We start from the raw sequence: 55964 nt of genomic DNA, 5'->3' as shown, positions 1-55964 counted from the left end.
TTAATTCATTTTCTAAAAACTGCAACAATTTGGATCCGTACCCTTTCCCTTGCATTTTATGACTAATGCAAATTTCAGCTATATAAAAAGTGAGCCCGGTATATGTATGCTTACTATTCCCTGCAATGAAACCAAGCGGCAGCTTGTTCTCTATTACTATGAAACCAAGAAAATTGGGCGTATGCATTAAATCAGTAAGCCTTTCTCTCGTAATTTGTTCAGTCCAACTTTCATTCCAAGGCTCACTATTAAAAACTTCCATATAAAGTACGATACATATCTCTAAATGATCCAGCGTCATGGGAATAATACTCTCAGACATACATACTATCCTCCCTTTTTATATTTTAGTGCATTATTAAATTATTATTAAAGAATTATATAAATTTATTATTTTTTTGTAATAATTATAATTAAATATTGATTTTTTATTAATATCTGATATCATTAAATCTATCAAAAAATATTCTATAGAGGTGATTTGATGAGTAATCATAATAAGCTCACTACTAGCTGGGGTGCACCAGTTGGAGACAACCAAAATTCAATTACAGCTGGTTCACGCGGGCCAACATTAATTCAAGATGTCCACCTTTTAGAAAAATTAGCTCATTTTAATAGAGAGCGTGTACCCGAACGCGTTGTTCATGCAAAAGGTGCTGGAGCTCATGGTTACTTTGAAGTAACAAATGATTTAACGAAATATACGAAAGCAAACTTCCTTTCTGAGATTGGCAAAAGAACGCCATTGTTCATTCGTTTCTCCACAGTAGCAGGTGAAAATGGATCTGCAGATACTGTACGTGATCCACGTGGGTTTGCGGTTAAGTTTTATACAGAAGAAGGAAATTATGATTTGGTTGGGAATAATACACCCGTATTCTTCATTCGTGATGCCATTAAATTCCCTGATTTTATTCATACACAAAAACGTCATCCAGTGACTCATTTGAAAAACCCTGATGCCGTATGGGATTTCTGGTCCTTATCTCCTGAATCGCTGCATCAAGTGACGATACTTATGTCAGATCGCGGTATTCCTGCGACATATCGCCACATGCATGGCTTCGGAAGTCATACGTTTAAATGGGTGAATACTGAAGGTGAAGCTGTTTGGGTAAAATATCATTTTAAAACAGAGCAAGGTGTGAAAAACTTAGCTGTGGATGTGGCGACTCAGCTTGCTGGAGAGAACCCTGATTATCATACAGAAGATCTATTTAATGCTATTGATCAAGGGGACTTCCCAAAATGGAAGCTATATGTCCAAATTATGCCTTTAGAAGATGCAAATACGTATCGTTTTGATCCATTCGACGTTACAAAAGTATGGTCTCAAAAAGATTATCCATTAATTGAAGTGGGCCAAATGGTATTAAATCGAAACCCTGAAAACTATTTTGCAGAGGTTGAGCAAGCAACCTTCTCTCCAGGTACACTCGTACCAGGAATTGATGTGTCACCAGATAAAATGCTGCAAGGACGCCTTTTTGCATACGCAGATGCGCATCGTTATCGTGTCGGAGCGAATCATCAAGCATTGCCAATTAACCGTCCACACAATAAGGTGAACAACTATCAGCGCGATGGTCAAATGCGTTTTGATCAAAATGGTGGGGGTTCTGTATACTACGAACCAAATAGCTATGGAGGACCAACTGAGTCTCCTGAAAATAAACAAGCAGCCTACCCAGTATCCGGTATAGCAGAAAGCGTTGCTTATGATCACAATGATCACTACACGCAAGCTGGTGACCTTTATCGTCTTTTAAGTGACGAAGAACGTATACGACTTGTACAAAACATTGTAGGTACGATGAAGCCTGTTACAAAAGAAGAAATAAAGCTTCGACAAATTGAACATTTCTACAAAGCTGATCCTGAGTATGGAACAAGAGTAGCAGATGGCCTCGGATTAACTGTACCACAAGAAGCGAAATAAGCGAATTGGCTTCTGAAAAAGTAAAATCGTCCTAATGAAATCATTTTCAACTAGGTATCCGTTTATCATACGGATGCCTTTTTCTATGAAGTAAAAGAAGCGTATTCTCTTAATCTCTGTACCAAGCGATCGCGTTTCGTTCAATATCCAGAACAAGCTGCTCCTTCCCAATAATATATGATTCTATATCGTTAGGAAATTTTTGAGCCAATTCTTCTTTTAAATTACTATATATTTTTCTCCATACTGAATATTCTCGTAAATAATCTCGAAATGCCAGGTGTCGTTCAATATTTGGATCACCCTCTTGATATATATGTACATGATGAGTCCGATTGTCTCCCCCTTTTTGAAAGTATCGGCGGTTCGGAATCCCGTTTTCTCCCTTTGGTTCATAGCCTAGAGACTTCATGTCCATATTGAATGTATCTATTTTGTTAATATCCTTTACAACTGGCATGATATCAATAATCGGCTTTGCTTTTAGTCCATTAACAGCTGTGCTTCCAATATGATAAATGTCAATAATCTCATCCCCGAATAGGTGATGCAAATGATTAGCTTCTTCTTCAAACATGAAAGACCATTGTTCTTGATATGGTATTACTTCAACTTTTCTCATTGAAATTCCTCCATTTCATAGCCCCTAGTAAAAGGGCTTCATCATTTAAACAACTACTTATTATAATAACATCAACCTAAAATTTGTAAATTATTTCACATGTTTTTTTACATGAATGTCCATTTCTTCATACAGGCTTAATAATTTAACAGCTGTAAAGGAAAAATACGTTTGAATTTCTTAGTTTACAAATTTGTGATTAGGGGTAGGAAGATGAGGAAGCTAAATGGTTTCTTCAAATTTTTTAAAAATTGATTACATTAACCAAATAAAATAGTCGATATTTCTTCGTACATAGACTAAGAGTTATCGACTATTTTATAGAAAAATCAGTCTTCATTTTTTTGTTTAGAAGCGTTCGCTAGCTTTATAAATACATCGTTCATATGATTTATACGCTTCTCAACTTTTTTAGCTGCAGCGTCAAGTGTGAATCCTTCTTCTATTAACTCCTGGATAAGAAGAATTTTCTTGATATTTAAATAATTATATCTCCGAGTTGTTCCTTCACCTTCATTTTCAGACTCAATTATTCCTTTTTCTTCCCAATAGCGTATTTTTCTTGTAGGAACGCCTGACATTTCAGATACTTCTCCAATGCCGACTACTAGTTTTTTTAACAACTCAAAATCAAGCAATGCATCTATTTCTTGTTTATCACTCACGTTATTCCCTCCAGTACGTAACGTAATTATTTTACAACAAAAGTAGTATACTTACAAATATCCAAAGTAATGTATTGACTTTATTTGTAATTTAGTTACAATAATTGTAGACATAAAACAATTTACTATATTCTTTAAAAGGAGAGGGTTTAAAGATGCCAATTATTAACGTAGATTGCTGGGAAGGTTTTAATGATGAACAAAAACAGGCATGGATTAAGGAACTAACAGATGCAACAGTGAATTTGTTTAATCTTCCCCCTGACAAAGTATTAGTGGTATTAAGAGAGGTACCTTTATCAAATTGGGGGCAAGCCGGTACTGTAGCAACCGACTCTGATTTTCTGGCCAAAAGCCGTATAACAGAACCAGTCAAACAAGCCGATTAATAACCACAGGTGGTTTCCCAAAGGCGCTAAGCTCCTTTGGGAAATATTCTTATATCCTTATTTTGGAGGTGCCTTATGGCAATAAATCCAGATTATGAGCTATTCAAAAAAGAGTTTCCAGAACCGGCGAAAGTATTTGGAGAATTATTTCAAGCTGTAAGTTCATATGCTTTAGATGAAAAAACAAAGCAATTGGTGTATCTAGGCATATTAACAGCAAATCGTTACTCACCAGCTGTACCAGTGCATATAGCAATGGCTTTAAAAGCTGGAGCAACACCTGAGGAAATTAAAGAGGCAATGATGTTAGCGATCCCAGCTGGAGGACTTTGCAATTTTCTTGCGGTTCTACCAAAAATACTGGATGAGCTAAACAAGCAATAGGGGGTTTTACTGTTGACCGACACTGCAAGTATTGAGCATACTGCAAGGGAAGAAAATTACTCGTTAATGACAGCTATTTTGTTTTGGTGCGGCCTTGTTGTCGTTTCAAGCCTTTACCTAACGATTCCCTTGATATCTATTTTTTCAAATGAATTTAACGTTTCAGTTGCTACAGCGGCATGGACCAGCAGCGCTTTCTCCTTATTTTATGGCGTCAGTTCCTTGATTTACGGACCCTTGTCTGATCGCTATGGCCGTAAACAAATTATCTTATTGGGACTTATCATGTTAACAGTTGTTTCTCCTATTCTAGGATTCTTCGATAACTTATCTGCATTAATTATTCTTCGAAGCATACAAGGAATTGCTGCGGCAACCTTTGCACCTGCTGCTATAGCTTACGTTGTCGAAAAGTTTCCTGTTAACAAAAGAGTGACAGCCATTGGATTCATAAGTTCGGGTTTCTTAATGGCTGGTATAGTTGGCCAGGTATTTAGCAGCTTGGTTACACAGCTATTTAGTTGGCAAAGTGTTTTTTATTGGATTGGTGCCATTTATTTAGTAACGGCAGTCCTTGTTTCTTTTTTCATCCCAAAAGGAGACATTCAAAACAAAAGCGGGAATTTGCTTAGCTCATTTAAACAAATAGGTTCTATCATCGAGAAAAGAACATTAAGCCTTTGTTACCTCATTACAGTCACTCTGTTGCTTGTTTTCGTTGGGATGTATACGGCATTAGGAAGTTTTTTAGGAGATCAATTTGGATTGAGCAGTCAACAAATTCTCTCTATTCGTTCGGTCGGCATTTTCGGTATGTTATTGTCTCCATTTGTTGGAAAGCTGGTTGTCAAATTCGGGATTTATTATGTCCTTCGTGGAGGATTAATACTCGCTGTTCTTGGTCTCTCTTTGCTTGGTATTAGCTCAAGCCTTCCAATACTAATCATCATGAGCATTGTTTTCGTTAGTGGTATATCGATTACAGTACCTTCTCTTATTTCATTAGTGGGACAGATTGGGGGAAAAGCCGCAGGTATTAGTGTTTCACTATATACATTTATTTTGTTTATAGGCGCTACTTTAGGTCCGATTGTTGCCATTACCCTTTTAAAAAGCAGCAGCTACCTTTTAACATTTGAAATCCTGGCACTTCTTTTAGGTATTGGTTTAATTATTTCATTTGTTATTAAGCCTCGGCGTGTTTAAAGTAACAGAAGTCTCTTTTCAATTTTTCATAACAAACATATGCTTAGGTGATTGTCGGGCTAAATCTAAAAAAACAAGGACTTAGATGAAAGAATAATCAAATGAATGTAGAATCTTTAACTTAATCCAGCAATCATTCTAAAAGTAAACACCATTCTCATCTTGCCAGTCAATATGACATGAGAATGGTGGTTATCATTTTTTATATCTCAAAGGCTAAACTAGAATTTCACAAAATGTTCCTTGTTAGCCTATTTATGTATTAGACGCTTGAAATTCGGTACCAAGCCACTGCTTTTCGTTCAATTAAGAATAAATATCCAGAAAAGTATAGCGAGTACAAATCGATATATAGCAAAAGGAACTAATTTAATTTTATTTATTAATGCCAAGAAAAACTTTATAGCGATCAAGGCAACGATAAAGGCGGTTAAAAAACCAGAAATAAACAATGGCAGATCACTTACACTAAGATAGCTCCAGCTTTCTAATAAGTCCTTGCCAGAAGCAGCTGCCATAATAGGAACAGCCATAATGAAGCTAAATTCCGAAGCCGTTTTGTGATTCATGCCTATTAATAATCCACCTGATAAGGTTGCTCCCATTCTTGAGAAACCTGGAAAAAGTGCTAAGCATTGAAACAATCCCATCCCAAGCGCTTGTTTATAGGAAACTTGATCCAATGTACTGGCAGTAGGACTAGGTTTTCGGATAAACTCAGCAGCCATCATCAAAATCCCGCCAGCAATAAGTGAAATGACAACCGTTTGCGGGGTAAATAATGTTTTAATAAAGTCATAAAAAACGGCACCAAAAAGAAAGAATGGAAGAATGCCGATTAAGATGTGAATATAACTTAGCTTTCCTATATTTTGATCATCTGTTTCCTTTTTACTTAATCCAAGAATATTTAAAATACGCTTCCAAAAAACCACAACAACTGCGAGAATAGAGCCTAACTGAACAACAATTTCAAACGTAGTTACTCTCGTTGTTCCTTCAAAGCCTAATAAATGACCTACTAGAATCATATGTCCAGTTGAGGATACTGGAGCAAATTCTGTTAATCCTTCTACAATACCCATGATTATTCCAATTATAATATCCATGCATTTCTCCTATCAAACTTATTACTGTACTAATAAACAGCATGATTTTATTTAAATATTAAAAAAGGAAAAAGCCAAAATGAAAATTAGATTACTCTATTGGATAATCTACCTCTTCCACAATAGATTCACCTTCACTGTGCTCTTGGTCTAACCACTGCCATTTTTCGAATAACCTGATTCTTCCATCCGGTAAAATTTCAGGTGTAGATTTGCATTTACCCCCTCTAATTTCATGCTCTATATTTACGTGATTATAGCGGAATTCAAGACTGCCATCATCGTTTACAATTCCGATCATTGTACCACTTAAAATTTCTCCACCTGAATAAGTAGCAGTTAATATTTTATCTTCTTGCTTGTAATGGAAATAAGTTTTAGAGGAAACCTCCCCATTCTTTGTGTTTTCTACAGATACAAATTTGCGGTTATGATAATTAATCAATTTCAAATTCCCCTATTCATCAAGTCGTTTTTTATCTAATATGGTTTTAATGCCTATTTTATTTGCTTCTGATACAACTTTAATAGTACATCATTACTTTGATAGTTTTATTTTAGAAGGTTCTAATGTTACTTTCCCTCGATTTTCCGAACAAACAATATATGTATATGACATTTTTGTCACATGCCTATGATATTGGAAAACTCATTTTCTACTTTTGAAAGGTGTCACATTCAAATTTAGTGTGCAATACTGTTTTTATATAGGTTCAGATTACAATTTATAAAAATAATATCGGAATTCTTTATCTAACTGAAACCCTTGATTCTCATAAAATTTCCAAGCCGCTTCGTTTGAATGTTCTACTGAAAGTTCAATTCCCTTTGCCTTCGTTAAAGCTCCGAATTCTTTTACTGCAGCAAGCAGCTGCTTTCCAATCCCATTTTGACGGAACTTTTCGATGATGAAAAAGTCATTAAGAATCCACACACGCTGAAGGGTTAAAGAAGAAAACGTTGGATAAAGGTGAGCATAGCCAATAATTTCGTTTTGCTGCTCAGCTATGAAAATAATAGACTCTTGATGCTCGAATCTTTCAAACAAAAACTTTTCAACTGCATCGGGGTTTCTTTGCTGCTTGAAATATTCTCGAAAAGAATCAAATATTGGAATAAGACGATTTAAATCGTGAATAGTTGCTTGTCTAATTGTTACATCTAAGTTCATACTTTAAAACCTCTCTATTTTTGGGATCAGGAATTCTCTGTTACTATAACATTATTTCCCAATAATTTCTAAAGCTTTTTTCAATCTATTAACGCCTTCACTAATTTCCTCTTCCGTTAAATGCCCATATCCGATAATCACTTGATTAAGATGGTTTCCTTTTTGAATAGAATGACTTTCAACCGGATGAACTTTTACACCAGAAAATTGTATTAACTCAAGTACTTCTTTTGAAAATTCAACATCATTAAACTCAACCACTAAATGTAAACCAGTTGAATATCCAAAAAGTGTAATTTTATTTGGGAATGCTCTTTTTAAGCACTGAATAAGGCAGTCTCTTCGATTATTATAAACTTTCTTCATCTTAAAAATGTGTCTCTCTAAATGACCTTCTCCAATAAACCGCGCAAGCACAAGCTGTTCAAAAGACGGGTTATGTAAATCCGAGATCCATTTTATCCTCCTGCTTTTTTCAACAAGTTGAGTAGGAAGAACCAAATATCCTAATCTTAGCGATGGAAGCAAGATTTTACTAAAAGATCCAACATAGATAACATGATCAGGATCTAAACCTTGCAATGAGCTGATTGGAGGTCCTTCATAGCGAAACTCACTGTCATAATCATCCTCAACTAGATAACAATTCATTTTTCTTGCAAAATGGATCAGTTGAATTCTTCTTTGGATAGGAAGAGACCCACCTAATGGAAATTGGTGCGAAGGAGTTAGAAAAACGAACTTGGGATTAATATTTAGTGGTAATAACGATGTTTTCATACCATCTCTATCTACTGGTATTGGATAAAGACTTGAACCAGTTTCTTTAAAAATTTCTCCAATATCCTTCGTAATTGGGTCTTCAATAATCACTTTATCTCCCTGTGATAAAAGTAACCGTGAAATAATAGTAAAGGCTTGAACGGAACCAGAGGTTATAATAATCTGCTCAGGGTGACAATGTACTCCCCTTGTTTTTCGCAGATAGCTAGCTAATGACGTTCTTAATTCTGGGCGTCCTTCTGGAATATCGTATCCTAGCAAAGAAGGGGAAACTTCATTCCATAAAGCTTGAGATAGTCTTGACCATGTTTTACGTGGAAATAGCTCCAATGCAGGAATTCCCGAACGAAAATGAATCAAATTCTTGTTTTTTTCAGTGACATCACTAATAGAACGGTTGTCAAAAAGAGTGCTAATATTTTGTTCAAGATAGGTTCCTTCAGCAACATATGTACCTGAACCTTTTTTTGCTTCCAAAAATCCCTCCGCCAATAATTGCTCATACACTTCTACGATCACGTTTCTAGACACTGATAAGTCCGAGGATAATTCTCTAGTGGATGGAAGCTTTTCTCCTGCTTGTAAAACCCCATGTAGAATCTGTTCCCTAATTTGTTGATAAACTTGTTTAATTAAAGGTACCTCTAAAGATCGATCAATTGTTATCCCGTACATATGTAAATTCCCCTTTTGCTCAAAGTGGTACCATTTCAGATGATTGGAAATGGATCTACTTAAAACCAATTTACCATGTTATGTTTGGTTTACCAATTATAAGGAGGAACAATTCTTGAATCAAACCATACTCGCTTATTTAAAAATTGCTGCGGCGATGTCGATCGTCGGCAGTTCTGTTGTGATTGGAAAACTGATTACATCAAGCTTCCCTGTTTTTTTAGCATCTGAATTAAGATTCTTAATTGCTTCTATTATTTTAATTCCACTATTTCTGCGCCAAAATAAAAGATTGCCAGCAATCAAGGGGAAAGAATGGGTGACTCTTTTTCTCCAAGCACTGACCGGTGTGTTTTTGTTTAATATTTTTATGCTCTATGGTCTTAGAAAGACTTCAGCCATAGATGCTGGAGTAATTACTAGTACACTCCCAGCCGTTGTAGGCATGATATCATTCTTATTTTTAAAAGAAAAAATTTCCGTTAAAAAAGGCTTTGGAATTCTTTTTGCGATATTAGGTGTTGGATTCATCAATGTTATGGGAGCCGAATCAAGCGCAGAACACTCCTTAACGGGAAACCTTTTCATTTTTGGAGCGGTTATCGGAGAGGCCTTGTTTATCACATTAGGAAAATCTGTATCTCAAAAGATTTCTCCTCTTACCATTTCAACGACTATGAGCCTGTTTGGACTACTATTATTTTTACCGTTCTCCATTTATGAAGCTAAAAAGTTTCATTTTTCAAGTCTGAACATATTGGATTGGCTAAATATTTTATACTTCGGAGTCGTTGTTACTGTACTAGCGTTTCTTTTGATGTATCAAGGATTACAGAAGGTTCCAGCCAGCTCAGCGGGAGTGATGACAAGCATACTTCCTTTAAGCTCCATTCTACTTTCATTTATTATTTTAAAAGAGGAGATCTTCCTCTCTCATACCATTGGCTTAATATTGATCATGCTTGCAATCTTTATTATTTCGAAGGATTCCACTCCCACCAAATCAAAGTACCAATCATTTACAATTAGAAGAAATTAATATATAATCTGTTTTATCTAAATTTTCTGAATGGTGTGGTGGGATGAATAAAATAATGGAAGTAAAAGAATTAACAAGGACGTATAAATTAAAAAAAGGGACAAAAACTGCACTAAATCAAGTTTCTTTTGATGTATATGAAGGAGAGGTTTTTGGTTTACTAGGTCCGAATGGGGCAGGTAAAACGACAACGATCAAAATCTTAACAACGATGCTTCTCCCTACGTCGGGAACGGTAAAAATATTAGGTCATGATGTCGTCAATGAAAGCCAAAAAATAAGAGATCAAATTAATTTTGTCTATGGCGGAGAAAGAGGAGTTTATGGGAAGCTGACTGCAAAAGAATATATGTATTATTTTTGCACACTATATAAAATCCCTCGTAAAAAACAAAAGGAATTACTGCTTCGCCTCCTTTCCTTGGTTGGTTTAAAGGAAGCTATGGACCAGCAGATTTTTACGTTTTCTAAAGGGATGATTCAAAGATTACATATTGCAAGAAGCCTTATTAATGATCCAAAGCTTATTTTCTTAGATGAACCAACCATTGGCTTAGATCCAGTTGGAGCAAAGCTATTGCGAAAAATCGTGAAGGAGCTGGCCGAAAAAGGAATAAGCATACTTTTAACAACCCATTATATGCAGGAAGCAGACGAGCTTTGTGATCGAATCGCCTTTATAAAAGACGGGCAGATTCGGTTAATCGGAAAGCCTGAGCAAATCAAAAAATCGTGCAATCATTTGAATTTGTTTGAAGCCACGATCCAAATCTATGACATCACGTCTCTTCAACAAGACCGCTATTTTCTGCATATGGACGTAGAAGAAATTAATTCTCCTTATTATGTAATCAAATTTGAAATTAGTAATAATATAAGCATGGATCAACTTTCCTCGTATTTAAACCATTATGGTGAAGTTCTTAAATTAAAGAGAAAAGAGATTTCTCTAGAGGATGCATATCTATTCCATATGAAGGATGTGGGATAACTTTGCACTTTTTTGCATTAGTCATTAAAGAAATCAGGTATTTTACAAATTTAAATAATCGAATGTACCAATTCCTTCTTTTCTTTCAGCCACTTTTGTTTTTATCTATTACCTATTTTTTAATAGAAATAAAAGGAAGTACGGATTCAGGAAGGTTTGTTGTTGCTTCATCCTTGATTAGTATGTGGAGCTACGTGCTTTACTCCTCTGGTTCCGCTCTTATTTCTCAGAAATGGTCGGATACGTTAAAGCTATTATTAGCATCACCAACCTCGCTTTTTCAAATATTATTAACAAAGGCTATTAGCAACTCTATTGTTGCTCTTATCTCCATGATTCTTAACTTTATATATGCGAGGTTAATTTTTCATATTCCGATTGGGATACATGATTACGGATTGTATTTCATAGCTGTTATTGTTTTACTAATATCTCTAAGTGTAGTCGGTACCATTTTAGCCATTGTTTTTACTGCGTTTCAAAATGTTTACGACTATCAAAATGTAATTGTTCTTCCGATTCTATTAATTTGCGGAGTATACTTGCCGGTTGAAAGCATGCCAACCATCCTTCAGTATATTGCGTATTCCATTCCAATGACATGGGGAATAAAAGTATTATATGATGCTATTGCTTTATCACCTTCAGTTTTTACTTCAATCGAAATTTCACTTTTGATCAGCTTTATTTATTTCCTTATTTCCTTCTTCATTGTTAAAAAGATGGAAAAGGTGCTTAGAGAAAATGGACAAGTGGGGGAAATCTAATGGAAGCTTTAAACAAATTCGGGGTGCCTTTTTTATCCTATAAAGCCATTTATCCTATTCAATCAATCCGTTCATTCATTTTATTTCGATTATTAGACCCCCTTATACACTATCTTTTCTTTGCGGCTTTAGTAAGTGCGATCGCTGGAACAGAATACTTAAAATATATTGTACTTGGCAATATTGTGTATTACACAGGAAGGACAATGTTGTTCCATTTCATGTATTTGCTTCAAATGGAAAGAAGATTTGGAACACTTGAGCTAAATATTGCCGCTCCATTATCAACATTTAGAATCATTTTTCAAAAAGGTTTTATTCCATTAGTTGATGGATTGTTTGTATTTATTTATGGTCTTTTGATTGGGCAGGTGCTTTTTCACCTTACTTTTCCTGTGGATCAAGCATTCTCTATTCTGCTTTTATTAATCGTTACCTTATTTTCAATGATCAGCTTTTCTATGATGATTGCATGCACAAGCTTACTTTTTTCAAATGTAAATTTATTTTCAAATATAATGATGGCACTGCTGCAGGTCTTTTGCGGGGTTAATTTTTCGGTTCAACTTTTTCCAGCTTGGATCCAAAAATTCGTAAGCTTTTTGCCTTTAACTCATAGCATAGAAGCCATAAGATCTATATTTCATCTGGAATCAAGTTCAATTTATCCATTGTTGCTAAAAGAATTTTTAATTGGCATTCTTTATTTATGTATAGCCGCTATCCTTATCAATGTAATGGAAAAACTGGCAAGGAAATATGCTTCATTTTTTAAAGTTTAACAGCACTATAAAGAGGATCGATTACCGTTTCCTTTATAGGGAAACGGCTTTCTTTTTTATGATCGAATAAACATTCGTATCATGTGGCATTCCATTTTGATACATATAATCTTTTAATACACCTTCTTTTTGAAACCCCATCTTCGTTAGCAATTGATTAGAAGCTTTATTTTCTATAAAAACAACCGCACCAATTCGATTTAAACCAAGCTCTTCAAAACCATAATTTAAAATTTTCGAAATAGCTTCTTGCGCGTACCCCTTTCTCCAATGGTCTGGGTGAATTTCATAACCGATTTCTGCTCGCTTATGTTTTGGCAGCCAAGCATTAAATCCTACCGTTCCAATTATTCCTTTAGTTCCTTTTCGCTCAATTCCCCACCGAATGCCTCTCTTTCCATTGTAATTTTTTGTGAAAAACTCTACAAATTGTTTTGCTTGGTCAATGGTTTTTAACGTTTCTTGCCCATAATATCTTGTTACCTTCTCATTAGAAAAGCAGGCAAAAACCCCTTCAGCATCCTCTTTTATTATTTCTCTTAATATCAGCCGTTCTGTTTCTAGTCTTGGGAACATGTGATTTTCTCCTATTAAAATAAATGTTTTCTTTTTTTCAAATTTTATTCAGTATATCATTCATTTATTGGAAAAATAAAACAAAAACACCTCTTTCGACTTCATTTGACTGATGTCGGAGAGGTGTTTTGCAATTTTTAAAACGTTTCATTCTTTCCCATGATTCAACCGTTAAATAGGCAGTTTGTGCATCCATGCCCTTACCTAGTAAATAGGTCATTGCTGCAACCTCTTGTAATGCATGCTCAAAAGAAGTTGCTTTCGCCTCTTTTAAGCCGTATTTGACAAAAGGGGCAATGCTATTGAATACTTGTGGTTTCAATTGAGGGTATAAAGGTTGTTTGATTTGTTGCGCTGCCCATATCTCAGACTGTGGATATTCTGGAAACGGCCTGAAATATTGCGGTTGATAATAAGACAGATGATTAGAGTATAAATAATTCATCTTTCTCCCCTTTCTTATCGTTAATTATTTCGTAATATACTATGTTCCACGAATGTCCTATGAACTAGGCATATGCCTAGTTTAAAAAAGAAATGGATATTTATGACAAACAATTAATTTTTACGTAACTCTTATTCGAAATTGTACATACTGTTATTGAGTATGAACTTTGAGGAGAGGACATTTTGGAAATTAAGGTAATGACTTTTAACATTCATCATGGAAAGGGAATGGATAAACAAGCTGACTTATATAGAATTGCTGAAGTTATTCATAAGAGTGATGCTGATATTATTGGCCTTAACGAGGTTGATAAACATTTTTCAAAGCGAAGTCTTTATGAAGATCAAGCAAGCTGGATTGCCAATCAATTAAAAATGGATCTTGTTTTCAGCCCATCTATCTCGATAAAATCGAAACGTTCAACTGAAATGCGGCAATATGGAAATGCCCTATTGTCGCGATTTCCAATTATAGAAAAGAAAATTCATGTTTTTAAAAATAGATCTGGACTACTCGAAGGAAGGTCTTTACTCGAAGGTACCATTCAAATAAACAAACAGCTATTTCGGATACATGTCACCCATCTAAGTCTTAATCCCTTTCTTCATAAAAAACAATCAGATTTTATTATAAGTCAGTCTCAAAAGGATTCTCATCCGATCATCATTATGGGAGATTGGAATATGAAACCAGGATCAAAAGGATGGAGAAAATTAACCCATGAGTTTCAAGATGTTTGGAACATTTTAGGAAAAGATGCAGGTTACACTTATCCTTCGCTTCATCCAAGAACAAGATTAGACTATATATTCGTCAGTCGTAATCTAAAGGTAATTGAAGCAGAAGTTGTAACAACAATGCCAAAAGCCTCTGATCATTTACCATTAATAGCGACACTACGTTACTAAAAAAGCTTTTTCATTTAAAGATATAAGATATCACCTCAGTTCTATAAATTGAAGTAGAGTACTCAATAATGTTATAATTGTTATAACAGTCATAACAAGGATGTGAAAGTTTTGGAACAATTTGAAAGAAAAGTTACTAAGATAGGGAACAGTATTGGAATCACACTACCTCCAGAGGTTTTGAAGCAAGTAGGATTATCCCAAGGAGATGATGTACAAGTAGAAGTAAAAGATGGAAAGATCATATTACGAAAGAAAGAGCAGCTACAGCTTCCAGATGGAGTAGATGCTGGATTTATGGATATTCTAAACGAAGTAATAAAAGAGCATGACAAAGCATTTAAAGGGCTAGTAGACAGATGAATGACGAAATAATATATTTAACCAAAAATCAAGTGATTGCTATAAATACAGTGCAGATTCGTCTATATTCACCACAAGAACCAGTAGGAGTAAAAGATCCAAGCCTACTTGATTCTGCAATTCACCGACCTATGCAATCAGTATTTGGAAATGATGCTTATCCTTCTATTTATGAAAAAGCAGCTGCTCTGTTTGAATCAATAGCTAAAAATCATGCTTTCCACAATGCAAACAAACGAACAGCCCTAGCTTCACTCATTGTGTTTTTAAAAATAAACCATTATAGATGGTCAATGGGAATTGAGGAAGAACAAGACTTTACAGTCGATGTAGTGAACCATAAATACACATTTGAAGAAATGGTCGCAATTATTAAAGAAAATACAGAAGAGCTATAAAACCATACTTAAAGTATGGTTTTATAGCTCTTCTGTATTGTTAAAGATGCGATTCTAGATTAAGCAATCATCTTATATTAATTGATGAATAGAATTCTATTTCATATAAGGTATAGTAGGTTTCAGATAAACTTTTTTATAAATTTACATCTATCTCCTCAAAAAAAGGCATGGAATAAAAGATTTTTATTATAGCTTCTTGATTGCAAAATGAACAGGTACATTTATAATGCTTGATTTTTTTTACATGAGGAACATCAAGATCCTTGAGACCATCCTTCACATGATTGCTACACACCATCAACATATTCTGAACCTCACTTTCTTTCATTGTTTATTTATAAGAGACCACCACAAAATAGAATTTTGTTTAAGACGGTTTCCTCATTTCAATGACGTTATCCAATTGCCGTTTGAGTTTTTTTCGGTAGACGATTTTTGACAATGTCACACTAAATTCGTATAAAACTAAAAGTGGCACGGTAACTAATATGTCTGATATGAAATCAGGTGGTGTAATTAAAATGGATACAACGATAAGCAAAAAGTAAGATATCTTTCGTGCTTTTGAAAGAATCATCGGATTAATAACACCAAGAGAGGTGAGAAACATGACAACAAGCGGAATTTCGAATAAAAATCCAAACGGCAGTGTCAAGTTAATCATGAATTTAAAATATTTTTCAGATGTAAACAACGTTTCAAATTGACCTTCAGACAAAGACAGTAAAAAACTTAGAACGGTTGGATACACAACAAAATAACCGAATGATAAACCGGCAACAAAAAGGATAAACAGCCCCGGAATGTACGATAGTGTCGTTTTTCGTTCTTTTTCAGAAAGTGCCGGTTTTACAAATAACCACGTTTGATGGGCGGCAACTGGAATGGTAAGAGCAAGCGCGATTACGCCGGTAATCATAAAATATACCCAGAGGATTTCACTTGGTCCTAATACAGCTAACTGATGGCCAAGATCACGAATAAGCCATGCGTAAATGTCTTTTACATAAATGAAGGAAACAACTAAAAAAATAATGAAAGCAATCAACGTATAGATGATTCGTTTCCTCAGTTCCTCAAGGTGCTCCACAAAAAGCATTTCTTTATTAGCCATACAACTCCTCCTTTCCTAAAAACAAGAGGAAGATGCAAGCTTGGTGCTTACATCTTCTTCAACATTACTTAGATTGCGTCTTTTCTTCTTTCTCTTCTGAAGAAATTAGATCTTTAGCAGAGTTTTTAAATTCTCTTAATGTGTTGCCAAAGGCACGTCCAATTTCAGGCAGCTTAGACGGACCAAAGATAATGAGGGCAATGACTAAAATCAATATTAGTCCAGGTACTCCTATATTTTGCAACATCCTATTCCCTCCTTAAAATTTAAATCCTGTAATAGCAACAACTGCCGGACGAGGCATTTTTTCGCCTTTACGGTGTGGCCATGTACTTGTAGGATTATTGATGTCTTCCGTTTCTTCACCAGGGTGTTGAACAGATAAGAATAAGGTCTGTTCATTCGGAGTGAAGCATGGACCAGTAAGTTCTGCTTCTACAGGAGCAGAGGCAAACTGCTTAGCAATTCCTTTATCCGGACCAACAGTAGGAATGACAAACATTCCATTATTGCCGAATTTTGTCCAAGCATCTTTATTTAATTTACTCGATGAGATATCCGTTACAGTCCATAAATTCGCATTGCTGTCAAAAGTTAAGTTATCGGGTGCGCTAAATCCACTTTGACGTCCGCCGGCTGCAAAAATTTCATATTCAAATTCAGTTGCTCCATGGTCACCATTTTTTTCGAAGAAACGAGTAATGTGTCCATGTAAGTTTCCGTGCTTGTCATTATTCGTATGTGCAATAAAAATTGTGTTATCAAACGGTGAAATTTCTACATCCTCTGGTCGATCGGTTGGTGTTCCGCCAAGAAGGATAGCTGCTTCTTGACAGTAGGTTACAACATCACCTTGCGTTTGGAATTTTTCTAGTAAAACTGGGTTTCCAGCAGCTGCTGATCGTACTGCCTCAATTGTAAGAGCGATCCATTTACCTTTTTGAAAGTCTGCTACATATAAAGTCCCTTCCTCTAGAAGACGGGAATTTGCTTTTCCTAATGCAGGTACATATTTATCTTTACTAACAAATTTATAGACACAAGCATCTTTTTTATCATCTCCCATGTAAACGACGACACGCTGGTCTTTGGCAAGCCCCATTGAAGCATTTTCGTGGTTGAAACGCCCAAGAGCGGTATGTTTTCGGACCGCAAACTTTGAATCGAATGGATCAACCTCGATTACCCAACCGTAATGTGTTTGATTTAACCCTGCAGCCTTAGAAGTATCTTCAAAGTTTTCTTCACAAGATAAAACCGTATTCCATAACGTTTTTCCACCGGAACAGTTAGCGAACGTACCTTGAACGTTTGTTGCATTGTTTACTGCTTTTGTTCCTTTTGCTGGTCCAGTAAGCATAAAAGGTGTTAACCCGGTTACGCGTCGAGCATAAGTGGAAGCAGGATCCATTTTCCATTTGTTTTCTTTTTTGTCATAGTACACTTCGATAATAGAACCACCTTGGTTGTAAAGCAGTTTTTCAATTTGGGCAGGAGTATATTTATCGTTTACTTTTGCTCCTTCTACGTACAAAGGGTTTGTATACTCGTGGTTTACCCACAATAATCCCCGTTTACTAGAATTTTCAATCGGAAAGTAAAGAGTGAAGTCGTTGTTAAAACCAAATGTGTCTCCCTTACCATTGATTACATCCCCATAAGCGGCTACAACATCATATTTAAATCCTTTTGGAAGAACGAGTTCGTCTTTGCTTGTAGCTTCAATCGGAGTAAATTTAAAGCCATTTTTCTTCGGTTTTACACTTAATAAGCTGTCGGTTTCTGCATTGACTGTCTCGCTTAAAATACCTAAACCAGAAGTAGCGACTGCAAGTGCAGTAGCTCCTGTTCCAATTCGTGTTAAAAAAGTACGTCGATCTAATGATTTGTTTTCCATCAAAATGGCCTCCTTTATTTTTCCTGAAAGCTTTCTTTATTCAAGAATCGTTCACTCATCGTCAGATTCATTTTGAACTAAGTTTTATCTATAATCCAAAACGATATTTGCAAAATGGACATAGACTTTGTATGTACTACTTTTATCAATCTATGAAATAGGTCATGTCCTATCCACTTACTAAGTTTAGGAAATCAAAGTAAAGAAGATGTTAATATTGTTTAAATAATTTATTAAAATTTGTTATGCAGCTTTTTATGCATTGTTAATTTAGCATGCTGAAGCTTGATCAGATATGTATAAAATCCTGATATCTTAATCTAAGTAAAAATTCTAGTAAGAATAATTGAGGTTTTTCAGCTATTCTTCTTTTACAACACAAAATAGGGTCTGTTCAGAAAGTAAGTGTAAGTTAATGAACTTTCAGGACAGACCCAAAATAAGGTACGAAATGACATGAAGGACAAAACGAGTGCGAAGTGACTTCAAAAAATCCTTCATAAGCACCATGAAGGACAAAAACAAGTCCCAAGTGACTTCAAAAAGTCCTTCATAAGCACCGTGAAGGACAAAAACAAGTCCCAAGTGACTTCAAAAAGTCCTTCATAAGCACCATGAAGGACAAAACAACTGCGATGCAACATTGAAAAGGGGCTTCCAGAATCGAAAAAATCGACTTATTGGACAGCCCCCCCTTAAATACCCCACCTATAACTTTGGGATAACAGAAATATTAAAATTTCTACTGAACTTTTTCCTCCTCTGGTTTTATACAAAACAAGACCAATAGTACACCGATTAACCCCAGTCCAAACGATAAATAAAGCATGCTTTTACTATCGCCTTTCATTAAAAAAGCAAATAAAGGCGGCCCCGCTGCTACTCCAACAAAGCGCATGGAGCTATAGAGAGAAGAGATTGTTCCACGTTGCTCCTTTTCAATCCCCTCCGTTATTAGTGCATCTAAGCTTGGTAGGGCTAAGCCAATGCCGATTCCACATATAAAGAGACTTGGTACTAATAAATAAATGCCATGAAAAAAGAATGGAATAATAAACGAACCACTCAATAATAAAAAGCCAATACCGGTACATCTTTTCATATTCCTTTTTCTATTTCCAATTCTTTTACCTGTTAAATAAGAACATAATGATAATGCTCCGAGAGGGATAGCAAGAATAAAGCCTTTCCAGATTCCATCAATATGATACTTCTCCTCAAAAAGTGTTGATAAATAAAAGAGATTCCCAAATAAGACAAGCATAATAATGGCCCCAAGTAAAAAAATAGCCATTAACCATTTCAGATTATCCTTTAATGTTGTCTTAACTATTATGACAAACTCTTTAACAGGCAAGGCTTTTTTCTCTTGTTTAGGAGGCTTCACTAAAAATTGAATGAGCAAAATGGAGGCTAAGCATAAGATAGGAATAAACCAAAATGGCAAAAACCAGACAATCACTGCTAGTAATGATCCTAAAATAGGGCTAAGTACTTTTCCAAACGTATTTGAGGTTTCAATGAGACCTAAACCATAGCTGACTTGCTCATCCTCTTTAAACATATCTCCGACACACGGCATAACAACTGGCAATGCCCCCGCGGAACCGATTCCCTGGATCGTACGACCGATGAGAATCCAAATGTATGGATGGGCTATTTTCCATGATGCCCAACCAGAGATTGCTCCCCCAATTCCTGCAATGATTAGACTTGGTATGATTATTTTTTTTCGTCCCCACCTGTCTGACAAATACCCAGCAACAGGAATGAATAAAATAGCTGCGATCGAGTAAATCGTAATAATCATGGATACCTGGAATGCACTAATATGTAATGTAGATTCAATTTTTGGAAGTACAGGGATAAGCATCGAATTCCCAAGCGTCATGACAAGAGGAACAACCGATAAAGCCAGCAAGCCACACTTTTCCTTTTTCTCCATAAAAATTCTCCTTTACTAGCTGTAGTGGTCTTTCTATTTGTTTATTTGAGAATTTATGCAGCCTGCTTTTTACTTTTTAGGTTACATTATTTTTTTACTTTTCCCTGTAACAAAAATTTCTTGCATTAAAATTAACATTTTACTTCCAAATGAAATTCCCCGATTTTAACGTGTTACCTGTCATCACTTAAAATTCTCCCATTTCAAATGCTCAATATCCTGCAGATTTTTTGCTACATGAGTTAACCATTCCATATTTCCCGCAAATTGCGGAGAGCACACAAACGGAATATTCATGCTGCGATCAGGCAAAATACATCGTATAGAACCCTTGTAAATCGTTTTATTATCAGTCTTTTCGAGATGGTGGCTATAAAATGAAACAAGTTCATAACGGTATCCTTTCGCAAGTGAATCAAAGTATTTAGTGGAGAAAATTTGTTTAATTTGAAGATACGTAAACTCATCTAATGCCCAGCGAATCATAAATTCGCCTTCAACAAGAGGCAATTGTAGCTTCATAAATCTCCCAAGACTATCCCTTGAAACATTTATGATTTTGAAATTAGTGGATGGTTTTAGCATAAGAGCATCCTCCCTTAAATAATTGTAACTATTCATTTTCTTTTAAAACTTTTTTTATATTTTTTTCCATAAACTATTGATATTCCCCTCCTTAAATGTTTTTATTAACTTAAGTGAAAAAATTAACTTGAGTAAATAAAGGAGTTTGAGTGACATTATGAAACAAAAATCATGTATGATTCTTAAAAATTATGAGCAATTAAAAACGATAAGCGACCCATTTAGAACAAAAATCCTTATGTTATTAGTTGAACAACCCTATACAGGACAACAGCTAGCACATTTACTTGAAGTTCCAAGATCAAAGATTCATTATGCTTTAACTGAACTTGAAAAGAATGGATTTATTCAAGTCGTAAAAAAAGAAGAAAAAGGCGGTATTATACAAAAATTTTACCAATCTACAGCAAGAAGCTATTACCCGAGCGATCAATTATTACCTTTTTCTGAGGATTTAGGAAACTATGTAAGAGATTTAGCTTTAAATGTTTTAGAAAGAGCTAAAATTCGAGCATTGTCTGCTCCAGAAGAAGCATTTCAATTTAATACAGCAGATAAAGAAAAATGGCCAATGATATCAATGCAATTAGAAGCCAAAGTAAATGAAGAAGAATTTATAAAATGGCTGGCTAAATATCGTAAATTGCTAGAAGAATTTAACAATATGAAGGACGATAAAGGAAAATTTTTCTATATGACAACCGTTGGATTTCAAATTGATGAACCTTTCTTTGAAGATAATAAAAACCTTTAACAAATATAATAGGGGGAATCAACAAATGCCTATTCTAAAACAAAGTGAATCTATAACTCTAAGATATGAAGCTTTAGCTTTAGTAAGAAACAAAAAATTCCTGTTATTATGGTTTTCAAGTCTTTTTACAGGTTTTTCATTATCAATGTATTTATTAGCAGAAAGCTGGTATGTTGTTGATTATCTTCACCTAAAATCAGCCCTAGGATTTGTTTTAATGGCTACCGCTTTACCAAGAGTACTATTAATGATATTTGGAGGAGTAATTGCAGATCGTTTAAAACCTACTGCTATAATGTTTTTTTCAAATTTTATTAGATCTATTCTTCTGGGTATTATGATCATTTTCTTAATACTTAATCAATTAAATATCTGGATATTAACCTTTTTTGCACTTTGCTTCGGTGTCTTAGACGCTTTTTTTTGGCCTGCAAATCAGTCAATCGTTCCATCGATTGCAAACAAGAACCAGCTTACTCTAGCTAATTCGTTTCTTCAATTTACTAATCGAACTACAAGTATTACTGGTCCCCTAATAGCTGGTTGGCTGATTGCTGTAAGTTCCTTCAAATGGGTTTTTGTTGCTATTGCTTTGCTTCTTATTACTGGAGGAATGCTTATGAACCTTTTAAAGCTTCCTATAAATTCAAATTCTAATTCCACAATTCTTAAAGATTTAAAAGATGGATTCGATTATGTATTTACTTCTCCCTTTTTAATTGGTGCAATGATAATTAGTATTCTTACCAACTTTGTATTAGCTGGACCTGCCACGTTAGCTGCCCCAATTATGACAAATGAGATATTAGATGGAAATGCGTTAGATTTAAGTTACTTAGAAGGATCCATATCTGGGGGAATGCTCATAGGAACAATTCTTGTTGCCTTTTGGAATCCAAGAAATAAAAGAGGGTTTATTTCTATCATTCGATTAATTTTTCTAGGATTATCTTTAGTTTCATTAAGCCAGTCCATTACGATGTGGCAAGCTATTCTTTGCTTTACAATAGTTGGAATGACTATAACAATTGGTGACATACCACTGCAGACTCTCATTCAAGAAAGAACTCACCCAGATAAACTAGGCAGGGTTTCTGGGCTACTTGGAACAGCGTCCATGGGGTTAGTACCTATTTCATACGCATTAACCTCTACTTTACTTTCCTTAAATATAACAATATCAACACTTTTATTATACAGTGGAATATTATTAATTTTATTTTCAATTATAGCTGTTTGGAAATTGCATTCTTTTGTGACAGCTGATTAATCGTTCTCCTATTTTTTAACACTCTTTTAAACAGTTCTATATATATATTTAATTAATATGAACAATCGTTCTATACTATAGGTGGCAGTGCGGATAATTCAAATGGAACTTAGCTCTCATCAAATTAATATGCAATCTAAAAAACTATAAAAGACAGTGAATTTTTAATTTGTTAATTGAAATCCGCGGTTCTTTTGTAAGTTATGAAACAATAGGTTAAGGCGTCAAGGTCTCATTCTTTTCTATTCAATTATTATCTTTAGTTAGGAAAAGCGATTGTCATTTCAATCCTCTCAAGGAGTACACATTATTCTCTCAAATTTAGTTATCATTTCTGGGAGCCATAATAATCTCATTAGTCCTTGTTTTGACCCTCTATAATCAATATGCTCCTTTGAAAGAATCCCATTTTTATTTTAAATGAGTTAATACAACTCATTTAAAGTATGTATCACCTTAACATCATATGAAGTCGGACTACATTTACGATTAATCCAAATCCCTTTCATTCCAGCATCATTACTTCCTATGACATCTGTTTCTAAATGATCACCGATATAATAGCTTTCTTCAACTGAACATTGTGCTCGTTCACATGCTCGCCTAAAAATTCGGCTGTCCGGCTTCGCAACTCCTAATTTATTCGATGTAAATACATGAGAAAAATACGACAAAACGCCTATTTTTTCTAGTTTGTCTATCTGTTGTTGATCTTGGCCATTGCTAATGATACTAAGGCGATACCCTTCATTTCTTAACCATGTTAAACAAGGAATGACATCCTCAAACGGAAGCCAGTTTTTCTTATAATATTCCAAATACACATTAAAAAGAGTATCCGCATCTTCGTCTCTTAAATTTTCCCCAAATACATCATTAACCCTCATTCTTCGTTGCTCCTAGAAGGATAATTGTTTGGCTAAATATTTTAGGTAGTATTTCTTTGAAGAAGCCTCCCACAGTTGTGTGAATTCCATTTCACTCATTTTTAGGTTTTGTTGAAACTTTCCATAGAAATCGATAGATGCTATCTTCTCTGCTTTTTCATGGTCTAATAGAGTGCCATCTATATCGAAAAATATCATCCTGTCCTCTCCTTAAACTGCTTTTGAAAGAATCACTTACAAATACATCTCCATTATCACAAAACGAACCCCTTCTTTATCAAAGATTTGATCCGTTTCTTTTAATCCAAATTTTTGATAGAAACTGGCTTTATTTTGACGTGCATTACACCAAAGTTTCTTTACTCCAAGCTGTTTTGCTTCTGTAATGAGATGATCTAACATCTTGCTGCCAATCCCCTTTCCCTGCTCCTCCTGGAGAGTGGCAAACTTTCTAAACTGAGCACAATCATTTTCAATAAAAAGGGTAATAACAGACAATAGCTTTTCATTGTGGAAAAAGCCGAAATGAATACTCTCGTCATCATCTGTTAATTTAATATATTCGATATCTTTATTTGGCCACATTACCTTTTGTCTCAGTTCCCAAGTTTGTTCTTTATTGATTCGTTTTATCTCCATGCTGTGTTCACCTAACTTATTAATTATTTTTTAAGTTTCTAATTTTTCAGATTAAAGCTTGTCCAATTTTTTGTATTGCTCAACCACACTTGATTTTTCCATCTATTTTTTTACATTTAGATACTTTAAGTTTACTATTAAATTGAACTTTTAAGAGTAAAAATAAATCATTTTTCCAGGAAGGTGTTTTAAATGAGAATTGGGTTGGCACAAACTAGATTTCCAGCTTCTGCAAGTGAAGGTTTAAATGTAGTAAAACAAATGATCAAAGAAGCATCTGATAAAGAATGCAGTCTAATCTCCTTTCCTGAATCTATTATTCCAGGGCTCAGAGGAGTTGGTTATCATGTGGAAGAATACAATCACAATATACAAATGGATGCATTGGATGAAATATGCACACTTGCTAGGCAAAAAAAGATAACTGTCATCCTCCCTATGGAATGGAAAGACGAACTCGGATTACATATTGTTGCCTTTGTTATCTCTAATAACGGTGAGATTCTAGGCTATCAAACAAAAAATCAGATTGACCCTGATGAAGATCAATTTGGTTATGTTCCAGGAGAAGGTCGACAAATATTTGAGGTGAACGGTGTAAGATTTGGCATTGTTATTTGCCATGAAGGCTGGAGGTATCCAGAGACAGTAAGATGGGCCGCTAGACAAGGAGCAAGCATTGTTTTTCATCCGCAATTTACTGGTGAAGTAAATAATCCTGAATTTTATAATGGAGCGATGGTATGTAGAAGCCTAGAAAATAATATCTTTTTTGCCAGTGTGAATTACGCTATAGAAAATCAGCGATGCACCACATCCTTCATCTCACCTTCAGGGGAATGCTTAAAAACGGCTCAACCAAATGAGGAAGAATTAGTAGTTGTTGAGATCGATCCAACGCAAGCAAGCCAATTACTAGCAAGACGATATAACCCAGATCTTTTTTAAATTACTAAAAAAATATCCAAATAAACTTTTATTATCCATAGAACACCCTCTTTACCATTTTAATCATAAATAATATTTCTAATTTAGAGGAAAATTAAGAAAAATATAGAAATGATTAAGAAATTGGATAAAGAGGTGTGAAATATGGATCGAATTAGTTGTTTGGCCTATATTTTGTTTCAATCTGAAAATCAGGACCTCAAAGAAATTGCCATAAAACTTGTTAGTGGTGACATCTATCTTAAGGATGTAAAAGCAAACAAGCAAACCCGGCCTCATATCGAAGCCGCTGAAAAACTTCTTGAAAAACACAATATAAATACGAATGATGTCTGTCTTTTTGTCGAGGAATATATATATGCTATTTAATTTTAGAGAGAAATGTTCTCTCTTTTTTGTTTTCATGCCACTTAAATATTAGGAATATTGTGTTTATAATAGGTTATATGGCTTCCTGGAGGTGAATTTGTGCAAACAATGATTTATAAAAAAATAACAGAATTCTTAACTGATAAGATAAATCCATCTTATATTATTGTTTTTGGATCATTTGCCAAAGGATCACAGCATCAAGAAAGTGATATTGATGTGGCTTTTTATTCTAAAGAAACCTCCATTTCATCATACGATCTATTTATGTTAGCACAAGAGTTAGCTTCCATTTTAAAAATCGAAGTAGATTTAATTGACATGACACATGCATCTACAGTCTTTCAGGCCCAAATATACACAACAGGAATCGTGATCTACTGTATGGATGACGAATTGAGAATGAATATGACAATGCTCGCACTTAGTAAGTATGCTAAACTAAATGAAGAAAGGGAAAATATTCTTAGGAAAGCCAGTGAAAGCGGGTCTATCTATGAAAAATGATGTTATTTTGAATAAAATTAGTGTCATAGAACGTTGCAAGAAAAGGATTATAGAAGTATACGATAGCAACCCTAAAAATCTTGATGACTATACAAAACAAGATTCTATTGTCTTAAATATTCAACGGGCTTGCGAAGCTTGCATCGACTTAGCTATGCATATCGTCGCAGAAGAACGTCTCGGTCTCCCTCAAACAAGTCGCGATGCTTTTGAGATGCTTCTTTCTAATTCAATTATTACAAATGACATTGCACAACGAATGAAAGCCATGGTTGGATTTCGGAATATAGCTGTTCATGACTACCAAACCATTCATGTAGAAATTTTACAGCAAATCATTGAAAAACATTTAAGCGATTTTACATCTTTTACAAAACAAATTCTTAAATCATAATTTCCTTACCAAATGGGACTTTTTGGGTAAAATTTGTTCTATCACCTTCTTAAAAGGTTCGTTCTCATTTCTTTATGAAAATGAACCTTTTTTATTTTTCTTCTTATTTAAACTCTTTAAAATAACTACATTCAAACAACCCTTTCCATAAGAAGGTATAAAAGAAAAGCATTGACAACACAATAAAAGATATTTAACATAGAGACTGACCATAAACGATAATGATTATCATTTATAAACAAGAGTATCTTATTTTTATTACCTATTCCATAAGCAAAAGTCCACGATAGTTTGGACAAGCTTAGTAACAAGGAGCGATGTAATTGGCTCAACTAACCATGGAAGAATCTAAACAACAACAAAGGAGGTCTGCCAACTCAATATTATTGATTGTATTGATTTGTATTTCTATCCTATTGATCGAGCTTGCCCTTTCATTAGCCTTTAATGTGAAAGGATTAACAAAAAGCTCATTTTCAACACTATTAAAATACAATCCAGAAAATATTTTGCACTATACCGTTTGGAGCATCCGATTTCCACGTTTTTTATTAGGTGCCTTACTTGGAGGAGCGCTAGCAGTTGGAGGCTGTTTATTGCAAGCTATTACCCGTAACCCTTTAGCAGATTCTGAGATAATGGGAGTCAATCAAGGAGCAGCACTGTTCGCTGTTATTTCTCTTGCCGCCGTAGGCTTTAAAGAATACCCCTTTCTCATTATGACCGCAGCATTTATTGGGGCAGCCGTAGGAGGCGGCGTAATCTATAATCTAGCTTTCCGTGGTGATTATTCATCCTCTCGACTCGTTCTGTCCGGCATGGCCATTAGCCTTTTTTTTAGCTCCCTCACTAGCAGTGTCATCATATTATATGAAAATGATTTATTTCAAATTCTTTACTGGATGGCTGGTAAACTCACTGGAACAACATGGCTGGATTTAAAGATATCATCGTGGACTGTTTTGCCTGTTTTGACGATATGCTTTTTTATCGCAAGGCATTTTAATATATTAGTACTTGGTGAAGATGTCGCGAGCGGCTTAGGGCTTAATGTTAGAAAAATACGACGCATGGCTGTGCTATGCATCATCATCTTAATCGGCGGGGCGACAGCATTAGCCGGACCGATCGGATTCGTTGGCTTAATGGTCCCACATATGGCCCGTTTTTTGGTTGGTGGAGATTACCGAGTTATGCTTCCAATATCCGCTCTCATTGGAGCAAATCTATTATTGCTGGCTGACCTACTCGGACAGTTTCTATTATTTCCAACAGAAGTACCTGTTGGCATCATAACTGCGATGCTCGGAACCCCTTTCTTCATCTATTTAATGAGAAGGAAAAAGGGGGCAGCAATTTAATGAAAGAAAAAAAGATTATTCATTATAAAACAAGATTTGCAATGACGATGATAATTGGATTCATCTTCCTTGTGCTTTTTTCTCTTCTTGGAATGCGGTTCGGAGCAGCACCAACCTCGTTTCATGAAATATTTGCCGAATTACAGGCTGGAGAAGGACTAGTCATTGATTTACGATTGCCGCGTGTGGTTCTTGCTATTCTCATCGGTGTCAATATGGCTGTATCAGGCTTTATTTTACAAAGCATTACTCGAAATCCATTGGCAGCTCCCGATATTGTTGGAATCACAGCAGGAGGCGGATTAGCAGCGGTTATTATGATCTTAACGATGTCTAATTTCCCGCCAATCTATATGCCGATATTCTCTTTTATTGGTGCTGTTATTGCAAGCTTTCTCGTCTATCTTTTTGCCTATCGGAATGGGATCGATCCTGTTCGTCTTGCGTTAAGCGGGGTAGCGATTAGCGCAGGAATACATGCCATTATTAAATTTCTTGTCGTCAAATATGCCTTAAGTGCTTCCCAGGCACTTGTCTGGTTGAAAGGAAGCTTATATGCCCGTTCTTGGGCGCATGTAGAAATCCTTTGGCCTTGGACTCTTGCCGGCTTGGTTATTGCGTTACTCTTTTTTAAACAAATTAATTTACTGTCATTTAACGATGATACAGTTAAGGGGTTAGGACTAGCCGTTGATCGTACAAGACTGTTTCTGATCATTTTAGCAGTTGCTTTAGCGGCTAGCTCTGTCGCTGTTGCCGGAACGATTGGCTTTGTCGGTCTCGTTATTCCACATGCAGCTCGGATACTCGTTGGGCCAGATAGTCGATTGGCCATCCCTACTGCAGCCCTATTAGGGGCAGTTCTTGTGACGATGTCAGATTTGCTTGGACGAGTCGTTTTGCCGCCATTAGAAATTCCAGTTGGTATCGTTACATCAGTCATTGGGGCTCCTTATTTCCTTTATTTATTACTTTGGCGCAAAAAAGCTTAATACCACTTTATATTACATACAGAAAAGGAAGGTTTTTATGAAGTCACTTATTTCAAAATGCTCACTAGTTGGAGTATCTATTTTCGTTGTTGGTTCTCTTTTAGCGGGATGCGGCTCAAAAGATGCAGATAAAACAGAAGAAGTAAAAAAAGAAGATAAACAAGTGATTAAAAATGTATGGGAAGATGCTACGATTGAAGGAACACCAAAACGAATTGCTACATTAGATTTTTCATTCTCAGATGAGCTTTCCGCATTAGGAATCTCTCCTGTCGCTGTTGCCGGTGTAGGTACAACAGAGGTCCCATCCTATTTAGAGGATAAAGTAAAAGATTATGTCTATGTTGGAGACAGAAGTGAGCCGAACCTAGAATTAATTCGTTCTGCGAAGCCAGATCTAATTATTGCCAATCCAGATCGTCATAAGCTACTGCAAAAGGATCTTCCTCAAATTGCACCAACCATTGCATTAGACGATAATACGTATGAAGAAGTCCTACAGAATGTTCATTTACTTGGTGATATCACTAGAAAGCAAGCTGAGGCTGAAAAAGCTGAGAAGGAATTAAAAGATCGCATTGAAAGTATTAAAGGAAAAATACAAAATAACCCAACGGTACTCGTTTCAGGTTCATTCGAAGATGATTTTCATGTTTGGGTAAAGCAATCTTTCGTTGGTTCCCTACTTACAGCAGTTGGTTTCACTTACCCACTGAATGATTCAGACATTGAAACGAAAGTACGAACTGGTAAAGTAGAAACAGGAAACCTAGGGGTTGAGGCTGTTGCTGAAATAAACCCAGACTACATTTTTGATTTCGGTGATGAAGTTAATCAACAAAAATGGGCAAGCAACCCGATCTTTAAAAACTTAAAGGCGGTTAAAGAAGGACATTATGTTTCTGTCGATCGTAACATTTGGAGCCGTGGACGTGGTGTCCAAGCTGCCCATGAAATACTTGATCAAATTGAAAAGGTAGTAGATGAAAAACAGTAATTCAATCAAGGAATGAGGAACCTTCCTCATTCCTTATTTTATTTACTCATTGATAGAGGAACGACCGCCTCATGCAGATGCCTTTCCAGCTCATCTCGATAATAATCCTCTTCTTTCTCGCTCCACTGCAAATAGGTTGACATAAATGTGATGACAGCACTCTTCCATTGATTTACCCATTTAATATGAAAAAATAAAGCCCCTGTTCTGCGAATAAAATAATCAGATGGTGTAACAACCATTTCATGTTCTATTCCATATATTAATGACGCCCATATTGCTAAAGGCAATCCTGATGTATTCGCTTCTTCTTTTGAATGATGGATGAAATCAAATATATGCTTACTGTTCGATCCATAACGCCTTATAAGTGTGATCGCTTCCTTCTCATCCAAACCTACATCCATCCCAGCACTAATTTGTTTGCTTATAAAAGATGCATACCCTTCTGCCCCACCTACATCGCCTCCTGATAAAATCACATGCTTCGTAGAACTATCTGGGTATTGAAGTCCTTCTTCATCTTTTAATTGCTGCCTAACGAGATCCACCACTTTTTCGGCCATTTTTCTATATCCGGTTAATTTGCCTCCAGCTATCGTGATTAATCCGGAATCTGATAGGAAGATTTCATCCTTACGAGAAATAGCAGATGGATCTTTTCCTTCCTCATGAATCAATGGACGAAGCCCACACCAGCTTGATTCAATATCATCAGTAGTTACATGTAAGGAAGGAAACACAAAGTTCAGAGCCGATAAAATATATTGCAGATCCTTTTCCGTTGCTCTTGGGTGAATAAGATCATCATGATAAGTTGTATCCGTTGTACCTATATAGACCTTATTCTCACGAGGAATCGCAAACAGCATTCTTCCGTCTCCAAAGGGGGTATCAAAATAAAGAGCATTGGTTAAAGGGATTTTCTGTCGATCTATGACGATATGTACTCCCTTTGTTAGGTGGATCGATTTTACTTTTTGAGAGTGATCTTTGTCTCGAAGCCTATCTACCCATGGACCAGAAGCATTCACAATTCTTTTAGCATAAATTTTTCTCTCTTCTCTTGTAATAAGGTCCATGATTTGAATGCCTACTACTTTCCCATTCTTATATAAGAAATCTTGAGCTTTAGTATAATTGACAGCAATGGCTCCTCGATGAACAGCCTCTTTTACGACCTCTATCGTCAAACGTGCATCATCTGTCCGATACTCTACATACACGCCAGCCCCAATTAAGCCATCCTGACGAATTAAAGGCTCCTTTTTAATTGTTTCTTCCTTCCTTAGCATGTAGCGGCGCTCTATTTTTTTTACATCTGCTAGAAAATCATATATTCTTAATCCGAATGAAGTTGATTGATAGCCAAATGTACCATTTTTGTATATCGGGAGCATCATCCAAATCGGTTTTGTTACATGAGGGGCATTTTCATAAACAATCGCTCGTTCTTTCCCTACTTCTGCTACCAATTTCACTTCGAATTGCTTTAAGTAGCGAAGACCACCGTGAATAAGCTTCGTAGAACGACTTGAGGTTCCTGCAGCAAAATCCTGCATATCGATTAGTCCGGTCTGAATTCCGCGAACCTGTGCGTCTAAAGCAATACCTGCTCCTGTTATGCCTCCACCTATAACGAGCAAATCCACTGGATACTTTTCAAGTGCATCTAAATACTTTGAACGATCTCTACTAGAGAAGTTCTTCATCATCGACATCGGCCCTTTCTTATTAACCTTCTACCCAATATACGCGATGAATATGTTTCTATGTAAAAAAAACGAAGTAAATATTCGGTGATAATTCGTTTAAAATGAAAGAAGAGCTCAATCTATATCGAACTCTTCTTTCTACTTTTATTCTTCTATTTCCGATGCATTTTAAATTCAAGGAATAGCTCATTGTAGTAAGCGAGCATTTTTTTACCAAAATTCTCATAGACTTCTAGCTTTTTCGTTAATTCTTCATCTGGATAAAAACGACGATCACGAATAATTTCCTTCGGTAAATAGTCCATTGCTTTTTTGTTTGGAGTGGAATAACCAACATATTCTGTATTTTTAGCCGCTACCTTTGGATCGAGCATAAAATTGATAAAAGCGTGTGCCCCTTCGATATTTTTAGCAGTTTTCGGAATGACCATATTATCGAACCATAAATTTGAGCCTTCCTTCGGCACGACATATTCGATATTGTCCTTCTCTGCGATGATTTCGGAAGCCATTCCGGACCATACTACGCCGATTGGTGCTTCTTCATTTTCTAAAAGCGTTTTGATTTCATCCCCAACAATCGCTTTTATATTTGGGGTAAGAGTATCAAGCTTTTTCTTCGCTTCCAGCAAGTGAGATTTATTTGTATCATTTAAAGAATAATGCAGGCTGTTTAAACCCATTCCCATTACTTCCCTAGCCCCATCAATCAATAAGATATCATTTCGATAATCCGGATCCCACAAGTCGTTCCAGCTCGTAATTTTCTTTCCCTTGAGCATATCCTTATTATAGGCAATGCCCACCGTTCCCCAGAAGTAAGGAATGGAATACTTATTGTTAGGGTCAAACGGCAAGTCCATAAAACGAGTATCCACATATTTTAAATTCGGAAGCTTCGAATGATCGATCGTAACCAGCAAATTCTCTTGCTTCATTTTATCGATCATATATTCAGAAGGAACTGCGACATCATAAGAGGTTCCCCCTTGCTGAATTTTCGTCATCATCGCTTCATTTGAATCAAAGGTCTCGTAAATAACCTTGATCCCCGTTTCTTTTTCAAACTGCTCGATAAGGTCCTCATCAATATAATCTCCCCAGTTATAGACCGTTAACGTATTCCCTGATGTATAGCCTTGAGAAGAGTTCAGACGAGAGACCACAAACAGCAACACAAATGCCACGACTATAAGAACGATAAAAGCACGTACAAGCTGCTTCATTTCCGCACCCCCATACTGCCCGAACGTCCATAGCGCTGATTAATAAAGTAATAGCCTATGACAAGGAGCATCGTAAACAAGAATAGTAAGGTGGATAGAGCATTGATATTCAAGGAAATTCCTCTGCGCGCTAATGAATAAATTTCTACTGAAAGAGTCGAAAATCCATTTCCAGTCACAAAAAAGGTAACCGCAAAATCATCCAACGAGTACGTTAATGCCATAAAAAATCCCGCAAAAATCCCTGGAGTAATATATGGTAAAACAACCTTCGAAAGAACATCCCAGCTGCTTGCTCCTAAATCACGTGCAGCGTCCAGTAAAGTCGGACTCATTTCTTGTACTTTCGGCAATACCATTAATACAACAATCGGCACACTAAAGGCAATATGTGAAATAAGTACAGACATAAAGCCAAGCTTAATGCCAATGATCGTAAACATGATTAAAAAAGAGGCACCTATGATCACATCTGGGCTGACAATTAATACGTTATTAAACGATAAAAGCGCGCGTTTCATGCGTACTTTTTTCACATAGGAGATTCCAAGTGCACCAATCACCCCAATAATCGTAGAAAAAGTGGCTGATAAAAGGGCAATAATGACCGTATTTAATACAATAATTAACAGTCTTGTATCTCCTAATAACTCTTTATACCACTTTAAGGTAAAGCCTTCAAAATGACTCATTGTTTCTCCACTGTTAAACGAGTAAAGCATTAAATAAAAAACGGGAGCATACAAAATAAAAAACACGAAGATTAAATAGATGTTCGAAAATTTCGATCCTTTTTTCATTTTATATCCCTCGCTTTCGCGTTCCAGTCATGATCATCACAATTCCCATTACAATAATGAGGAATACGGCAATTGTCGAACCCATTCCCCAATCCTGCGTTACTAAAAAATGCTGCTCAATGGCCGTCCCTAGCGTAATAACGCGATTCCCAGCAATTAATCTTGTTAGCATAAAAAGCGAGAGGGCAGGAATAAAAACAGCCTGAAAGCCTGACTTTACACCATCAAGGGTCAGAGGAAAAATAACTCGGTAAAAGGTCGTCCATGCTGAAGCGCCTAAATCCTGAGCTGCATCTATAAAAGATGGATTCAATTCATTTAATGAATTAAAAATCGGTAAAATCATAAAGGGAATGAAAATATACACCGATACGAAAACAAAGCTAAAATCAGTAAATAGGAGTTGCTTGTGCCCAATTCCGATTAATTCAAGAAATTGATTTGCTGCCCCTTTCCCTCCTAAAATGCCAAGGAAGGCGTATGCTTTTAACAGCAAATTAATCCATGAGGGCAGGATGATTAACAAAAGCCAAAGCTGCTTATGCTTCGTTTTAGTCAATAAGTATGCAGCAGGATATGCAATCAATAATGAAAACAACGTAATTAAAAAAGCATACCAAAAGGAGTTCAATGTCATTTTTAAATACACAGGCGTTAAAAATTTTTGATAGTTTCCAAAGGTAAAGTTCCCCTCTATATCAAATAGAGAATAGTAAGCAACGAGAATAATTGGGGCAACAACAAAAAGTAGGATCCAAATATAATAAGGGATCATATATACATAACGTGTCCTAGTGCTCATTTGTTTACCTCTTTATAGCTTTCCAAACGTTTATCAAATTCCTCTTCTGATTCGCCTAAACGCATAATATGTATCGCTTCTGGTTCAAATGTCAACCCGATTATTTCCTCTACATTTGCTTTTTTCGTAGAATGGATCATCCATTCATTTCCGTCTTCATCATAGCAGCAAATCTCATAATGGACTCCCCGAAAAAGCTGTGAATCCACCTTCACTTGAAATTTCCCTTGGGCAGGTGTCGTAATTTCTAAATCTTCCGGACGAATCACAACCTCAACCTCTTCATTCGGATGGAATCCCTGATCGACACAGTCAAATATTTTCCCGCCAAACTCCACCGAAAAATCTCGAAGCATTTTTCCTGAGACAATATTCGATTCACCGATAAAATCAGCGACAAATCGATTTACAGGCTCATCATAAATATCCGTTGGCGTGCCGCTTTGCTGTATCCTCCCTTTATTTAAGACAAAAATCTCGTCCGACATAGCTAGTGCTTCCTCTTGATCATGCGTAACAAAAATAAAGGTAATGCCAAGCCGCCGCTGTAAAGCACGCAATTCATACTGCATTTCGGTTCGAAGCTTTAGATCTAATGCCGATAACGGCTCATCAAGTAAAATCACTTCTGGCTCGTTCACAATCGCACGTGCAATGGCAACGCGCTGACGCTGTCCCCCAGACATTTCACGTATTTCTCGATTTTCATAGCCTTCTAGATTTACAAACCGAAGAGCTTCCTTTACTTTTTCTTGAATCGCCGTCTGTTTCATTTTTTTAATCCTTAATCCAAATGCTACATTTTCAAATACATTTAGATGAGGGAACAAAGCATAATCTTGAAAAACCGTATTGACTTGTCTCTTATTAGCAGGCACCTCGTTGATGATTTTTCCATTGAAATAAATATTGCCTTGAGAAGGCTCTGTAAATCCAGCAATTAATCGTAATATCGTCGTTTTTCCACAACCTGAAGGACCAAGCAAGGTGTAAAACTTTCCACGTTCAATTTCAAAGCTAACATTATCTAATACGATAGAATTTTGGTCAAACTGCTTTGTAACATGCTCAAACCGAATAATGTTTTCTGACATGACATCCTCCAATAAAGCCTCACAGCGATCTTTTATCATTTACTTTTAATCTACCAAAAATAAAACATCGTCACAATCTCATTCATAGTATTTTTTTCCTAAATATAAACTTTCTTACAACAAAAAAATCCAATGAGCTGATTGAGCAATTGGATTTTTTTGTTTCTTTTATTTAATTCGCAACCGATTTGTCTAGCGAAGTCAATTCTTCTGACTCTTGTTTCTGCTGTTTTTTGTTGGTAAGCTTCACATTTTTTAAGAAAAAGGCAATAACCATTCCAATAATGATAAACAATAGTCCTGTAAAAAAGACACTATGCAGAGAGTCCATTAAGGAAGTTTTCAGAAGCGGCACCATTTTCTCAACTAATTCACTAGGCATCTTCTTTAATGCCTCCGGGCTAAATAGCATTTGGAATAAGCTTTCTGGATTCTTTGCAATCGTTCGTTCTAATGGTGATGTTAGCGCACTTGCTTGTTCTGGCAGTGAGTGAAGAAATGGGACAAGCTTATCCGTTAGTAAAGTACCAGCTCTCGCATTCATCACAGCTCCGAGGACTGTAATTCCAAACGTTCCACCTATAGAGCGGAAAAATTGGCTTGAAGACGTTACAACGCCAAGCTCCTTTTTCGAAAAGCTTTCTTGAAGGGCTATTGTAAGTAAAGGCATAACCAACCCCATTCCAAAACCGATGATCGCCATATAGGCAGTAGCGATTAGCTTGCTTGAATCCATGTTCAAGGAGGTCAACAATCCAAATCCACCAGCCATAATGAACATTCCGATGATAATTTGCGTCTTCAGCCCAATTTTATAGACTAGCTGCCCGCCAATCACACTTGCTACAATCATGGAGATCATCATCGGTGCCATAATTGTTCCTGATTCTGTCGCACTCACCCCTAAAATTCCTTGCATAAAAAATGGAACAAACGTAATTGCACCAAACATCCCAACACCCATAAAAAACCCAATTAAATTTAAGAACGTAAAGGTTCTATTTTTAAATAAATGCATGGGTAGGATCGGTTCTTTTGCTTTCATTTCCACGATTACAAAGCTAACTAAACCAATAATGGAGAGCACAATTAGACCAATGATTTGCCAGGAATCCCAGCTGTAATCCTTGCCTCCGAGACTTAGAGCTAATAGTAAACTAACTATCCCAACAATCATTGTAAACATACCAGCAAGATCAAATTGAATAGGACCTGTTTGCTTACGGCCTTTAAGTCCTAATGAAATCAAGATCGTTGCGATAATTCCAACAGGAAGATTGATATAAAACACCCAGCTCCAATTGAATGAATCCACAATCCACCCGCCAATTTGCGGACCTATAACGGAAGCTAAACCAAAGACAGCTCCAAATACTCCTTGAAATTTCGCTCTAGCCTTTCCTGTAAACAAATCCCCGATTACAATCATAGCCATTGGCATCATGACGCCACCGCCTACTCCTTGCAAGCCGCGGAAAATAATCAATTCAGTCATATTATTAGCCATACCACATAGCGCAGAAGCAACCATAAATACAATCAGTCCCGTAACATAGACGGTTCTTCTTCCTAATAGATCTGCTAATTTCCCCGCAATTGGGACAACCGTTGTAGAGGTTAATAAATAAGCGGTAGTAAGCCATGTCATCATACTCACACCGCCAAGATCACCAACAATCCTTGGCATAGCTGTTCCTACTATTGTATTATCTAAAGCGGCAAAAAACATTGCAATTACCAGACCAATTAACAATAAGGTCCGATTTTCATTCTTCTCAATCGATGAACTCATCTTTTTGATTCTCCTTTATGATATTAAAATTCTTCCGTAATTGAACTCGCTAGCTTTTCCGCAATCGCTGCCATAGAAGAAAGCTCCTCTTCAGATAAATAAGCAAGGTATTTTCGAACAATAGCTTTTCTTGCTTCAAAAACTTTATCGAGTTTTTCTTCTCCTCTTTTTGTAATACTAATATTGACTACTCGCCGATCCTTTTGATCATGCTCCCTTATAACAAATTCATTTTGTACAAGGCGATCTACCATCGTTGTTGCCGCACTTGGCTTCACATCTAATTTTTCTGCTAATTGAGTTACTTTACAACTTCCCCCTTTTTTTAAAAAAATTAAAACAAATAACTGAGAAGGAGTGATTCCTTGTTCGTTCATACTTTCATGCAGCTCCGGCTGCATTTTTTGAAAGGTTATTTGAAAGGCTGCTTGTATTCGAGCAATATAATCTTGCTTTTCCATTATTCCCAATCTCCTTATTTATTTCGGAAAATAAAATATTACATATATCAAATATTTAACTAACATTAAATATATTCCTATGTTAAATAAATGTCAATTATCAGAAAGAAAATTAAACCTTTTGAAAAAACAATTGACAACCCACTTTGACACCTAGAATTTTCGTTAAGTGTAATTGAGCATCTATCATTCTTTCATATTCATAATACGTTTCCTTGAAAATAATAGATGATTTTTATATACTTACTAAAAGTAAGTAATTTGAATAATATAACTTATATTCATTTAATCTATTCAAAATAGACAGATAAATAAAGGTGGTCTTATGCATTTAGAGGCAGATGTTTGTATTGTTGGCGCTGGTCCTGGAGGGGCTCTATTAGGATATTTACTTGCAAAAGAGAATATATCTACGATTGTGCTGGAACGTAACGAAGGAACATACAAATCATTTAGAGGCGAGCATCTAAACGATGAAGGGGAATACATGCTAAAGAAGAATCATCTTCTAGACAAAGTGGAAAAAAGCAAACTTCTTCTTATGAAACGAGTCGAATATTGGGAGAATGGAAAAGCTGTCAAATCGATCTTTCCTTCTCCTGGTCATCAGCATACAGGGATTCATATTCCGCAAAATTATTTACTAGACGTATTAATAAAGGCAGCTCAAGCTTTTAAACATTTTCAGCTATTAAACGGTACAACAGCTGCTGAACTCATTCAAGATAAAAATGGCTTTTTTACTGGGATAAAGGCAAAACGATTAGGAGAAGAGATAATCATCAATAGCTCGATTATTGTTGCCGCTGATGGCCGCTACTCTACTGTCAGAAGACTTGCTAACATTCCAACCACCATCATAAAGCACGGATATGATCTGCTTTGGGCTAAAATTCCTGCACCTAATCAGTGGGAGCCAATCATTAAAATGGCATCTGTGAATGGCCATCAGCTTGCTTTATTCACACAAACTGGTGGTTATATTCAAATTGGCTGGAACATCAAGGAAGGCTCTTTTCCTGTACTCAGAAAGCATTCCTTTGCTCCTTTTATTCAGCAGTTAGTCGATGCTTTTCCTGAATTAAATGAAGTGGTCAACAAACATATTCAATCATGGAAGGATTTCGTCTTATTACAAGTTCAAAGCTGCCGCTGTGAAACATGGGTAAAAGATGGTGTCATCCTTATGGGAGATGCAGCTCATACAATGACACCGACCGGTGCATTGGGGCTAAATTGTGCTTTAAAAGATGCTGATGTTTTATCAAACATCATAAAAAAAGCTCTATTCAAAAAAGAAAATACATTCTCGTATTTAAAAAAATTCGAGGATATGCGCAGAAACGATATTGAAGAAAAACAAGAACAGCAAATCAAACAAGAACAGTCTTTTATGCAAAATTATGTTTCGTTTAAATAGATAGAAAGGAACACCTTCCATCATCGCAGGTTTTCCTTTCTTATTTTTTCCATATTAGGAAATACATATTTGATGGTTACAGCTCTACTACTTTTGGTATCCAAGTTTGAGACCATTTTTCGATTTCTCTAATAATCGGTTCTAGTGCCTTCCCTTTATCTGTTAAGGCATATTCAACCCGAACCGGGACCTCTGGATAAACATGCCTGCTAACAATTCCTTCTTCTTCTAATTCTTTTAATCTCTCTGATAGAAGCCTTCCGCTAACAGGAAGTGCAGATTGTATCGCACAAAATCGTTGTTGTCCAGATAGCAATTGAAAAATAATCAAACCTGTCCATCGTTTGCTTATAATTTGCATTCCTTTTTCAAATCTAGGACAAAGCAAAGATTGACTCATATGATCACCTCACTATAGTGCTAGTATAGCAAAAAAAATTCCGTTTTCATTCATTTTTACTTTTGTAAATTATTTTTATTAATTTAGTTATAAAAAGTAAGTAAGTAAATAAAATCAGCGACTGGCGTAACAGACCTTTATTTTTTCTTATAATTCAAAAAATTCACCCAGCTCTAATACCATTCCTTTTACCTTTTTTAACCGCTTAACAAATGCTTTAGGGTCCTGTTCAATAACTGGAAACGTATTGTAGTGAATCGGGATTACGAGCTTTGGTTCTACCCATTTCGCTGCTATTAAAGCATCATCTGGTCCCATTGTAAAATTATCGCCAATCGGCAGAAAAGCTACGTCAATCTTACTAAATTTACTTAAGAGCTTCATATCCGAAAAAAGCGCTGTATCGCCAGCATGATAAATGGTTTTCCCTTCAATGGTAAGTAATAATCCCGCAGGCATCCCCGTATAAACAATTTGCTTATTCTCGTATTCTGTATAGCTTGATCCATGAAAGGCTTGGGTCAGCTTAACGGTTCCAAAATCAAAAGTGTAGGCTCCTCCAATCGACATTGCATGCGTCTCAACCCCTTGCCAGCCTATGTAATCTGCCAGCTCCGCAGTTGCTACAACTAGAGCATTATTTCGTTTCGCTATTTCTACAGTGTCCCCCACATGATCATTGTGGCCATGTGTTAATAAAATGACATCTGCTTTTACTTCGTCTGCTTTTAGATCGCATAATGAATTTCCTGTGATAAAAGGATCTATTAATATGATCTTTTCATTTGTTTCGATTTTTACAACAGAATGCCCGTGAAATGAAATTTTCATTTTTTTCTCGCTCCTTTTTAGTAGCTTTTTTATACAATCCTTTTCATTACGCTAAATCTTTTCCAACACTTCTTCAGTTAACATATACCTCATTCTATCTTTTTTTAATCATTCCTTTTAAAATCAGTCAATTTTGTGAATAATCTATCAAAAAATATTTCAAATCATAGAAAAATATATTATACTTACTTTCTATGTTTATTTTATGCTTCAAGGAGGATATTATGGGTTTTATCGAAAAAATCAGCTCGTTTGCTGGTAAAACATTTACTTTATGGGTTATTTTAATAGCGGCCGTTGCTTACCTATATCCAGAGAATTTCACATGGATTGGAAAATATATTGTTCCTTTATTAGGAATTGTTATGTTTGGTATGGGGCTTACCTTGTCTGCAGCGGATTTCAAAGAAGTTTTTCGTCGTCCAAAAGATGTGGCTCTTGGTGTTGTAGGTCATTTTATTATCATGCCGTTGCTCGCATTTTTACTAGCCATTGGATTAGATTTACCTAAAGAAGTAGCCGTTGGGGTCATTTTAGTAGGATGCTGTCCTAGTGGAACTTCTTCTAATGTAATGGTGTTTTTAGCAAGAGGAAACGTGGCACTTGCTGTTGCAATCGCATCCGTTTCAACTCTATTAGCACCAATTGTAACACCTTTATTGATTTTACTTTTTGCAAGTAAATGGGTAGATATTAGCATTATGTCTTTATTTATTTCTATCGTTCAGGTTGTTATTATCCCATTAACATTAGGATTTATTATTAAAAAGTTCTTTGGAAAACAAGCGGAAGCAAGTGCAAAAGCGTTACCTCTCGTCTCGGTTATTGCCATTGTTCTTATTGTATCAGCTGTCGTTGCAGGTAACCAAGCGAATCTGGCTAAAACAGGATTGCTTATTTTTGCCGTAGTAGTGCTTCATAATGTATTAGGATTTTTAATTGGGTTTTTCTTTGCTCGTATGTGTGGAATGGATTTGGCCAAGCAAAAGGCTGTTGCAATGGAAGTCGGCATGCAAAATTCAGGGCTAGGAGTAGCAATTGCAAACGCGCATTTCTCTCCTTTAGCTGCTGTGCCAAGTGCCATTTTCAGTGTATGGCATAATATTTCCGGTTCCCTTTTAGCTGTTATTTTTAGTAGACTAAAAGATAAAAAAGAGAAATAAATAAAAAAACCGGGCGGATGCCCGGTTTTTTTATTGCAAATATCCTAGCTTTTTGGAGACCTCTGAAGCAGCAGATATTACTTTTTCAACTAAATATGGTGTTCTTTCCTCCGTGATCCTTACATCAGGCCCTGCAATACTTAAACCAGCAACGATCTCACCATTATAATTTAATATGGGGGCTGCTATCGCTGTCGTATAGTTTTCTAGCTCCGATTTACTGATCGAGTAGCCTTTTTTTCTATTTTCTATTAATATATAGCGCAACTTATCTTTATCCATAATGCTCCCAAGTCCATATTGTATTAATTGAATGGAATTGATATAGGCTTCTTGCTGCTCTTCAGGCAAAAAAGCAAGTATTATTCTGGAATCCCCTGCATGCAAGGGTGATTTTCTACCGATTGCTGTATATAACCTAACAGGCTGTGTCGTATCCTGCTTTTCAATATACATTCCTTCATTCCCATACTTCACAATCAGATTCACAGCTTCTCCTACTTCATCTCGAAGCTCTTTCATAACTGGCAAAGCAATTTTTCGAATATCCAATCTTTCCGCTACAAGCTGTCCAAATTGAAGAAATAATAGGCCTAGAGAATATTTCCCATCCTCATCTTTATCAAGCAGCTGCATGTCCTCAAGTGATGAAAGCATACGGTGTACCGATGTTTTCGGAAGCCCTGAAATTTGAATAATTTCACTCAGGCTTAGTTTTGAATGATTCAGAAATAAATTAAGGACGGTCATTGATTTAATTACTGTTTTGTTTTTACTTTGCATAAGCTTCCCCTTCTTACTCTTCCGAAATGACGTTCCGAATTAACCAAAAGCTCGTCATTCTTCAAATCATTAATAAATGAAAAAATTCTTATATCTGATCGTACCAATTATCGGAACTTCCGACAACCGTCGAAGGGGGTTTTATCATTTAGCTTATCCTTGTTTGAGCACTTCGTTTGTTTCTAAAAAGCTCGTCGTAAAGTCCCCTTTAATAAAAGAATCATGATTTAATAGCTCAAGATGAAACGGAATAGTCGTGTGTATGCCTGAAATCACAAATTCTTCTAAGGCTCGCTTCATTTTTTGAATCGCTTCCATACGATCTTTTCCATGTACGATCATTTTTGCTACCATTGAATCATAAAAAGGAGAAATCTCATAACCAGGGTAAACGGCACTATCAATACGAACTCCAAATCCTCCTGGAGGCAAATACATCTCTACCTTCCCTGGTGATGGCATAAAGCTTTTAAATGGATTTTCAGCATTGATTCGACATTCGATCGCCCAGCCATTTAGTTGAACAGCTTGTTGATCAAAGGATAGCGGGTAACCCGCTGCGATTGAAATCTGTTCCTTGATTAAATCTATTCCTGTAACTAGCTCGGTCACCGGATGCTCTACTTGGATTCGCGTGTTCATCTCCATAAAATAGAAATCCCCATGCTTGTCGAACAAAAACTCAACCGTTCCGACTCCATGATAGTTAACCGCTTTCGCTGCTAAAATAGCTGCTTGTCCCATTTTATTCCTCAACGCTTCATCTAAAGCAGGAGATGGTGCCTCTTCAACTAATTTTTGATGGCGGCGCTGAATCGAACAGTCGCGCTCGCCTAGATGCACAACGTTTCCTTCCCGATCCCCAATAATTTGAATTTCGATATGTCGCGGCTCTTCGATATATTTCTCTAAGTACACACCAGGGTTTCCAAAAGCTGTTTCAGCCTCTTGCTGGGCTTGGCGAATGGATTTCTCCAGCTCCTCTTCATTAAAAGCAAGCCGCATCCCTTTTCCGCCACCGCCAGCTGTTGCCTTAACCATAATAGGAAAACCAATTTGCTTCGCTGTCTCAATCGCTTCATCTAAGCTGCTAATTAAACCATCTGTACCTGGAACGATCGGAACCCCTGCTTTTTGCATCGTTTCGCGGGCAACGGACTTTAAACCCATTTGCCTAATGGCATCAGGTTCAGGGCCAATAAAGGTAATATCATGCAGGGCACATATTTCCGCAAACCCATCATGTTCAGCTAGAAACCCGTAACCAGGATGAATCGCATCTGCTCCCGTAACAAGCGCAACACTTATCAAGCTTTTCATATTTAAATAGCTGTCTTTTGAGCTTGTTTTTCCAATACAGAACGCTTCATCTGCCCATTTGACATGTAAAGCTTCTTTATCGGCCTCAGAATAAGCCGCAACAGTTTTAATCCCCATCTCCCGACAGGCACGAATGATTCGGACTGCAATCTCTCCTCTGTTCGCTATCATCACTTTCTTAAACATCATTAAGCGCTCCTCTTTCTATTAATCTTGTTTGATTAAAAATAAAGCTTGTCCGTATTCAACCACTTGTCCGTCTTTGACCAGCACCTCTACTACTTCCCCTTTAATCTCAGATTCTACCTCATTAAAGAGCTTCATCGCCTCAATCAGACAAACCACTTTACCCTCATCAACAATGTCCCCTATTTTTATATAAGGCTCAGACCCTTCATCTGGCCGAGAGTAAAAGGTTCCTACCATTGGAGATACGATTTGATGAATTTGATCCTGTGGTGCTGCAGAAGTATCCTTCTCTTCTGTCTTTAAAACCGGCTCCACTGTTTTTTCTTGCGGCAAAGCTTCCATTTCTTTTTTCGGTTGAATAACTGACTCTGAAAGAGGATGATTTGTTTTATCTATCAAGACCTTTGTTCCATCATGCTCTACGTAAAGCTTTTGAATATGCGATTCATTCATCATGGAAATAACTTCTTTTAATTCATGCAGGTTTAACATCGTTCACACACCTTTTTAATTTAATGAAATAACAGCCTCTAAAGCTTTCAGTTTTCTTTCTCGTTCTAAATACAATTGTTCTGCTTCTTCATGTGTAATGTTAGAAAAATAAATTTCCTCACCAGGCTTCGTTTGAGCAATCAAAGGCAAGTCTACGGAAACGACTTGACCGATTTTCGGATAACCTCCAGTTGTTTGTCGATCTGCGAGTAGAATGATTGGATTCCCATCAGGAGGAATTTGAATCGTTCCATGCGTAACTGCTTCTGAGATCATTTCAACCTTTTCATTCAGCTCAATTTTTGGTCCAGCGATTCTGTACCCCATTCGATCCGATTGACTTGAAACCTTAAAAGGCAGCGTAAAAAATTCAGAACAGCTCGATCGTTTAAATAGATCAAATTGTCTCCCATTCATCACTCTGATCACTGGAGATTTACGAAGAGGTAAAAATTCCTTTCGATTCACAAACCAGCCCGTTGTCGCAAATGGCGATTCCTTCTGCTTAAGCTTGAGTTGGTTAAATAACCTGTTTGATTTTTCGGACATGCTTCCGCTAGCTAGCACGTCACCAGCTTTGAGAGCCCTACCGTTAAATCCTCCAATGCCTCCAAGCAAATAAGTGCTCTTGCTATTCATTTTTTTCGGTATATCATACCCTCCAGCTAACGCAAGATAGGTTCTGCATCCTTCTTTACATGGTCCGAATTTAAGAATACTTCCCTTTTTCACAAAAATAGGTCTCCACCCTGAAACAGGATTTCCGTTGATGTTAGGTGATAGATCTCCTCCTGTAATAGCGATTAAAGAGTCCTCTTCAAACGATATAGATGGACCCACTAGTGTCATCTCTAAGACTGCTTCTTTTTCTTCATTTCCTACAAGAAGATTGGCTACCCTCAAAGAAAGAGCATCCATTGCCCCACTCACAATCACACCGTGCTGTTGAAAACCATATCTTCCTAAGTCTTGAATGCTTGTGAGCAAACCTGGGCGCATAACTCTAATACTCATTGATTTCTCCCCCTATTAAGCTCTTCTAAAAACTCTTCTTGAGAGATTGATCGAAATTTCACTCGATCACCTGCTTGTAGAAGACTTGGCGGATGTTCATTCGGCAAAAATAGGGGTGTAGGCGTTTTTCCTATTAACTGCCAACCTCCCGGAGTGGATATAGGATAGATGCCTGTCTGCTTGCCCGCAATTCCAACCGAACCTACAGGAATGGATGTACGAGGAGTTGAACGCCTAGGGGTAGCTATTTTGTCTGACATTCCGCCCATAAAGGCAAATCCAGGGGCAAAGCCAATCATATAAACAAGGTACTCTCCGGTTGAATGAATCGCAATCACTTCATCTGTTGTCAATCCATTATGCTTAGCGACATCCTCTAAATCTGGACCATATACTCCTCCATAGCAAATAGGAATTTCAATTGTTCGATGAATGAAATCTTGCGAATCGCTTATATTTTTTAATTCTTCTTTAATAATGGACTGAACGATTTGAAAAGGAGAGCTTATTTTCTTTTGCTTATGCTGGTTATAGATGATGACTGGATCATAATAGAGCGTAACATTTGTAAAGGATGGTACACATTCGATAAAACCGTCCGGTAAATTTTTTTCAAAATGATTTTTCAGCTTCATCACCTTACGATGTACTTCGTGACTAATTTCATTTCCTAATTGAATGACTATAGCTGAGTCGCCAAGTGCTGTAATCTGAATGTTTGATAGATTATTTATGATCACTTGAGACATCTTATCCCCTCTTTATCTATATAAAATTTTAAAGAGGAGATAAGGAATCGAACCTTCTCCTCTTTCCGTGTTACAAAACGCCTAATTTTTCATCTCTTAAATCCGTTATAAACATATACCCTGGAGCATGTGTAATCATGAGTTCTGGTTTTGATTCCATTGCCACAGCTTGGGGAGTTACGCCGCAGGCCCAAAACACCGGAACCTCTCCAGCATTAATTGGAACCATATCGCCAAAATCAGGTTGATTAATATTTTGGATTCCAATCACACTCGGATCTCCAATATGGATTGGTGCACCGTGGACAGCTGGGAATCTTGACGTTACCTGTACCGCTCTGACGACATCGCTCTGTTTAATAGGTCGCATACTGGCAACCGTCATTCCTTGAAATTTCCCTGCCTTTACACAAGGAATATTTGTTTTATACATTGGCACATTACAATCTTGTTCGATGTGACGAATCGGTATTTCGTTCTTTAATAAAGCATGTTCAAAGGTAAAGCTGCACCCAATCAGAAATCCAACCATATCTTCTTCCCAATAGGCTGTAATATCTGTCACCTCTTCTACTAGCTCCCCGTGTTTATAAATTCGATATTTCGGAATATCGGTACGAATATCACCTGTCGGGGCTGCAATTTGCGGAATAGGAGATCCTACTTCTGTTACATCAAGAATCGGACATGGTTTCGGATTTCGTTGACAGAATAGAAGAAAATCAAACGCATCCTCTTTCTTTAAAATAGCTAGGTTCGCCTGTGCAAAGCCATTAGCCATTCCAGCTGTAGGACGAATGAGTTCATTTTGACGAATCATTTTTCTTAAATCAGATGGAGAAACGCTTGATAAATCATTCATTTCTTAACTCCTCACTATTTTTTGTTATACTAGGCACTCAGGTGAAGAAGCTCTTCACCTGAGTGCCCTTAGTTATGACAATGAAACAATTCTACTTAAATAACAGCGGCACTTGATCAATAATCGTGTAAACACCCATTATTGCCATTACAATTACAACTAAAGCACCTGTTATTGTTAACCAAATTGGATGCTTATAAGAGCCAACAATACTCTTTTTATACGCTGCGATTAGTAAGATTCCAAGAGCAATTGGAAGAATAAGTCCATTAAGCGCCCCAACTAATATAAGAATTTTAACAGGCTTTCCAATTAACACAAATGAAATCGTTGAAACGACAATGAAACCAATAATGATCCATCTGTGATTTTGCTCTAATTTACTATGGAACGTACGAACAAAGGATACTGATGTATAGGCAGCACCCACAACAGAGGTTACAGCAGCAGCCCACATAATAACCCCAAATATTTTATAGCCAACGTTTCCTGCAGCAAGCTGAAAAACGGATGCCGGTGGATTATTAGGATCAATTTGTAAACCTTGTGATACCACACCAAGTGCAGCTAAAAATAGTGCAACACGCATCACAGCAGTAAGCAATATTCCAACCACTGAGCTTTTTGTTACTCTTGGCAACGCATCAATACCAGTTACACCTGCATCTAAGAGACGATGTCCGCCAGCAAAAACGATATATCCTCCAACTGTACCACCCACTAATGTAACAATCGAAACAATATTTATTTCCTCTGGGGCGAACGTTCGAATGACCGCTTCACCAACTGGAGGAGATGTTTTCCATGCGACAAATATCATTAAACCAATCATGACAAATCCCGCTAATTGAGCGAAACGATCCATCGCCTTACCTGCTTCTTTTACAACAAAGATAAAAATAGCAATAATAGCACTTATGATTGCGCCTGTTTCTGGCGTAATACCAAATATGACATTTAACCCCAATCCTGCACCCGCAATATTTCCAATATTAAAGGCAAGTCCTCCCATTACAATCAAAAAGGCAAGAAGGTAACCCATTCCTGGAAAAACCATATTCGCAATATCTTGTCCCCGTTTTTCAGATACTGCAATAATGCGCCATACATTAATTTGAGTAAAAATATCGAGTACAATTGAAATTAAAATAACAAATCCAAAGCTTGCGGCTAACGTTTGTGTAAAAACCGTCGTTTGCGTTAAAAAGCCAGGTCCAATTGCTGAAGTCGCCATAAGAAACGCAGCACCTAATAACAAAGACCAGTTTATGTTTATTTTACTTGAAGGATTCTTCTCTTTTTTTACTTGCTCCATTTTTTGTTCCCCCTATTATTTAAATGATTCAATACTAATTCCAGAGGCTTCGAGAGATTCTTTTATTGATTGTGCAAATAATAGAGCATGAGTCCCATCTCCATGAATACAAACTGTATCGGCTTTTAAAGAGATGTCTACCCCTTGCTGTGACATGACTTTTCCTTCTTTAACCATTCGCTCTACTTGTGCTACGGCTTGTTCTTGTGAATGTATTAAGGCATCTTGCTGATTTCTTGATGTTAAGGATCCATCCTGTTGGTAGGTTCGATCCGCAAAAACTTCATGAGCAGTTTTCAGCCCAATTTTTTCTCCGGCACGAACAATCTCACTTCCAGATGAACCAAACAACACTAGCTCCGGATCAACTTTGTAAACAGCTTCAGCAATTGTTTCTGATAATTCTTTATTTTTTACTGCCATATTATATAAAGCACCATGTGGCTTTACATGCTGCATTGCGGCTCCTTCAGATTTGATAAACCCGTACAAAGCACCGATTTGATAGACAACCATATCATAAGCCTCTTGTGCTGAAATATTCATATTCCGACGTCCAAAGCCTATTAAATCCGGCAGTCCTGGGTGTGCACCAATTGCCACCCCATTTTGTAGAGCAAGCTTAACTGTTTTTCTCATAACAGCAGGATCACCGGCATGAAAACCACAGGCAATGTTTGCTGAAGTGACAAATGGAAGAATTTCTTCATCCATCCCTACTTTATAAGCACCAAAGCTTTCTCCTAAATCACAATTTAGATCTACACGAAACATTTTTTCGCCCCTCCATTTCTTCTTAACATTTTAAATTTTTCGATAATTAAGAGTGCTAAAGAATGTATTCAAACTTCAAAACGTTCTTTTTATATAACGTTCCGTTTTTCGGAATTACATTCCCGTTTTTTAGTTATTGAGATGATTCTAGCACAAGCTTTTTTCTTAATCTACTATGATGTTAGATTTCCTAACATGGATATTGCTGTTGAAATAATGTTGAGTATGGAACGAGGTTTAATAGATACATGATTTTCACAAAAAAATATGACCACCCAATAAAGGATAGTCATTATTTTGAACAATTTAATTTCAATGTTAAACAGATAGATTATTATTTACTTCTTTACTGGATGTTTTATTTACATACTTAAATACATTAATCGTAAATAATAGAACGCTTACAACAACGAGGATAGAACCAACAATAATGAGAGGAAGAACAGCTGTAATACCTGTTAGGATTTCAAAGGCAATACCACCTTGCATAACCGGTATCCCAATATTATGCAGCCAAAATTGTGTTTTCGCCACCTTCGTTTCCGCTGCATTCGGATAAAAATGATAGATGATCCCAAATAGCGCCATTGACACCCAACCGAGCAAGTTAATGTGAGCATGAACTGAAGCGAGACGAAAATCCTGTGCAATCCCCATGACAAACCCCAATAAAACACCAATTGTGAAATAAACAGCTGCCACCTTCAAATACCTTTTTCCCATCCTTCTTCCCCCTTATGATTGTAAGAAAATCCATCATTCCACTATATTTTCTGTACACATTTATTATAACTTGATTTTTTTAAATGGAAAAAGTTTGTTATATAAATATCCATAGTTTCTTTTTACCCTTTTAGGCTTGTATATATGGATTCCCGAATACATGTATATAAGCGCAAGCGTACTGTTTAGCCCCGACAAGAATAAGGCGAAGCACGCAAGAAATACTGATTTCTGGAGTGATTTGACTAAACTTGCGGGGCTGGACGCTGATACATTTCTACCGAAGTTAATCACAGCCAATTATTTTATTTCCTAAAAACAAAAAAACTCTCATGTTACGAGAGCTCAATTTTTGTGTGCATTTTCACAATCTATCATAAGAATCATTTATTCCCTTTTAGCACTTCTTCATATACCTTCAAATTCTGATAAACAATTTCCAATAACGGTGCTTCAACTTGATATTCTTTCGCTAAATCTATTAAATAACCCTGTAAATGGTCACCTTCAATAAAAGATCCCTTTTCCATATCCCGTTGCATAGAGGATTTCATGCTATAGCCCAATGTTTCGATCGTTTCCATTTGTACGTCAATAATATTATCGAGTATTGGAGCACCATACGTTTTCATAATATTCGCAACCTCTTCAAACAATTTACGAATAAACGCTCGTCCACCTTCACTATCTCTGATTGGCCCAATTGGTGAGCGCATTAATGTTGTTACCCCTGAAAGTCCAGTTATAAATAAGTATTTATGCCACATAGCCTGTTCGATATTATCACTTAATATAAAAGATGCTTTTGTTCCACTGAATACATCCGTTATTCGACAAATTCTCTCTGTATTACTTTGGTCCAATTCACCATACACAACACGATGAGCAGAGCTTGTTTGTACCACTTCGCCAGCTTCGTTAAGTGTCGTTTCAATAAAGCATAAACCGCCAATCACTTTCTCTTCACCAAATGCTTCTTTTAATAAAGGGACATGAGCTATTCCATTTAACAGTGGTAATATAACGGTATTATTACCCACAAACGGCTTTAGATCTTTTATCGCTGCTTGCAGATGATAAGCTTTCGTTGAAAAAAGGATTAAATCAAAAGGTGAAGCAGAATCAGCTGCTGTAATTAATTTTGGCTGGAATGTAATATCACCGTTCACACTGCGAATAACAACACCCGTTTCCTCCAGCTGCTGCTTCCGCTTCTGTCGAACTAGAAACGTAACATCTTCTCCTTTTTCGACTAACCTTCCACCAAAATAAGCCCCTACTCCTCCAGCTCCCAAGACTAATATACGCACAAAAATACTCCTTTCCACACTCAACTGTATTCCATATTATTCTAGCATATTTTCTTTTTATCAAATCAACGTATGATTGTCTATTAATTGAAATAAGTAGATAACCCAATAAACAAAAAGGGTTTTTACCAAATATCTTGATAAAAACCCTTTTTAGATAACATAATATATAAATCCTATTTCAAAACTTAAACAATCTTTTTCATTTCATTTGCTAAAAATTCAACATCTGTGCCTACCACAACTTGGACGTCGGTATTATTTAATTTGATAACTGCTTTTGCCCCATATTTCTTAAGAGAATTTTCGTCTAGCTTGTCAACATCATTTATTTGTAATCGTAAACGAGTGACACAATTATCTAAAGTAGAAATGTTTTCTTTCCCTCCAAGAGCGGTAAGATATTGTACTGCAAGCGAGCTATATTTTTCGGAACCGGCTGCCACTTCTTTACCTGCTTCTGCTAGTTCATCCTCGTCCTCACGACCAGGCGTTTTTAAATTAAATTTAATAATGGCAAAATAGAAGACAGCAAAATAGATGGCCGCATAGACAAGGCCGATCAAGAACAATAGCCAAGGCTTTGTTGCAATTCCTAAGTTTAAAAAGAAGTCAATCGCTCCTGCTGAGAAAGTAAAACCGTGGTGAATGCCTAATAAAGATGTGAATGCTAATGAAATACCTGTTAACACAGCATGCACAGCATATAATGCTGGAGCCATAAACATAAAGGTAAATTCAATCGGTTCGGTAATCCCTGTTAAGAAGGAAGTAAGAGCAAGTCCTAATAATAAACCTGTAACTGCCTTACGGCGATGTTTTTTCGCAGCTACAATCATCGCTAAACATGCGGCAGGCAGTCCAAACATCATCACTGGGAAGAAGCCTGTCATAAATCCGCCTGCTGTTGGATCCCCCGCGAAGAATCGATTAAGATCCCCAGTTTTACCATTGAATTCACCAAATACAAACCATACAATACTGTTCAATACATGGTGCAATCCTAAAGGAAGCAAAATTCGATTTAAGAATCCGAATATACCATAACCAACGGCTCCTGCACCAACGATCCAGCCTCCCACCGAATCAATTCCATGCTGGATAAATGGCCAAACAAAGCCAAATACTCCTGCTAATATAAACATCGCTAATGCTGTTAAAATAGGAGTTAAACGTTTCCCACTGAAAAATCCTAACCAGCTCGGAAGCTGTGTATTACTAAATCGATTATAAATATTTGCAGCTACAATCCCTGCAATAATTCCCCCAAGCACAGCCATATTAATCTCTTTATCTATCGCAGCAGTCCCTTTTGTTAAAACAAAGTAACCTACGGCACCAGATAACGCGGCAGCTCCGTGTCCATCCTTAGATAATCCTATCGCTACACCAATCGCAAAAATTAAAGCTAAATTATCAAAAATAGCGGCACCTGCAGCTGACATAAATGCAATATTAAATAAGTCCGGTTGGCCTAGTCGAAGCAATAATCCCGCCGCTGGCAAAACAGCAATTGGAAGCATTAACGCTTTACCAATTTTCTGAAGAAATCCTAACATGGATGAATCCCCTCTCCCTTAATGATTTGTTTGAATATAATGCTGAATAGCCTTTTTTAAATGACCTCTAGTTTTTTGCAAGGAATGTGAAGCTACTTCACTTGTTCCTCCTGTTAACACCATAAAAATTGCGCTTTTAAGATGATAATTACTTGATTGTAATACGATTTTTGCTTCATTCTCAGAAATGCCTGTAATATTCATTAGACTTTTCACAGCCCGTTGTACAAGCTTTTTATTAATGAGCTTCATATCAACCATTTCATTTTGATACACTTTCCCTAATCGGATCATGGTCGCCGTTGAAAGCATATTCAAGACCATCTTTTGGGCTGTTCCCGCCTTTAACCGTGTTGATCCGCGAATAACTTCTGCGCCAGTAGGTAATTCTATTCCAAAATCACTCTTCTCTGTTGCATCTGCATTTTCATTACAGCTAATAGAAATTGTTAAAGCATCAATCTTTTTTGCATGTTCAATGGCTGATAATACAAATGGAGTAGACCCGCTAGCTGTGACTCCGATAACAGTATCTAATGAAGAAATAGAATAGTTATCTAAAATTTTTATAATTTCCTGAATATCATCTTCATTTTCCTCCAACGGAGTCCACATGGCTTCCATCCCACCAGCTATAATGCCAATCCATTGATCTTCTTCAATTGAATAGGTTGGGATAAGCTCAACAGCATCTACTACACCAAGCCTTCCGCTTGTCCCTGCACCTACAACAAAACATCTCCCCCCTTTTTTCCATCTTTCTACAATAGAATCAACTGCTTGTGCGATTATAGGTAAAGCTTTCTTTACTGCGTGAAGAGCTTGATGATCTTCTTCATTCATTAAAGAAAGAATATCTATTGAACTCATTTCATCAATCATTATGCTTTTTACATTGCTCGCTTCAGTCATGCGTTGTTTTGTCATGCTTTTGACCTCTTCATATCAATCGTAAATTTATATCGGTCCCCTCGATATATTGATTTTACAAATTCAAACGGTTTTTCATTTTCTAAAAAACTAAACCGTTCAATCAAAAGAACTGGTGATCCTTCCTTTAAATCCAAAATCTCTGCTTCCTTTTTAAGGACAACAGAAGACTCCAAGGTTTGCGTTGCATGGGCGATTTTTAGATGCAGTTCGTTCTCTATAAAGTGATAGAGTGAAGTTTGAACAATTTCTTTTGTCAACCCTTTGAAAAAATTGGCTGGCAAATAAGAAGTTTCAATAGCCATCGGGATATCATCAGCTAGACGAAGCCGCTTTACTTCATAAACTAATGTACCTGATTCAACAGCCAATTTTTCTGCAATTTTTTTGGTTGAAGTTATCATCTGAAAATCGATAATTTTTGTCTTCGGAACCATGCCTCTTACCGCCATATCCTCAGAAAAACTAGTTAATCCTTGTAAAGCCTGTTCTACTTTCGGCTTAGCAACAAAGGTTCCCTTTCCTCTTTGTCTTACCAGAATCCCTTCATTAACCAAGTTAGTGATCGCTTGGCGGACCGTCATCCTGCTAATATCATACTTTTCGGATAATTCTCTTTCTGAGTAAATTAAATCTCCTGGCTTTAAATCTTTCTTTTCAATCAATTCCTTAATTTCTGTTTCTAACTGATAGTAAATGGGGATATGAGAATCTTTGCTGATCATGATGCTACACTGCTTTCTTTTATGATTTGTAATGCTTTACCCTTATCATCCTTAGATAACAATATCTACACATGATAGATCCTCTCTTATGAATGATTCGATTTAATATATTAATAACTATAATACTAGTTATCTATACCAGTTGAACTCATATTTGCAGTATAAAGCCTTAAAATCAGGCTGTCTCTTTTTTTGTTAGATGGTCTAACACACTTTTTAATATCTATTCTATTTTGTCAAATATAAACACATTATTTTCTTCAATTTAAATGGGAAAAATCATCTCTTTATTTCAAAGCTCTAATTATCAATAGAGAAAATGTTGCATCTTATCAATTTTTATTTTATTATTTAAGTAAATAACTAAATATCTAATTTTTATAAAAGGAAGTTCAAATATGAATAATGCATTTAAGGCACTATCAGATCCAACACGCAGGAAAATTTTAGATTTACTTAAGGAAAAAGACTTAACAGCTGGGGAAATTTCTGAGTATTTTAATATGACCAAGCCAAGTATTTCTCAGCATTTAAAAATTTTAAAACATGCAGGTCTAGTTAACGATGAAAAAAGGGGCCAATTTATTATTTATTCTTTAAACACCACTGTTTTTCAAGAATTCATTAGCTGGGCTCTAAATTTTGTGAACAACAAGGAGGAGCAAAGATGAAAAAACATGTATTCCCGATCATTTTAATTTTGGCTACGATAGCTATATGGATTGGCTTTTATACAAAGCTACCAAGCGAAATCCCTATTCACTGGAACTATAGTGGAGAGATAGACGGATATGCAACTAAATTAAACGCCATGTTGATGAACATTGGTCTTATGATACTACTTTATGCATTGCTTGTTATTGCGCCAAAGATTGATCCGAAAAAGGAGAACTATAAGTATTTTTTTAGAAGCTTCAAAATTATTCAATACTCAGTGCTATTACTTTTCTTTTTTATTAATTTAATGATCATTTCAACTGGTCTTGGTTATCATTTTCCTATGAAACTATTGCCGAACTTGATCATAGGTATCTTGTTTATTGTCCTTGGAAACTATATGCAATCCGTAAAATCAAATTACTTTTTAGGAATTAGAACACCTTGGACCTTGAGTGACGAAACCGTTTGGAAAAAAACCCATCGATTTGGTTCGAAGGTATTTATGGTCGCAGGGTTACTATTTATCGCGGGTATATTTTTACCCTATAAGTGGGGAGAAATCGTTATATTCCCTATTATTCTAGTTACTGCATTATTGCCAATTGGATATTCTTATTGGGTCTATAAAAAAGCAGTTAAAGGATAAATGACATGCCGCCCACCCTTAGAAGCTAGTTTTCCCTTTTAAGGGTGGGTGTGTCAATATTATATTTATCCTCTCATCACCATTCCCCTACGTCGCCACTTTTTCACCACCACTCCATGAGTAGGAGAAAACAAAAGCGCAAGTAAGAATAATACACCTGCAACTGAGATCATGCAGCCTGCAATTGATGCATCATAAAGATAGGCCATATAATATCCGAGTATGGAACTCATAATCCCGATGATCATACTGATCCCAATCATCCAGCTTAATTTTTCTGTTAATAAGTAGGCTGTTGCTGCAGGAACGATGAGCATCCCTACAACTAA

Annotated in this window: 64 protein-coding genes (2 of these 64 cut by a window edge); 24 read left to right on the top strand and 40 right to left on the bottom strand. The window is 36.3% G+C overall.

What is annotated here, in order from left to right:
• Positions 1–322: the 5' portion of a GNAT family N-acetyltransferase gene (locus tag FDO66_RS08510; protein ID WP_141432212.1), read on the bottom strand. Its footprint begins 122 nt before the window's first position; 322 of the gene's 444 nt are visible here — the first part of the coding sequence; the start codon lies at positions 320–322; its stop codon lies off the left edge, out of view.
• A gap of 162 nt (positions 323–484) precedes the next feature.
• Between FDO66_RS08510 and katA the strand changes: the two genes are divergently transcribed.
• Complete coding sequence (katA, locus tag FDO66_RS08505) at positions 485–1942, top strand: catalase KatA (RefSeq protein WP_141432211.1); 1458 nt, start codon at positions 485–487, stop codon at positions 1940–1942.
• 109 nt (positions 1943–2051) lie between these two features.
• On the opposite strand, the gene FDO66_RS08500 is transcribed toward katA, so the two are convergent.
• Complete coding sequence (locus tag FDO66_RS08500) at positions 2052–2564, bottom strand: GrpB family protein (protein WP_141432210.1); 513 nt, start codon at positions 2562–2564, stop codon at positions 2052–2054.
• A gap of 329 nt (positions 2565–2893) precedes the next feature.
• The gene (locus FDO66_RS08495; protein WP_258535662.1) at positions 2894–3229 is read right to left on the bottom strand and encodes a MerR family transcriptional regulator; all 336 of its coding nucleotides are present in this window, start codon (positions 3227–3229) and stop codon (positions 2894–2896) included.
• Between the two features lie 155 nt (positions 3230–3384).
• On the opposite strand from FDO66_RS08495, the gene FDO66_RS08490 reads away from it, so the two are divergent.
• From FDO66_RS08490 to FDO66_RS08480, 3 genes are all read left to right on the top strand, one after another.
• Positions 3385–3618: a tautomerase family protein gene (locus tag FDO66_RS08490; protein WP_141432209.1), complete on the top strand. Its 234-nt coding sequence runs from the start codon at positions 3385–3387 to the stop codon at positions 3616–3618.
• A 75-nt stretch (positions 3619–3693) separates the two neighbouring features.
• Positions 3694–4002 carry a carboxymuconolactone decarboxylase family protein gene (locus FDO66_RS08485; protein WP_141432208.1) on the top strand — a complete coding sequence of 103 codons (309 nt, stop codon included), beginning with the start codon at positions 3694–3696 and terminating at the stop codon, positions 4000–4002.
• A gap of 66 nt (positions 4003–4068) precedes the next feature.
• Complete coding sequence (locus tag FDO66_RS08480; protein WP_141432272.1) at positions 4069–5208, top strand: MFS transporter; 1140 nt, start codon at positions 4069–4071, stop codon at positions 5206–5208.
• Between the two features lie 302 nt (positions 5209–5510).
• Here FDO66_RS08480 and bacA read toward each other — a convergent pair whose 3' ends face one another.
• The 4 genes from bacA to pdxR form a co-directional block, all read right to left on the bottom strand.
• Positions 5511–6317 (bottom strand): undecaprenyl-diphosphate phosphatase, encoded by an 807-nt coding sequence (gene bacA / locus FDO66_RS08475; RefSeq protein ID WP_141432207.1) that lies wholly within the window; start codon positions 6315–6317, stop codon positions 5511–5513.
• Between the two features lie 91 nt (positions 6318–6408).
• Positions 6409–6762: an avidin-fold protein gene (locus tag FDO66_RS08470; protein ID WP_181444497.1), complete on the bottom strand. Its 354-nt coding sequence runs from the start codon at positions 6760–6762 to the stop codon at positions 6409–6411.
• A gap of 273 nt (positions 6763–7035) precedes the next feature.
• On the bottom strand, positions 7036–7488 hold the full coding sequence (locus FDO66_RS08465) for a GNAT family N-acetyltransferase (protein ID WP_141432206.1): 453 nt from the start codon (positions 7486–7488) through the stop codon (positions 7036–7038).
• Between the two features lie 51 nt (positions 7489–7539).
• Positions 7540–8946: a MocR-like pyridoxine biosynthesis transcription factor PdxR gene (gene pdxR, locus FDO66_RS08460; RefSeq protein ID WP_141432205.1), complete on the bottom strand. Its 1407-nt coding sequence runs from the start codon at positions 8944–8946 to the stop codon at positions 7540–7542.
• Between the two features lie 115 nt (positions 8947–9061).
• Here pdxR and FDO66_RS08455 point away from each other — a divergent pair, with 115 nt between their 5' ends.
• From FDO66_RS08455 to FDO66_RS08440, 4 genes are read left to right on the top strand one after another with little or no spacing between them, the layout of a single operon-like run.
• Positions 9062–9985, top strand: a complete 924-nt coding sequence (locus tag FDO66_RS08455; protein ID WP_181444496.1) for a DMT family transporter — start codon at positions 9062–9064, stop codon at positions 9983–9985.
• Positions 9986–10028: 43 nt separating this feature from the next.
• Positions 10029–10976, top strand: a complete 948-nt coding sequence (locus FDO66_RS08450; protein WP_141432203.1) for an ABC transporter ATP-binding protein — start codon at positions 10029–10031, stop codon at positions 10974–10976.
• A 2-nt stretch (positions 10977–10978) separates the two neighbouring features.
• Positions 10979–11743, top strand: coding sequence for an ABC transporter permease (locus FDO66_RS08445; RefSeq protein ID WP_181444495.1), 765 nt, complete (start codon positions 10979–10981; stop codon positions 11741–11743).
• On the top strand, positions 11743–12525 hold the full coding sequence (locus FDO66_RS08440; RefSeq protein ID WP_141432201.1) for an ABC transporter permease: 783 nt from the start codon (positions 11743–11745) through the stop codon (positions 12523–12525). The genes FDO66_RS08445 and FDO66_RS08440 overlap by 1 nt, the downstream gene beginning before the upstream one ends.
• A 33-nt stretch (positions 12526–12558) precedes the next feature.
• Here FDO66_RS08440 and FDO66_RS08435 read toward each other — a convergent pair whose 3' ends face one another.
• Both FDO66_RS08435 and FDO66_RS08430 read right to left on the bottom strand, forming a co-directional pair.
• Positions 12559–13101 (bottom strand): GNAT family N-acetyltransferase, encoded by a 543-nt coding sequence (locus tag FDO66_RS08435; protein ID WP_141432200.1) that lies wholly within the window; start codon positions 13099–13101, stop codon positions 12559–12561.
• A gap of 64 nt (positions 13102–13165) precedes the next feature.
• Complete coding sequence (locus tag FDO66_RS08430; RefSeq protein WP_181444494.1) at positions 13166–13546, bottom strand: hypothetical protein; 381 nt, start codon at positions 13544–13546, stop codon at positions 13166–13168.
• Positions 13547–13731: 185 nt separating this feature from the next.
• Between FDO66_RS08430 and FDO66_RS08425 the strand changes: the two genes are divergently transcribed.
• From FDO66_RS08425 to FDO66_RS08415, 3 genes are all read left to right on the top strand, one after another.
• Complete coding sequence (locus FDO66_RS08425) at positions 13732–14457, top strand: endonuclease/exonuclease/phosphatase family protein (RefSeq protein WP_258535661.1); 726 nt, start codon at positions 13732–13734, stop codon at positions 14455–14457.
• Between the two features lie 111 nt (positions 14458–14568).
• Positions 14569–14820, top strand: a complete 252-nt coding sequence (locus FDO66_RS08420; RefSeq protein ID WP_141432199.1) for an AbrB/MazE/SpoVT family DNA-binding domain-containing protein — start codon at positions 14569–14571, stop codon at positions 14818–14820.
• Positions 14817–15218, top strand: a complete 402-nt coding sequence (locus FDO66_RS08415) for a type II toxin-antitoxin system death-on-curing family toxin (RefSeq protein WP_141432198.1) — start codon at positions 14817–14819, stop codon at positions 15216–15218. Before FDO66_RS08420 ends, FDO66_RS08415 begins: the two co-directional genes overlap by 4 nt.
• Before the next feature lie 370 nt (positions 15219–15588).
• Here the strand turns inward: FDO66_RS08415 and tatC are convergent, their stop codons facing one another.
• The 5 genes from tatC to FDO66_RS08390 all read right to left on the bottom strand — a co-directional run bounded on the left by tatC (position 15589) and on the right by FDO66_RS08390 (position 20762).
• On the bottom strand, positions 15589–16335 hold the full coding sequence (gene tatC / locus FDO66_RS08410; protein ID WP_141432197.1) for a twin-arginine translocase subunit TatC: 747 nt from the start codon (positions 16333–16335) through the stop codon (positions 15589–15591).
• Between the two features lie 64 nt (positions 16336–16399).
• Positions 16400–16582, bottom strand: coding sequence for a twin-arginine translocase TatA/TatE family subunit (tatA, locus tag FDO66_RS08405; protein WP_141432196.1), 183 nt, complete (start codon positions 16580–16582; stop codon positions 16400–16402).
• A gap of 12 nt (positions 16583–16594) precedes the next feature.
• On the bottom strand, positions 16595–18232 hold the full coding sequence (locus FDO66_RS08400; RefSeq protein ID WP_141432195.1) for a PhoX family protein: 1638 nt from the start codon (positions 18230–18232) through the stop codon (positions 16595–16597).
• Between the two features lie 742 nt (positions 18233–18974).
• A complete protein-coding gene (locus tag FDO66_RS08395) occupies positions 18975–20177 on the bottom strand; it encodes an MFS transporter (protein ID WP_141432194.1) in 1203 nt (400 codons plus the stop codon).
• Positions 20178–20360: 183 nt separating this feature from the next.
• Complete coding sequence (locus tag FDO66_RS08390; RefSeq protein WP_141432193.1) at positions 20361–20762, bottom strand: hypothetical protein; 402 nt, start codon at positions 20760–20762, stop codon at positions 20361–20363.
• Between the two features lie 157 nt (positions 20763–20919).
• Here FDO66_RS08390 and FDO66_RS08385 point away from each other — a divergent pair, with 157 nt between their 5' ends.
• Positions 20920–21516, top strand: a complete 597-nt coding sequence (locus FDO66_RS08385; RefSeq protein WP_141432192.1) for an ArsR/SmtB family transcription factor — start codon at positions 20920–20922, stop codon at positions 21514–21516.
• Positions 21517–21541: 25 nt separating this feature from the next.
• Positions 21542–22786: an MFS transporter gene (locus tag FDO66_RS08380; RefSeq protein ID WP_181444493.1), complete on the top strand. Its 1245-nt coding sequence runs from the start codon at positions 21542–21544 to the stop codon at positions 22784–22786.
• Positions 22787–23211: 425 nt separating this feature from the next.
• On the opposite strand, the gene FDO66_RS08375 is transcribed toward FDO66_RS08380, so the two are convergent.
• From FDO66_RS08375 to FDO66_RS08370, 3 genes are read right to left on the bottom strand one after another with little or no spacing between them, the layout of a single operon-like run.
• Entirely contained in the window at positions 23212–23673 is a 462-nt protein-coding gene (locus tag FDO66_RS08375) for an HAD family hydrolase (RefSeq protein WP_258535659.1), read from the bottom strand.
• Between the two features lie 12 nt (positions 23674–23685).
• On the bottom strand, positions 23686–23871 hold the full coding sequence (locus FDO66_RS21215; protein ID WP_258535658.1) for an HAD family hydrolase: 186 nt from the start codon (positions 23869–23871) through the stop codon (positions 23686–23688).
• A gap of 36 nt (positions 23872–23907) precedes the next feature.
• Positions 23908–24312 carry a GNAT family N-acetyltransferase gene (locus FDO66_RS08370; protein WP_141432190.1) on the bottom strand — a complete coding sequence of 135 codons (405 nt, stop codon included), beginning with the start codon at positions 24310–24312 and terminating at the stop codon, positions 23908–23910.
• Positions 24313–24504: 192 nt separating this feature from the next.
• Here FDO66_RS08370 and FDO66_RS08365 point away from each other — a divergent pair, with 192 nt between their 5' ends.
• The 7 genes from FDO66_RS08365 to FDO66_RS08335 all read left to right on the top strand — a co-directional run bounded on the left by FDO66_RS08365 (position 24505) and on the right by FDO66_RS08335 (position 29880).
• Positions 24505–25260, top strand: coding sequence for a carbon-nitrogen hydrolase family protein (locus FDO66_RS08365; protein ID WP_141432189.1), 756 nt, complete (start codon positions 24505–24507; stop codon positions 25258–25260).
• Between the two features lie 144 nt (positions 25261–25404).
• Positions 25405–25629: a hypothetical protein gene (locus FDO66_RS08360; RefSeq protein WP_141432188.1), complete on the top strand. Its 225-nt coding sequence runs from the start codon at positions 25405–25407 to the stop codon at positions 25627–25629.
• A gap of 108 nt (positions 25630–25737) precedes the next feature.
• On the top strand, positions 25738–26136 hold the full coding sequence (gene mntA / locus FDO66_RS08355; protein WP_141432269.1) for a type VII toxin-antitoxin system MntA family adenylyltransferase antitoxin: 399 nt from the start codon (positions 25738–25740) through the stop codon (positions 26134–26136).
• Positions 26126–26530 (top strand): type VII toxin-antitoxin system HepT family RNase toxin, encoded by a 405-nt coding sequence (hepT, locus tag FDO66_RS08350; RefSeq protein WP_141432187.1) that lies wholly within the window; start codon positions 26126–26128, stop codon positions 26528–26530. The genes mntA and hepT overlap by 11 nt, the downstream gene beginning before the upstream one ends.
• Positions 26531–26853: 323 nt before the next feature.
• Complete coding sequence (locus FDO66_RS08345) at positions 26854–27891, top strand: FecCD family ABC transporter permease (RefSeq protein ID WP_258535657.1); 1038 nt, start codon at positions 26854–26856, stop codon at positions 27889–27891.
• The gene (locus tag FDO66_RS08340; RefSeq protein WP_141432186.1) at positions 27891–28883 is read left to right on the top strand and encodes a FecCD family ABC transporter permease; all 993 of its coding nucleotides are present in this window, start codon (positions 27891–27893) and stop codon (positions 28881–28883) included. The genes FDO66_RS08345 and FDO66_RS08340 overlap by 1 nt, the downstream gene beginning before the upstream one ends.
• A gap of 37 nt (positions 28884–28920) precedes the next feature.
• Complete coding sequence (locus FDO66_RS08335) at positions 28921–29880, top strand: ABC transporter substrate-binding protein (protein ID WP_141432185.1); 960 nt, start codon at positions 28921–28923, stop codon at positions 29878–29880.
• A 38-nt stretch (positions 29881–29918) separates the two neighbouring features.
• On the opposite strand, the gene FDO66_RS08330 is transcribed toward FDO66_RS08335, so the two are convergent.
• From FDO66_RS08330 to FDO66_RS08300, 7 genes are all read right to left on the bottom strand, one after another.
• Complete coding sequence (locus FDO66_RS08330) at positions 29919–31595, bottom strand: glycerol-3-phosphate dehydrogenase/oxidase (protein ID WP_141432184.1); 1677 nt, start codon at positions 31593–31595, stop codon at positions 29919–29921.
• Between the two features lie 152 nt (positions 31596–31747).
• On the bottom strand, positions 31748–32821 hold the full coding sequence (locus FDO66_RS08325; RefSeq protein WP_141432183.1) for an ABC transporter substrate-binding protein: 1074 nt from the start codon (positions 32819–32821) through the stop codon (positions 31748–31750).
• Positions 32818–33621 carry an ABC transporter permease gene (locus tag FDO66_RS08320; protein ID WP_141432182.1) on the bottom strand — a complete coding sequence of 268 codons (804 nt, stop codon included), beginning with the start codon at positions 33619–33621 and terminating at the stop codon, positions 32818–32820. The genes FDO66_RS08325 and FDO66_RS08320 overlap by 4 nt, the downstream gene beginning before the upstream one ends.
• 1 nt (position 33622) lies before the next feature.
• On the bottom strand, positions 33623–34423 hold the full coding sequence (locus tag FDO66_RS08315; protein WP_141432181.1) for an ABC transporter permease: 801 nt from the start codon (positions 34421–34423) through the stop codon (positions 33623–33625).
• The gene (locus FDO66_RS08310) at positions 34420–35517 is read right to left on the bottom strand and encodes an ABC transporter ATP-binding protein (RefSeq protein WP_141432180.1); all 1098 of its coding nucleotides are present in this window, start codon (positions 35515–35517) and stop codon (positions 34420–34422) included. Before FDO66_RS08310 ends, FDO66_RS08315 begins: the two co-directional genes overlap by 4 nt.
• Before the next feature lie 172 nt (positions 35518–35689).
• Positions 35690–37309, bottom strand: coding sequence for an MDR family MFS transporter (locus FDO66_RS08305; protein WP_141432179.1), 1620 nt, complete (start codon positions 37307–37309; stop codon positions 35690–35692).
• A gap of 23 nt (positions 37310–37332) precedes the next feature.
• Entirely contained in the window at positions 37333–37770 is a 438-nt protein-coding gene (locus FDO66_RS08300; protein ID WP_141432178.1) for a MarR family winged helix-turn-helix transcriptional regulator, read from the bottom strand.
• A gap of 325 nt (positions 37771–38095) precedes the next feature.
• On the opposite strand from FDO66_RS08300, the gene FDO66_RS08295 reads away from it, so the two are divergent.
• Positions 38096–39190 (top strand): FAD-dependent monooxygenase, encoded by a 1095-nt coding sequence (locus FDO66_RS08295; RefSeq protein WP_141432177.1) that lies wholly within the window; start codon positions 38096–38098, stop codon positions 39188–39190.
• A 76-nt stretch (positions 39191–39266) separates the two neighbouring features.
• On the opposite strand, the gene FDO66_RS08290 is transcribed toward FDO66_RS08295, so the two are convergent.
• The gene (locus FDO66_RS08290; protein ID WP_141432176.1) at positions 39267–39590 is read right to left on the bottom strand and encodes a winged helix-turn-helix transcriptional regulator; all 324 of its coding nucleotides are present in this window, start codon (positions 39588–39590) and stop codon (positions 39267–39269) included.
• 147 nt (positions 39591–39737) lie between these two features.
• Positions 39738–40421 carry a metal-dependent hydrolase gene (locus FDO66_RS08285; protein ID WP_141432175.1) on the bottom strand — a complete coding sequence of 228 codons (684 nt, stop codon included), beginning with the start codon at positions 40419–40421 and terminating at the stop codon, positions 39738–39740.
• A gap of 224 nt (positions 40422–40645) precedes the next feature.
• Between FDO66_RS08285 and FDO66_RS08280 the strand changes: the two genes are divergently transcribed.
• Positions 40646–41584, top strand: a complete 939-nt coding sequence (locus tag FDO66_RS08280) for a bile acid:sodium symporter family protein (RefSeq protein ID WP_141432174.1) — start codon at positions 40646–40648, stop codon at positions 41582–41584.
• A gap of 30 nt (positions 41585–41614) precedes the next feature.
• Here FDO66_RS08280 and FDO66_RS08275 read toward each other — a convergent pair whose 3' ends face one another.
• The 13 genes from FDO66_RS08275 to FDO66_RS08215 form a co-directional block, all read right to left on the bottom strand.
• Entirely contained in the window at positions 41615–42367 is a 753-nt protein-coding gene (locus FDO66_RS08275; protein ID WP_141432173.1) for an IclR family transcriptional regulator, read from the bottom strand.
• A 153-nt stretch (positions 42368–42520) separates the two neighbouring features.
• Positions 42521–43873 carry an acetyl-CoA carboxylase biotin carboxylase subunit gene (accC, locus tag FDO66_RS08270; protein ID WP_141432267.1) on the bottom strand — a complete coding sequence of 451 codons (1353 nt, stop codon included), beginning with the start codon at positions 43871–43873 and terminating at the stop codon, positions 42521–42523.
• Between the two features lie 21 nt (positions 43874–43894).
• Positions 43895–44368 (bottom strand): acetyl-CoA carboxylase biotin carboxyl carrier protein, encoded by a 474-nt coding sequence (accB, locus tag FDO66_RS08265; RefSeq protein ID WP_141432172.1) that lies wholly within the window; start codon positions 44366–44368, stop codon positions 43895–43897.
• A gap of 15 nt (positions 44369–44383) precedes the next feature.
• A complete protein-coding gene (locus FDO66_RS08260; protein ID WP_141432171.1) occupies positions 44384–45382 on the bottom strand; it encodes a 5-oxoprolinase subunit C family protein in 999 nt (332 codons plus the stop codon).
• Complete coding sequence (gene pxpB / locus FDO66_RS08255) at positions 45379–46131, bottom strand: 5-oxoprolinase subunit PxpB (protein WP_141432170.1); 753 nt, start codon at positions 46129–46131, stop codon at positions 45379–45381. The genes FDO66_RS08260 and pxpB overlap by 4 nt, the downstream gene beginning before the upstream one ends.
• A 70-nt stretch (positions 46132–46201) precedes the next feature.
• Complete coding sequence (locus FDO66_RS08250) at positions 46202–46993, bottom strand: putative hydro-lyase (protein WP_141432169.1); 792 nt, start codon at positions 46991–46993, stop codon at positions 46202–46204.
• Between the two features lie 91 nt (positions 46994–47084).
• Entirely contained in the window at positions 47085–48308 is a 1224-nt protein-coding gene (locus FDO66_RS08245; protein ID WP_141432168.1) for an NRAMP family divalent metal transporter, read from the bottom strand.
• Positions 48309–48323: 15 nt separating this feature from the next.
• Positions 48324–49082, bottom strand: a complete 759-nt coding sequence (gene pxpA, locus FDO66_RS08240; protein ID WP_141432167.1) for a 5-oxoprolinase subunit PxpA — start codon at positions 49080–49082, stop codon at positions 48324–48326.
• A gap of 318 nt (positions 49083–49400) precedes the next feature.
• Positions 49401–49805, bottom strand: a complete 405-nt coding sequence (locus FDO66_RS08235; protein ID WP_141432166.1) for a cytochrome-c oxidase — start codon at positions 49803–49805, stop codon at positions 49401–49403.
• A 383-nt stretch (positions 49806–50188) separates the two neighbouring features.
• Entirely contained in the window at positions 50189–51115 is a 927-nt protein-coding gene (panE, locus tag FDO66_RS08230) for a 2-dehydropantoate 2-reductase (RefSeq protein ID WP_141432165.1), read from the bottom strand.
• Between the two features lie 188 nt (positions 51116–51303).
• On the bottom strand, positions 51304–52674 hold the full coding sequence (gene nagE / locus FDO66_RS08225; RefSeq protein ID WP_141432164.1) for an N-acetylglucosamine-specific PTS transporter subunit IIBC: 1371 nt from the start codon (positions 52672–52674) through the stop codon (positions 51304–51306).
• An 18-nt stretch (positions 52675–52692) separates the two neighbouring features.
• A complete protein-coding gene (gene murQ / locus FDO66_RS08220) occupies positions 52693–53601 on the bottom strand; it encodes an N-acetylmuramic acid 6-phosphate etherase (protein ID WP_141432163.1) in 909 nt (302 codons plus the stop codon).
• A complete protein-coding gene (locus FDO66_RS08215; protein ID WP_141432162.1) occupies positions 53598–54329 on the bottom strand; it encodes a GntR family transcriptional regulator in 732 nt (243 codons plus the stop codon). Before FDO66_RS08215 ends, murQ begins: the two co-directional genes overlap by 4 nt.
• A gap of 398 nt (positions 54330–54727) precedes the next feature.
• Here FDO66_RS08215 and FDO66_RS08210 point away from each other — a divergent pair, with 398 nt between their 5' ends.
• Together FDO66_RS08210 and FDO66_RS08205 are read left to right on the top strand one after the other, a co-directional pair.
• The gene (locus FDO66_RS08210) at positions 54728–55000 is read left to right on the top strand and encodes an autorepressor SdpR family transcription factor (RefSeq protein WP_141432161.1); all 273 of its coding nucleotides are present in this window, start codon (positions 54728–54730) and stop codon (positions 54998–55000) included.
• Positions 54997–55635 (top strand): SdpI family protein, encoded by a 639-nt coding sequence (locus FDO66_RS08205; protein ID WP_141432160.1) that lies wholly within the window; start codon positions 54997–54999, stop codon positions 55633–55635. Before FDO66_RS08210 ends, FDO66_RS08205 begins: the two co-directional genes overlap by 4 nt.
• Before the next feature lie 65 nt (positions 55636–55700).
• Here FDO66_RS08205 and FDO66_RS08200 read toward each other — a convergent pair whose 3' ends face one another.
• Positions 55701–55964 carry the final stretch of a metal ABC transporter permease gene (locus FDO66_RS08200; protein WP_141432159.1) on the bottom strand. Its footprint extends 615 nt past the window's final position, so only the last 264 of its 879 coding nucleotides appear in the window; its start codon lies beyond the right edge, outside the window — the gene reads right to left on this strand; the stop codon is at positions 55701–55703.

The organism is Bacillus sp. 03113 (genome assembly GCF_006546985.1).
Lineage (GTDB): Bacteria > Bacillota > Bacilli > Bacillales > Cytobacillaceae > VATK01.
Note: the sequence above shows the minus strand (reverse complement) of the source record. Positions and strands in the feature narration are given on the sequence as shown.

What these genes read in the sequence shown, in the direction of transcription:
- katA (WP_141432211.1), top strand. Translation starts at nt 485, where the DNA reads ATGAGTAATCATAATAAGCTCACTACTAGCTGGGGTGCACCAGTTGGA.
- FDO66_RS08500 (WP_141432210.1), bottom strand. Translation starts at nt 2,564, where the DNA reads ATGAGAAAAGTTGAAGTAATACCATATCAAGAACAATGGTCTTTCATG.
- FDO66_RS08490 (WP_141432209.1), top strand. Translation starts at nt 3,385, where the DNA reads ATGCCAATTATTAACGTAGATTGCTGGGAAGGTTTTAATGATGAACAA.
- FDO66_RS08485 (WP_141432208.1), top strand. Translation starts at nt 3,694, where the DNA reads ATGGCAATAAATCCAGATTATGAGCTATTCAAAAAAGAGTTTCCAGAA.
- FDO66_RS08480 (WP_141432272.1), top strand. Translation starts at nt 4,069, where the DNA reads ATGACAGCTATTTTGTTTTGGTGCGGCCTTGTTGTCGTTTCAAGCCTT.
- bacA (WP_141432207.1), bottom strand. Translation starts at nt 6,317, where the DNA reads ATGGATATTATAATTGGAATAATCATGGGTATTGTAGAAGGATTAACA.
- FDO66_RS08465 (WP_141432206.1), bottom strand. Translation starts at nt 7,488, where the DNA reads ATGAACTTAGATGTAACAATTAGACAAGCAACTATTCACGATTTAAAT.
- pdxR (WP_141432205.1), bottom strand. Translation starts at nt 8,946, where the DNA reads ATGTACGGGATAACAATTGATCGATCTTTAGAGGTACCTTTAATTAAA.
- FDO66_RS08450 (WP_141432203.1), top strand. Translation starts at nt 10,029, where the DNA reads ATGAATAAAATAATGGAAGTAAAAGAATTAACAAGGACGTATAAATTA.
- FDO66_RS08440 (WP_141432201.1), top strand. Translation starts at nt 11,743, where the DNA reads ATGGAAGCTTTAAACAAATTCGGGGTGCCTTTTTTATCCTATAAAGCC.
- FDO66_RS08435 (WP_141432200.1), bottom strand. Translation starts at nt 13,101, where the DNA reads ATGTTCCCAAGACTAGAAACAGAACGGCTGATATTAAGAGAAATAATA.
- FDO66_RS08430 (WP_181444494.1), bottom strand. Translation starts at nt 13,546, where the DNA reads ATGAATTATTTATACTCTAATCATCTGTCTTATTATCAACCGCAATAT.
- FDO66_RS08415 (WP_141432198.1), top strand. Translation starts at nt 14,817, where the DNA reads ATGAATGACGAAATAATATATTTAACCAAAAATCAAGTGATTGCTATA.
- tatC (WP_141432197.1), bottom strand. Translation starts at nt 16,335, where the DNA reads ATGGCTAATAAAGAAATGCTTTTTGTGGAGCACCTTGAGGAACTGAGG.
- tatA (WP_141432196.1), bottom strand. Translation starts at nt 16,582, where the DNA reads ATGTTGCAAAATATAGGAGTACCTGGACTAATATTGATTTTAGTCATT.
- FDO66_RS08400 (WP_141432195.1), bottom strand. Translation starts at nt 18,232, where the DNA reads ATGGAAAACAAATCATTAGATCGACGTACTTTTTTAACACGAATTGGA.
- FDO66_RS08395 (WP_141432194.1), bottom strand. Translation starts at nt 20,177, where the DNA reads ATGGAGAAAAAGGAAAAGTGTGGCTTGCTGGCTTTATCGGTTGTTCCT.
- FDO66_RS08390 (WP_141432193.1), bottom strand. Translation starts at nt 20,762, where the DNA reads ATGCTAAAACCATCCACTAATTTCAAAATCATAAATGTTTCAAGGGAT.
- FDO66_RS08385 (WP_141432192.1), top strand. Translation starts at nt 20,920, where the DNA reads ATGAAACAAAAATCATGTATGATTCTTAAAAATTATGAGCAATTAAAA.
- FDO66_RS08380 (WP_181444493.1), top strand. Translation starts at nt 21,542, where the DNA reads ATGCCTATTCTAAAACAAAGTGAATCTATAACTCTAAGATATGAAGCT.
- FDO66_RS08375 (WP_258535659.1), bottom strand. Translation starts at nt 23,673, where the DNA reads ATGAGGGTTAATGATGTATTTGGGGAAAATTTAAGAGACGAAGATGCG.
- FDO66_RS21215 (WP_258535658.1), bottom strand. Translation starts at nt 23,871, where the DNA reads ATGATATTTTTCGATATAGATGGCACTCTATTAGACCATGAAAAAGCA.
- FDO66_RS08370 (WP_141432190.1), bottom strand. Translation starts at nt 24,312, where the DNA reads ATGGAGATAAAACGAATCAATAAAGAACAAACTTGGGAACTGAGACAA.
- FDO66_RS08365 (WP_141432189.1), top strand. Translation starts at nt 24,505, where the DNA reads ATGAGAATTGGGTTGGCACAAACTAGATTTCCAGCTTCTGCAAGTGAA.
- FDO66_RS08360 (WP_141432188.1), top strand. Translation starts at nt 25,405, where the DNA reads ATGGATCGAATTAGTTGTTTGGCCTATATTTTGTTTCAATCTGAAAAT.
- mntA (WP_141432269.1), top strand. Translation starts at nt 25,738, where the DNA reads ATGATTTATAAAAAAATAACAGAATTCTTAACTGATAAGATAAATCCA.
- hepT (WP_141432187.1), top strand. Translation starts at nt 26,126, where the DNA reads ATGAAAAATGATGTTATTTTGAATAAAATTAGTGTCATAGAACGTTGC.
- FDO66_RS08340 (WP_141432186.1), top strand. Translation starts at nt 27,891, where the DNA reads ATGAAAGAAAAAAAGATTATTCATTATAAAACAAGATTTGCAATGACG.
- FDO66_RS08335 (WP_141432185.1), top strand. Translation starts at nt 28,921, where the DNA reads ATGAAGTCACTTATTTCAAAATGCTCACTAGTTGGAGTATCTATTTTC.
- FDO66_RS08330 (WP_141432184.1), bottom strand. Translation starts at nt 31,595, where the DNA reads ATGATGAAGAACTTCTCTAGTAGAGATCGTTCAAAGTATTTAGATGCA.
- FDO66_RS08325 (WP_141432183.1), bottom strand. Translation starts at nt 32,821, where the DNA reads ATGAAGCAGCTTGTACGTGCTTTTATCGTTCTTATAGTCGTGGCATTT.
- FDO66_RS08320 (WP_141432182.1), bottom strand. Translation starts at nt 33,621, where the DNA reads ATGAAAAAAGGATCGAAATTTTCGAACATCTATTTAATCTTCGTGTTT.
- FDO66_RS08315 (WP_141432181.1), bottom strand. Translation starts at nt 34,423, where the DNA reads ATGAGCACTAGGACACGTTATGTATATATGATCCCTTATTATATTTGG.
- FDO66_RS08310 (WP_141432180.1), bottom strand. Translation starts at nt 35,517, where the DNA reads ATGTCAGAAAACATTATTCGGTTTGAGCATGTTACAAAGCAGTTTGAC.
- FDO66_RS08305 (WP_141432179.1), bottom strand. Translation starts at nt 37,309, where the DNA reads ATGAGTTCATCGATTGAGAAGAATGAAAATCGGACCTTATTGTTAATT.
- FDO66_RS08300 (WP_141432178.1), bottom strand. Translation starts at nt 37,770, where the DNA reads ATGGAAAAGCAAGATTATATTGCTCGAATACAAGCAGCCTTTCAAATA.
- FDO66_RS08295 (WP_141432177.1), top strand. Translation starts at nt 38,096, where the DNA reads ATGCATTTAGAGGCAGATGTTTGTATTGTTGGCGCTGGTCCTGGAGGG.
- FDO66_RS08290 (WP_141432176.1), bottom strand. Translation starts at nt 39,590, where the DNA reads ATGAGTCAATCTTTGCTTTGTCCTAGATTTGAAAAAGGAATGCAAATT.
- FDO66_RS08285 (WP_141432175.1), bottom strand. Translation starts at nt 40,421, where the DNA reads ATGAAAATTTCATTTCACGGGCATTCTGTTGTAAAAATCGAAACAAAT.
- FDO66_RS08280 (WP_141432174.1), top strand. Translation starts at nt 40,646, where the DNA reads ATGGGTTTTATCGAAAAAATCAGCTCGTTTGCTGGTAAAACATTTACT.
- FDO66_RS08275 (WP_141432173.1), bottom strand. Translation starts at nt 42,367, where the DNA reads ATGCAAAGTAAAAACAAAACAGTAATTAAATCAATGACCGTCCTTAAT.
- accC (WP_141432267.1), bottom strand. Translation starts at nt 43,873, where the DNA reads ATGTTTAAGAAAGTGATGATAGCGAACAGAGGAGAGATTGCAGTCCGA.
- accB (WP_141432172.1), bottom strand. Translation starts at nt 44,368, where the DNA reads ATGTTAAACCTGCATGAATTAAAAGAAGTTATTTCCATGATGAATGAA.
- FDO66_RS08260 (WP_141432171.1), bottom strand. Translation starts at nt 45,382, where the DNA reads ATGAGTATTAGAGTTATGCGCCCAGGTTTGCTCACAAGCATTCAAGAC.
- pxpB (WP_141432170.1), bottom strand. Translation starts at nt 46,131, where the DNA reads ATGTCTCAAGTGATCATAAATAATCTATCAAACATTCAGATTACAGCA.
- FDO66_RS08250 (WP_141432169.1), bottom strand. Translation starts at nt 46,993, where the DNA reads ATGAATGATTTATCAAGCGTTTCTCCATCTGATTTAAGAAAAATGATT.
- FDO66_RS08245 (WP_141432168.1), bottom strand. Translation starts at nt 48,308, where the DNA reads ATGGAGCAAGTAAAAAAAGAGAAGAATCCTTCAAGTAAAATAAACATA.
- pxpA (WP_141432167.1), bottom strand. Translation starts at nt 49,082, where the DNA reads ATGTTTCGTGTAGATCTAAATTGTGATTTAGGAGAAAGCTTTGGTGCT.
- FDO66_RS08235 (WP_141432166.1), bottom strand. Translation starts at nt 49,805, where the DNA reads ATGGGAAAAAGGTATTTGAAGGTGGCAGCTGTTTATTTCACAATTGGT.
- nagE (WP_141432164.1), bottom strand. Translation starts at nt 52,674, where the DNA reads ATGTTAGGATTTCTTCAGAAAATTGGTAAAGCGTTAATGCTTCCAATT.
- murQ (WP_141432163.1), bottom strand. Translation starts at nt 53,601, where the DNA reads ATGACAAAACAACGCATGACTGAAGCGAGCAATGTAAAAAGCATAATG.
- FDO66_RS08215 (WP_141432162.1), bottom strand. Translation starts at nt 54,329, where the DNA reads ATGATCAGCAAAGATTCTCATATCCCCATTTACTATCAGTTAGAAACA.
- FDO66_RS08210 (WP_141432161.1), top strand. Translation starts at nt 54,728, where the DNA reads ATGAATAATGCATTTAAGGCACTATCAGATCCAACACGCAGGAAAATT.
- FDO66_RS08205 (WP_141432160.1), top strand. Translation starts at nt 54,997, where the DNA reads ATGAAAAAACATGTATTCCCGATCATTTTAATTTTGGCTACGATAGCT.